We start from the raw sequence: 55,668 nt of genomic DNA on the forward strand, positions 1-55,668 counted from the left end.
CCGGCCCTCTTCGCCCTGCTGGACGACATCGCGGACACGGCCGGTGCGGGGCGGCTGCACGTCGTGCAGGTGAGCCCGGATTTCGCCGTACGGGCCTTCGCCTACGGCATCCGGCGCAGGCGGGGGCTGGAGATCGGCCTGCCCTTCTGGCTCACCCTTGCACCGCAGGAGCGGGTCGCGGCAGTCGCCCACGAAGTGGGGCACTTCGTATCGGGTGACGACCGCCGTGGCTTCGTGGTGAGCAGCGCGCTCGGTGCGTTGTCGGAGAGCACCGAGCGTGAGGCGGGTCGACTCTCCTCGGTGGAGCCGCTGTTCACCGCGAGGTCCCCGCTGTCCCGGCACGCGGACAAGATGGCCGAGGCGGCGCGACGCTACGACGTGGGCAGCCGGGTGGCGGACGGGATGCTGTGGCTGCCCAAGTGGGTGGGGCGGAGTGCGGCGCGTCTGCTGGTGCGGCTCACGCTGCCGGGTGCGCGACGTGCGGAGTTCCGAGCCGACGCCGTGGCGGCCCGGGTGGCTTCCACCGAAGCGGCCGTCTCGGCCCTTCGCCGACGGGAGTTGGCCGGGCCCGTGACTGCCGAGGTGCAGCGGAAGGCGGTCGCCCTGCGTACTTTCCGCGAGCCTGGTGTGGCGGGTCGCGCGGACGAACGGTTCTGGGCCGAAGTAGCCACGGCCGCAGTGGAGTTGCGTGATGGTGCCGCGCAGTGCGATGACCGGCGCGACGGGGCCGGGCAGGAGGGCTCCGGGCTGCCGTCGTCCGATGCGCGCGTCGCGCGGATGACGCTCGGGGCGGCACGGTCGGCCGCGGTCACACTCGACGACGCCAAGGCCGAGGCCATCGAGGCCGAGCTGGGTGAGCCGAAGTCGTCGCTGGCCCGCACGGTCGTACAGGACTGCGTTCACGCCTGAGATATGCCGCCCGGCGGGCCTTGCCGGGACGGAACGGTGACGCGTGCGGTACCGGCTGAGCATTGCCCGGCTCACGCTGCCGTTTCTAGGCTTGCCCCGTGCGTCCGACGACGGGGGGAGCCGGGATGGACGAGGTGCGCGCGGCGGGACGGTCCGGCAGGGGCAAGGGGGCGGTACGGCTCGGTGTGGGAGCGCTGTTGCTGATGGCCGGCGGCGGAGTGATCGCCGTCGGGACCGGAGCGCCGGGCCTGGAGACGCAGACGTTCACCCGGATCAGCTGTCACGAGACGCGCGTGGAGAAGGGCGGCACCGTCTGGCACTGCTTCGGCATGAGCCGCGCACAGATCGAGACGGCCGGGGAGATCCAGCGTCAGGCCCGGCAGGACGCGCTGATCGCCCATCGTCCCGGGGGCCCACCCCGGCGGCCGGAACCGCCCTCGCTGCGTACCCGGCTCACTTTCGTCGACCACGACGGCCGGGAAGACCCTGTCGAGGTGACCGCCACCCGGGTCGGTTCGCGGTGGATCACCCACGCACCGAATGTAATGGGTACGGGCGTGGCGCTGCTGTTGGCCGGTACCGGCGTGACCGTCTCCGGGGCCCTGCGCGTGCGTGCCGCCCGGCGTGCCTCCACGAGAGGAAGGGCGGCCTGACTGCTGCCGCATCAGCGCAAGGTGAATTCCCAGGCGGGTCGCCGGCGGAAGGGAGCGGGGACGAGGTCGGTCAGGCGGGCACCGTTCAGGAGGACTTCGAGGGAGTCGTACGGGCACAGGTCGGAACGCCTCTCGCGCGGGTGCCGAGGCGCGGCGGGCCCGTCGTTCCGGTACGCCGGGGAAGTCCGGTGCACCGGGGGCGGACGGGCCCGCCGCGCCTCGTCGTGATGGCCGTACCGCCGCGCCGGACGTGGGTCGGTGGACGGATCGCGGGTGCGTCCGAACTCGCGCCCCGGCGCGCGCGTCTAGAAGAAGTGCTTGCGGCCGCCGACCGCGCGGCCGGTGGAGCCGAGGATCCACAGGACCGCGCCGACGACGATGAGGACGCCGCCGACCGTCGTCAGAAGGCCGATTCCGGCCAACATGCCGACGAGGAGGAGGATGAGACCGAGAATGATCATGCGCTGTTCCCCTCTTGAGGACCTTTGCGGTGTGCGGCCCCGTGTCTCGTCGACGGGGCCGGTACCGCGTCTCCTGCACGTTCCGCGTGCGGGAGCGGGTGGGAACCACGGGGTTGAGGGCCCCGGGTTCGTGTTGCCTGCCGACCGAGTGCCCCTTCCGGCGCATCGAATGCGTGTGCAGGCGCGTGTTTCTCCGGCGGGCGGTCCAGCCGTGGTGGCAGGCCCTCCGGCTGACGCCGGGTCAGGGAGGGTGCGGGGGAGACCCGAGCCGCTTGCCGGTGGGGCGGGACGGGCTCGCCCCGAGGCGCGGGCGTCAGGAGCCCGGTGCGTCGGGGGCGCGGAGGTGGGCGAGGACGACGGGGTCGATCCTGCCGGGAACGAGGCGGTTCTCGAGGTTCTCGACGCCGGCCCAGGTCTCCAGGGTGGTGTGGCCGCGGATGGCGACGAGGCGGCGGACCTCTTCGGCGAGGTCGCCGGTGAGGTCGAGGAGGGTGTCGGGGTCGGGAGTGCCGAAGAGCAGGGTGTGGATGTCGAGCAGGCGGTGCAGCTCGGCGACGGGGTCCGGGTGGTCGTCGACGCGGAGGTCGCAGGCGGTGTCGTTCATGCCGCCGTAGCCGGCGCCGGGGGCGACGACGTGGAGGGCGGCGCTCTGGCGGCCGCGCCGGTCGCCGCCCGCGGCGTCGCCCGCCGCGAGGGCGGCGAGCAGCCGCCGGTCGAGGTTGGCGTCGGCGGCCTCGAGCCAGGCGGCCTCCATGGCGTCGATCACTTCGGGGCCGGTGAGGATGTTGCCCTGGATCGCGTAGCCGTCGCCGGAGGTGCCGCCGGCCCAGTCGAGGCAACTCTCGCCGGTGTACGTCGCGCCGTCGCCGTGCGGCCCGACGACGCCGAGCTGGCGGTGGGCGTGCTCGCCGTCGGTGGCGACGAGGCCGGCGACGACGTCGGCAGGCCGGACTCCGGTACGCAGCAGGGTGAGCCCCTGCGGGCGGTACCGGAGGTTCGCCGTGGCCTGGGTGGCGAGCGCGCCCGCCCCCGCGTCGGCGGCGGGCACCACCGCGCCGACGGAGAGGAACTTGCTGGCCACCGCTATACCGAAGGCCGCGCCGGACCGCGCCACGATCGAGAACGTCATGCACCAGGACGGTAGGCGGCGGCGCGGCGCGGCACCAGAGGGTGTGCGCGGCCGTCAGAGGCGCTGGACGTACGGGTGGCGCCACTGCGGGGAGGGGTCGGCGCCCGGCTCCGTCCAGTACTCGCGGCCCGCGGTGACGAGGCCGTCCCGAACGGTCCAGAAGGAGGCGGCGCGGAACAGGCCCATCTCCTCGTGCGGGACCTCGACTTCGGAGACGACCTGGTCGCCGTCGGCGACGATGCGCAGGACGCGGATCGACCAGCCCTCCGGGTACTCGGACTGGACGCGGAGGAAGTTGTCCCGGCCGACGATGCGTTCGGCGCTGACGGGCCACTCCACCACGACGTCCTCGGCGAGCAGGGCGCCGGCGCCGGGCCAGTCACGGTCCTGGATACGCTGCCAGAGGGCTTCGACGGTCTTCGCGGGTTCCATGCGCCGAAGCGTCTCAGGCGGCACTGACAACGGCGGTCCCCAGGACGCACTGCGCGGACGGCCAGGGCACGGAGACGTCGGGGAAGGCGAAGCGGTCGACCGTGCCGAGGGAGAAGCCGGCCGCGGTGATCGCGGCCAGGGTGTCGCGGCCGGTGTGGCAGCCGCCGCAGAGCAGCGGCCACACGGTGGCGTCCAGGGCGCGCTGGACGCGCCGCATGCGCGGCGAGTCGGCGCGTACGTGCTCCCAGAAGCGCAGTTCACCGCCCGGACGCAGCACGCGGCGGATCTCGCCGAGGGCACGGCCCTGGTCGGCGACCGAACACAGGGTCAGGCAGGCGACGGCCGCGTCGAAGGAGGCGTCCGGTGCGGGGATCCGTTCGGCGACGCCGTCCACCACCTCCACCGGTACGGGAGCGGTCCGGGCAGCCGCCTCGGCGTCGGCGCGCAGGCGGGGCTCGGGTTCGAGGGCGACGAGGCGGGTGACGCCGGGAGGGTGGTGCGGGAGGTTCAGGCCGTTGCCCGCACCGACCTCCAGGACCTCGCCGTGCAGGCCCGCCAGCAGCCGGCGGCGGTGCCTGTTCCCGCCGGCCCGCTCCATGGCGGGGCCGGACGAGCGGATGTAGAGCCGCGAGAACACGGGCCGGCGCATGTCCTGCGGCATCGGCGGTCGCCACCCTTCGGGGTCGGCCCCGTCCGCGGGCCGGACGGGGGCGGGCTCAGCCGACGGTAGCCGAGGGGGACGAGGGGTGGGGCGGATTCGCGGAGGCGACCGGGGCGGCACCGGGGGCGCGTGAAGCACCGGCGACCGGCGGGGCGTCGCCGGCGGTCTCACGCCGGGCCGCGCCGACGGCGTCGTGCAGGACCGCGACCAGACGCCGTTCGGCGTCCGGGGCCCGCAGGAGTACGCGCAGCGCGTGTTCGAGGTGGTGCCGGCCCGGGCCGCGCCACCAGACGGTGTCACGCGCCGCGGCGGTCCGTCCGCCGGGAGACGCCGACACCCGGCGCGCGCGGGCGCGGCAGCGCGCCTCGCGCGCGGCGAGCCCCCGCGCGGCGGGGACCGCCTCCCGGGCGGCGTGCAGCACGTCGGCGATCAGGCGGGGGGCGAAGCCGCGGTCGGCGGGGCGGGCGTCGGCCAGGTCCGCGGCGAGCGGCCGCAGGGCCCGGCGCGCCCGGTCGCCGACGGAGTCGTTGACGGAGCGGGCGAGGGCGGCCAGGGCGGGGTCGGTGCCGCGAGGGCTGTCGGTGAAGGGCCCGGCGCCCAGCAGGGATGCCGTCTCCATCAGGCAGGCGCCGTCCTCGGGGCCGAGATGCCCGTACGGACGCGGCTCCGGCATGCCGTCCGGGACCGGAGGCGCGGCGGGGGGCCGGGGCGTCCCGGACCGTTCCGGCGGGGGCGCCGCGCCGGGGCTCCCGGAGGGGGCCGTACGGGCGGGGGAGTCGTCGCGGGGCGGCGGGTGGTGCAGGAAGCGCATGGCGCCCTCCGCAGGTCAGATCCCGGTCGCCAGATGCAGGATCCAGAACGATGCAGCGCCGACGAGCGCCGCGCCGGGGAGGGTGAGCACCCAGGCGACCAGGATGGTCCGGGCCATTCCCCAGCGTACGGCGGCGAGGCCGCGTGTGGCGCCCGCGCCCATGATCGCGGAGGTGATCGTCTGCGTGGTGGAGATCGGCGCGTGGAACAGGAACGCCGTGGTGTACAGCACCGACGAGGCGACGGACTCCGCGGCGAAGCCGCGCGGCGGGTCCAGGTGGACGATGCGCCGTCCGAGTGTGGTGATGATGCGGCGCCCGCCGCTGTAGGTGCCGAGCGCCATGGCGAGGGCGACCGCGGCGATCACCCAGAGCGGGACGTCGAAGGACTCCTGCCAGCCGGCGGTGACCAGAGCGAGAACGATCACGCCCATCGTCTTCTGCGCGTCCTGGAGGCCGTGGCCCAGCCCCATGGCGGCGGCGGAGACGGTCTGAGCCATACGGAAGCGGCGGGTCGCCTTCCGCGGGTTGGCGCGGCGGAAGACCCAGAGAAGGCCCGCGTGCAGCAGGTAGGCCAGGGTCATGCCGACCATCGGCGAGAGGATCATCGGCAGCACGACGTCGTCGACCACTCCCATCCAGTGCACGGTGCCCGCGGCGGCCAGCGCGGAGCCGACCAGGCCCCCGATCAGGGCGTGCGAGGAAGACGTGGGCAGGCCGAGCCACCAGGTGAGGATGTTCCAGGCGATGGCGCCGACGAGCGCGCCGAGGACGATCAGCAGGCCGTCCACGCCGGTCGGTGCGCCGATGATTCCGCTTCCCACCGTCTTGGCCACCTCGGTACCCAGGAAGGCGCCGGCGAAGTTGGTCACCGCCGCCAGCGCGAGCGCGATGCGCGGGGTGAGGGCGCGGGTGGAGATCGAGGTGGCGATGGCGTTCGCCGCGTCGTGGAAGCCGTTGGTGAAGTCGAAGGTCAGACCCACCGCGATGATCACCAGGACCAGGGCGAGCTCCATCGCGGTCCTCCCGCTCGGTCGGGGTCGTGCTACGACGAGCCGGCCGGTTCCCGGCTCGTCGTCCGAATGCTCCGGGGCCGCTGACGCCACCGTTCCCGGGCCCGTCCCGCCGTTCCGGTTCGCCAGCAGCCTAGGCGGCCCGGCGGTGAATCGCGGCCCCGACACGGCGTCGGCGTGCCGTCCGGCGGCCCGGTTGGAGACTCCCTGGCAGGTCGGTACGCCGCGCGCGCCGCAGGCCGTGTCGCGCCATCCTGGAGGAGAGGCGGCGACATGCGCCACCGGAGCCTCTGGCCGGAGGAGGTAGACGATGTCCCACACCGTGACGGCGGGACTGGACGGCTCGCGTGAGAGCCGGGCGGCACTCGACTGGGCGGCCGCGGAGGCGGTCCGCCGGAGCGCGACGCTGGAGATCGTGCAGGTCCACGAGACCGGGGTGTACCCGTTCTCGCAGCTCCAGGACGACCAGGTGGAGATCGACCACGCCGAGCGCGTCGTGCAGGAGGCCTCCGCCGCCGTCGGCAGCCGGCATCCGGGGCTGCGGCTCACCTCGCAGGTCGTCGCTGGCCGCCCCGCGAACGTCCTCGACGAGATCGCGTCGCGCTCCGACCTGCTGGTCCTCGGCACCCGCGGCCTGGGCGGACTGCGCGGGTTCTTCGTGGGCTCGGCGGCGCTTCCCGCGGTGGCCCACGCCCGCTGCCCGGTGGTTCTCGTCCGCGCGCCGAAGGGCGAGGACGCGGTGGACCGCAAGGGCGACGTGGTGGTCGGTCTCAAGCCCGACAAGGCGCCGCGGGAGATCCTGGACTTCGCCTTCGACGCGGCCGCACGCCGTTCCGCGCGGCTGCGCGTCCGGTACGGCCTGGAGGCGCCCCCGACCCACCGGTTCCGGCACCGGCGGGAGGCGCCTGCGGCGGACGCCCGCATGATCGAGGAGCAGACCGAACGGCTCCGCTCCCACCTGCGCCCCTGGCAGGAGCGTCACCCGACGGTGGAGGCCGACTGCCGCACGCTCGTCGGACCTCCGGCGGCCGAGCTGGTGGAGGAGGCCGCCGACGCGGCGTTGCTGGTGGTCGGCCGCCGACCGCACACGCACCGGGTCGGCACGTACATCGGTCCGGTCACGCACGCGGTCATGCACCACGCCGTGGTGCCGGTGGCCGTCATCCCGCACGACTGATCCGGTGTGGTGACCACCGGCGCCCGCCCGCGCACGCGCCGGGCACGCCGGCGGGCGGAACCGTGCTCCGAAGCCGCGCGCCCGCGCGCCCGGGAGTTCCGGTCGCCCGCGCCTCGGACGGGGCCGAGGGGCGCGTCAGTGAGGAGTGACACACACCCTCCGACCTCCTTCGGAGCCCCCGGCCGCCCGGTGCTGCGCGGAACCGGGGCCCGGCGCACGTACCCTGCCAGGGGGAGACCGAGGGAGGTGCGATGTCCGAGAAGAGCAGGCGGCTCAATCTGACGCTGCTCGTCGCGACCGACGGGTGCGCGCTGCTGCGCGCGGCCGGGGAACTCGACGTGCACACGGAGCAGCGGTTCCTCGCGGACGCGGGGGAGCTGGTCGACAGCGGGCACCTCTACCTGGTGCTGGACCTGACGGCCCTGACGTTCTGCGACTCGCGCGGTCTCAACTGCCTGCTCGCGCTCGACTGGCTCTGCCGCCGTCTCGACGGCCGGCTCATCCTGGCGTCGGTCGGCAACCGGCTGCTCCAGCTCCTGGACCAGACGAAGGTGCGCGACCGCTTCCTGGTCGTGCCGACGGTGGGTGCCGCTCTCGACAGGGTGCCCGACGAGCACCGCCCGGTGTGGCCGCCGGTCGACGTCGCCCCCGAGTCGGACGGTTCGCCCGGGAAGGGCGTCCGGCCGCCGTCCGCCCGGCGTGGCCCCGACGCCGTCCCGGGCCGCCGCACTCGCTGACCCGTGCACCGGGTCCCGGCGGACCCGCCGCGTACGCGTGCGGCGCGCCGCCGGTGGCCGCACGTGAGCTCGCGGCTACATTCCGTGCATGATCCGCGTGCCGCGTCGCCGTGCCCTGCTCCGTGCGTCCGCCCTCCTCACGTTGCTGCTGCTCCCGACGGTCCTCCCCGCCACGGCGCCGCCCGCCGACGCGACCGACGGGACGGCAGCCGCCGCACCGGCCCGTACACCCGGCCGGCCCGGTCCCGTCTCCCCGTACCTGTCGCTCGGCTGGGGCACCCCGCCCGATCCCGTGGAGGTCATGGAGGCGACCGGGGTGCGGTGGTTCACCCTGGCGTTCGTGCTGAGCAGCGGCACCTGCACGCCCCGCTGGGACGGCGTGCGGCCGCTCACCGGAGGCCGGGACGAACGGGTGATCGAGGCCGTCCGTGCGGCGGGCGGCGACGTCGTCGCCTCCTTCGGCGGCGGGCTGGGCCACAAGCTGGAGCGGTCCTGCCCCTCGGCGCGCGCGCTCGCCGAGGCCTACCAGGAGGTCATCGACGCGTACGGCCTCTCCGCGATCGACGTGGACATCGAGACGGGGGCCTACCGCGATCCGCAGGTCCGCGCCCGCACCGTCGCTGCGCTGCGCCGCGTCGTGGCCGCCAACCCCGGCCTGACGCTCTACGTCACCCTCCCGTCGGGTCCGGAGGGCCCGGACGCGCGGCTGATCGGCCGGGCGGCGGAGGAGGGACTGGAACCGGACGTGTGGACGATCATGCCGTTCGCCTTCGGCGAGGCCGGCTGGGGCCGCGACATGGGCGACCTCACCGTGCGGGCCGCCGAAGGGCTGCGCGCCCGCCTCCAGCGGTCCTACGGGTACGGCCGGGCCGAGGCGTATCGGCACGTGGGCGTGTCGACCATGGCCGGAATCACCGGTCACGGCGAGGTGGTGACGGTCCGGGACTTCCGCAGGCTCGTGGAGTACGCGGAGCGCACCGGGCTGGGACGGCTGTCGTTCTGGTCCGTCAACCGCGACCGCAAGTGCCCGGACGACCGGTACCCCTCCGACGACACCTGCTCGGGCGTCGGCCAGCGCGACTGGGCGTACACCGGCATCCTCGCCGGCTACCGCGGCCCCGCAGCGCCGGGCCGGTGACCGGCCGTCAGCCCCGGCGCGTCGGTGCGGCAGGCCCGGCCGCACCCGTGGGCGCGCCCGCGTGGGTGCGCGCGGGACGGGACTCGACGGCCGCCGGTCCCGCGGGGGCCGGTACGGTCGTGCCGGTCGTGCCGGTCGTCGGGGCGGCGGCCGGCGAACGGCGTATCACGTACGCCGCCAGCGACCCGGCCGCGAAAAGGGCGAGCACCGAGACCGCCGCGCCCATCCAGGTCGCCCCCAGCCACTGGCTGCCGAACCAGCCGAGGCCGACGCTGTACGCCGCCCAGGCCAGCCCCGCCAGGGCCGACCACGGCACGAACTCCTTCGCCCGCCGGTGTGCCGCGCCCGCCGTCAGGCTGACCACGGACCGCCCGGCCGGGGCGAACCGGGCGAGCACCACCAGCGCTCCGCCGCCACGCACGAGCGCCTGACCGAGCCGTTCCTGGGCGACCGTCAGGCGGCGCGACCGCGCCACGGCCCGCTCGAACCACGAGCCGCTGCGCCAGGCAAGGCGGTACACCAGCAGGTCGCCCAGGACGGACGCGGTCGCCGCGCAGAGTACGAGGGCCAGCATCTCCGGGAGGTGCGTCGCCGCCTCCGCGGCGCGTGCGGCTCCGGCCGCTCCCGCGGTGCCGGCGACCTCCGCCGCCTCCGCCGCCGTGGTGCCCGCCACCGCCGTGGCCGCGGCGATGACCAGCACGCCGCTGGGCAGGACGGGGAGCCAGATGTCCAGGAGGACGGACAGCGTGATCAGCGCGTAGACCCACGGCGTACCCAGCAGGGCATCCACGTTCTCCTGCACAGTCCTGCCCCCGTTCGACTGCCGTCGGCTCCCCGATTACCTGGGGGACAGCCTACGCGCGCACGGGGCCGCGGGGACGGGTGGGGCGCACGGGGTGTGCCCGTGTCGGCGCGTCAGCCCTCCCCGGGCGGGGACAGTTCGCGCTCCAGCACCCGGGACAGGAGTGCCCCGGGCTGCGGCCCGGCATCCGGGGCGGGAGCCGTCGAATCCGCGCGGTCCAGGGCCAGGCGGGCCGAGCGGCCGTGCAGCGCGAGCGTCATCAGATGGTTGCCGAACCAGGGGCCCCCGGTACGGTCCCAGCTCAGCGCGGGCTTCGGCAGCCGGGCGTGACGGGCGATCAGCCTGCCCAGCCGGCGGCCCGCGCGGCTCCAGCCGAAGCGGAAGCCCCAGTGCATGTACTTCGGGATGCTGTTGTGCACCGGTGAGCAGGTGAGCTGCACCACGCGGGAGTCCGGCGGCCGGGCGAAACGGGGCTCGGCGAAGTGCGGTTCGGCCAGGTAGGCGTGGTGCACGTCGCCGGACAGCACGCACACGGTCGCCGGGGCGTCGGGGCCCCCGCCCACCTCCGCCACGAGGTCGGCCAGCTGCAGGAACGACTCCGGGAACGCGGCCCAGTGCTCGAGGTCGCCGGCCCGGCGCAGCTTCTCTCCGCGGCGCGCCCACGCCTCGCCGCGCGCCCCGGCGCACAGCGCCGCGTTCCACGCCTCGGTGTCGTGAATGGCGGGCGGCAGCAGCCACGGCAACGACGAACCGATCAGCAGATGATCGCAGCCCGGCTCCAGGGCCTGCGCGCGCAGCCACGCCCACTCGCTCTCGTCGAGCATCGCCCGGTTCTGCTCGTCCAGCACGCGGGCGGCCCGGCTGTCGGCCATCAGCAGCCGTACGCGTCCGAAGTCCCTGCGGTAGCTCCAGCGGAACGACGCCGGGTCCGCGTCGGCCTCGGCCGCGAACTTGCGCAGCACCTCCGCACCGTCCTCCGCCCCGCGGACGGCGGTGAACAACGGGTCCTCGGCCAGCTCGCCCGGGCTGAGGTTGCCCAGATGCTGGTAGACCCAGTACGAGGTGAGGCCGCCGAGGATGCGTTCCCGCCACCAGGGGTGCTCCGCGATGTCGCGCCGCCAGGCGGCGCTGGTGTTCCAGTCGTCGATGACGTCGTGGTCGTCGAAGATCATGCAGGTGGGCACGGTCGACAACAGCCAGCGCACCTCCGGCGTGAGCCACGATTCGTAGTACAGCTCGGTGTACTCCTCGTAGTCCGCAACCTGCCCCCAGGGCGGCTCGTCCAGGTCGCGGCGCTCCGCCAGCCGCGCCCGCATCCCCGCCGACGTCTCGTCGGCGTACACCTGGTCTCCCAGGAGCAGCAGCACGTCCGGCGTCTCGCCGTCCGCGCGTATCTGCCGGGCCAGCGCCTCCAGCGCGTCCGGGCCGACCGAGTGGTGGGAACTGTCCGCGGGGCGCGCCGCCCAGCGGCACGAGCCGAACGCCACCCGCAGCGGATCCGCGCCGTCCGGGGCGCGCGTACGGATGAGGCTGGGCGGCATCGCGGCATCGGGAAGCGGCCAGACCTGTTCGCCGTCCAGCAGCACCTGGTAGGGCGTCCGCGTGCCGGGCTCCAGGCCGACGACGGTCACCAGCGCGTAGTGGTGCCCGGACACCTGCCAGGTGCGGGCGCCGCCGCCCGCGGGGGTGCCCCCGTCCACCGTCCGGCTCCGGCCTCCCGCGGCCTCCGGGCCGGGGACGCAGCGCACCTCCACCTCGCAGGCCCGGTCGGTCTCCACCCACACGGTGGCGGTGTCCTCGTCCACATACCGCAGCAGTGGACCCAGGCGCAGCTCGGGCATCCCGGCCTCCCTTCAGACGCTCGACACCGTACGGAACGACCGGGCCGCCCGGTAGTTCCCCGAGCGCGCGGGCGGCCCCGGCGCCGTAGGCTACGCGCGTGCTCGCCGCCGACGCCCTGCTGCCCGTGAACAGCACGCTCGGCGTCGTCCTGGCGGTCCTGCTGCTCGCCGCGATGGGCGTCGGCGCCGCCGCGCACCTCGTACACGCCGACGGACGCCGCCACGCGCGGGCCGTCGCGCTGGCCGGAGTGCGGGCAACCGTGCAGCTGGGGGCGGTGTCGCTGCTCATCGGGTGGGTGATCGGCGCGGTGCCGACCCTGCTCGCCTTCGTGTTCCTGATGTACGCCGTCGCGGTGCGCACCGCGGGCCGCCGGATCACCGGCAACCGCACCTGGTGGTGGGCGGCGGCGCCGGTCGGTGCGGGTGTCGGGCCGGTGCTGGTCGTCGTACTCCTCACCGGGCTCGTGCCGCTGCGGGGCATCACGCTGGTGCCCGTCGCGGGCATCCTCATCGGCGGGACGATGACCGCCACCGCGCTGGCGGGCCGGCACGCCCTGGACGAGCTGCGGACACGCCGCGGGGAGGTGGAGGCCGCACTGTCCCTGGGCCTGCCGGCCCGTGAGGCACGGCTGGAGATCGCCCGCCCGGCGGCGGTCGGGGCCCTGGTCCCCGGCCTCGACCAGACCCGGACGGTGGGGCTCGTCACACTCCCCGGCGCCTTCGTCGGCATGCTGCTGGGCGGTGCCTCCCCGCTGATGGCGGGGGCGGTGCAGCTCTTCGTCCTCGTCGCGCTGATGCTGGCGCAGACGGTGGCGGTGGCCGCCGTCCTGGAGCTGATCGCGCGCGGGCGGATGTATCGCGTACCCTGGCACGCGATCGAAGGGGAGTAGCTCTTCGCCGGACCGTCGACACACTGGGCGGCTCGCGGACGTGTTCCGCGTCCCACCGCCCCGGCGCCCGGAGCGCGCGCGGCCCGCCGTACCTGCGGGGCCCGTACGCGCCAGCGAGACCTTCGGCCGCAGCGTGAGCCATGTCTGCACGACCGCATGACCGCACGCTGCCGGGCCGAAGTGTGCGCGTCTCGCGGTCACCGACGGCTCCGGCAGCCCGACCGATCGAGGAACCCGCCCCCGTGTTCAGTCCCACCACCGCCGCCGTGACCTTCGGCGTCGTCTTCCTGGCCGAACTGCCCGACAAGACCGCTCTGGCCGGGCTGGTGCTCGGCACCCGCTACCGCGCGTCGTACGTCTTCGCCGGGGTCGCCGCCGCCTTCACGGTGCACGTCGCGCTGGCCCTCGCGGCCGGAAGCGTCCTCACCCTGCTGCCCATCCGCCTGGTGGACGCCTTCGTCGGCCTGCTCTTCCTCGCGGGGGCGGCGTTCCTGCTGCTGAAGAAGGACGAGGGCGGGGACGAGGAACAGGCCAGGAAGCCCGCCGACCAGACCTTCTGGAAGGTGGCCGGCAGCGGCTTCTCGCTGATCCTCGTCGCCGAGTTCGGCGACCTGACGCAGATCATGACGGCCAATCTCGCCGCGCGCTACGACGACTGGCTGTCGGTCGGTGTCGGCGCGTTGCTGGCTCTGTGGACGGTGGCGGCGCTCGGCATCGTCGGCGGCCGCACGCTGATGAAGTACGTGCCGCTGGGGCTGATCACCAAGGTGGCTGCGGTGGTGATGGCCGCCCTCGGCGCGTACAGCCTCTACGAGGCCGTCTCCGCCTGACGGCGCGCCGGTGCGGTGCTCCCCGGCCGGTGGCTCTCCCGGTCCCGTCTTCGTCGGGCGGAGTCTTGCCGGAGACCGGACTGGCGTGACGGGGACGTTGTTTGTATCGTGTAGAAACAAAGTGGTTCCGCCCCGTGTCCCTGACCCGGAGGGGCGGGACCATCTTTTTCGCCGTACGGCGTGTGCGCCCCCGTGCGTACGCCGTACGCGCCGCACCGTTCGCCCACCCGCCGACGGGAGTACCGCCGCATGCCCCTCACCACGCCGACGTTCCGCGCGCTGCTGCTCGACATGGACGGGACACTCGTCGACTCGGACGCCGTCGTGGAGCGCGTCTGGCGCGGCTGGGCCCGCGACCACGGTCTGGACGAGGCGCACGTGCTGTCCGTCGTACACGGCCGTCAGGGCTACACCACCATGGCCGCGCTGTTGCCGGACCGCCCGATGGAGCGCAACCATGCGGAGAACCGCGAGCTGCTCGCCGCCGAGACCGCCGACATGGACGGGGTCGTTCCGGTCGGCGGCGCCGGGGACTTCCTCGCCGCCCTCCGTGCCGCCGCCGTGCCGCACGCGCTGGTCACGTCCGCCGACGCGCCGCTGTCCACCGCCCGGATGCGGACGGCCGCGCTGCCGCTGCCGGAGACCCGCGTCACCGCCGAGTCGGTGAGCGCGAGCAAGCCCGACCCCGAAGGCTTCCTCAAGGGCGCCGCAGAACTCGGTCACGCCCCGGAGGACTGCCTCGCGTTCGAGGACTCCGGCGCCGGGATCGCCGCGGCGAAGGCCGCCGGGATGCGCGTCGTCGGCGTCGGTCCGCGCGCCGCCGAACACGGCCCCGACCTGGTCGTGCCGGACCTCACCGGTCTGCGGGTCGCCGCCACCGGGGACGGCGTCTTCACCCTCCGCCTTCCCGCCTGACCCGCCCGCTGGCGGGCCCGCCTGCCCGCCGCCGGCGTCGCCGCACGGCTCAGGACCGGCCTTCCGGTGTTCGCGGGAATTCCTCGTCCGAACCGCTCAGCTCCTGGCCGAGTTCGCGTACCAGCTCGCTCAGTTCGTGCGGGCGGTCCGCCGTCCACCAGTCGCCGAGCAGCTCGGCGAGCGAGGCCTCGCGCGCGGCGGCGAGCCGTTCGGCCACGTCGTACCCGGCCGCGGTGAGGACCAGCGGGACACCCTCCCGCAGCGCCAGCCCCCGCTCCTCCAGCTCCCGTGCCGCCTCCGCGACCACGGCCCGGGGCAACCCGGCGCGGTGGGCCGGCAGCGCCGGTTCCACCGAGCCGTAGCGCCTGATCCGCAGCGCCATCCAGCACGCGGCGGGGCGCAGTTCCACCCCCGAACGGTCGGCGATCCGCGCGTACAGGTCGCGGCGCCCCTCCCGGGTGCCCAGGACGGACAGCGCGCGGCGCACCTCGTCGGCGGAGGACCGTTCCACCGGGTGGGTGACCAGCGTCTCGCTGGCCTCGGGGGTGCGGACACTGCCGCGCAGCGGGTCCTCCCGCAGCAGCAGCGAGAGCACGAACGCCACCAGGACCACCGGCGCGGCGAAGAGGAAGACGTCGGTGATGGCGGTGGAGTACGCCTCCAGCACCGCGCTCCGGGCCTGCGCGGGCAGTGCGGCGACGCCGCGGGGGTCCTCCTGGAGACCGTCCACGGAGACGCCCGGCGGCAGTGCCCGGCCGCGCAGCGCGGCGGACAGTTCGTCGCCGAGCCGCCCGGCGAAGAGCGTGCCGAACACGGCGACGCCGAACGCCGCGCCCACCGAGCGGAAGAAGCTGGCGCCGGACGTGGCGACGCCCAGGTCCTCGTAGCCGACGGCGTTCTGCACGGCCAGCACCAGCACCTGCATGACCAGGCCGAGGCCGAGGCCGAAGACGGTGAAGTAGACGCTCGCCTCCCAGGTGGAGACGGCCGGATCCAGGCGGTGCAGCAGGAGCAGGCCCACGCCGGTCACCGCCGTGCCGAGCACGGGGAAGACCTTCCACCGGCCGGTGCGGCTGACGAGCTGTCCGGACAGGGTCGAGGAGAGCAGCATCCCCGCGACCATCGGCAGCATGTGCACCCCCGACATCGTGGGGGACACGCCCTGCACGACCTGGAGGAACGTCGGCAGGTAGGTCAGCGCGCCGAACATCGCGAAGCCGACGACGAAGCCGATCGCCGAGCACAGCGTGAACGTCCGCACCCGGAACAGCGTCAGCGGGACGACCGGCTCGACGGCCCGCCGCTCCACGCGGACGAACACCACCAGCAGCAGCGCCGCCGTCACCACCAGCGCGGCGGTCTGCCAGGACAGCCACGGCCAGGTGGTGCCGCCCAGCGAGGCCGTCAGCACCAGGCAGGTGGCGACCGAGGCGACCAGGAGGGTGCCGAGGTAGTCGATGCGGTGCCGGTGCGGGCGGGACGGCAGGTGCAGCGCGGTCGCCGCGACGACCAGCGTCAGCGCGCCGAACGGCAGGTTGATGTAGAAGACCCAGCGCCAGTCCAGGTGCTGGGTGAAGAAGCCGCCCAGCAGTGGCCCCAGCACGCTGGTGGTGCCGAAGACCGCGCCGAACAGGCCCTGGTAGCGGCCGCGTTCGCGAGGCGGGACGAGGTCGCCGACGATCGCCATGGACAGCGTCATCAGGCCGCCGCCGCCGAGCCCCTGGAGGGCGCGGAAGCCGATGAGCTGGCCCATGTCCTGCGCCACCCCGCACAGCGCGGAACCCGCCAGGAAGAGCACGATCGCGGTCTGGAAGAGCTTCTTCCGCCCGTACTGGTCGCCCAGCTTGCCCCAGAGCGGCGTCGCGGCGGTGGCGGCCAGCAGATACGCGGTGACCACCCAGGACAGGTGGTCCAGGCCGCCCAGCTCGCTGACGATCGTCGGCAGTGCCGTCGCGACGATCGTCTGGTCCAGTGCCGCCAGCAGCATGCCGAGCAGCAGCGCCCCCAGGGCCGGCCAGAACGACCGCCCCGGGCGGGAGGCGTCACCGGGCCCGGCGGCTTCGGCGTCAGACGGCCCGGTCGGGGAGGCCATGGCGTCACCTCACTCCCGTCTGCGGCACGCACGGCTTCCCCACATGGTCGCCGCTCCGGGCCGCCCCGTCGCGGGGACGCCGTCCTCCCCGGCCCGGTCCCGGCGCGCTGGAGCCTCAGTCCGTCTTCGGGGCGGCCTGCTGGGCGACCTCGAAGGACCACACCTCGGAGCCGGTGGCGGCCGGGCGCGCCCGCTCACCGCTGCCCCCGCCCTGGTGCGCGGCCTTCATCGGGCCCTCCATCCAGGCCCGGAAGGCGTCCTCGTCCCTCCAACGGGTGTAGACGAGGTACTGGTCGGTCCCCTCCACCGGCCGCAGCAGTTCGAACCACTCGAAGCCGTCCGCGGCCTCCACGAGCCCGGCCCGGGCGCCGAACCGCTGCTCCAGCGCCTCGCGCTGCTCCGCGGGCACCGTCAGGACGTTGATCTTCACGACGCTCATGCCCTCCATCCTGCCGCAGCCGCCGCAGCCGCCGCAGCCGCCGCAGCCGCCGCAGCCGCCGCAGCCGCCGCAGCCGCCGCGGTCGCCCGCGCCCGGCACCCCGGCCACCCCTGCCGACCGGCCACGCCGGGCCGCGCGCGGCCGGGAACAGCCCCGCCGGCCGGGTCGTTCGGGCCACCGTCAGGTGACCGCGGGGTGGCCTGCGTCCTGCCGGAGGGCACAGGATGGGCGACGACATCGGGACGAGGGGAGACGGCGGGGCGTGACGGATACGTCAGGAGAGCGAGCCGGCAGCAGAACGGCGAGTGGATTCCGGCCGGTCACGGCCTTCGGACGGCTCGGCGCACGACGGGGGGCGGCGCTGGTCGCGCTGTGGCTGCTGGCGGCGGCGCTCGCCGTGCGCGAGGTCGCGGGTGCTCTGAGCACGCGATCCGGAACCTGGGAGTCCGGTCTCTTCCCGTGGACGGCTCCGGACGCCGGTCCCGGGGCCGGCGGATCGTCCTACGCCGACGACGCGTTCACCGGCACGCCGTTCGCCGGCCTGGTCCTGACGCCGCTGCGGCGCGCCGCCGACGGAGGCATGGGGGCGGGGTGGACGGCCGTCTCGATGCTGCTGGTCGCCGCCGTGGCCGTGCTGGCCGTGCGGGGGCTGCCGGACCGCTTCGGCCGGCGCACCGAACTGCTCGTGGTGCCCGCGGCGTTGAGCGTGCTCCTGGTCTCCACCCCCGTGCGTTCCACGTTCGGGCTCGGCCAGAGCGGCGCCCTGCCCGTCCTGCTGGTGCTGCTCGGCTGGCTCACCCTGGGCGCGGGGGAGCGCACGGCCGCCGACCGGCGCGCCGCCGGCGTCCTCATCGGCCTGGCCGCCGCACTCCAGCCCGCCGTGCTGCTGTTCGTGCCCCTGCTGTGGATGACCGGCCGGCGCGCCGCGGCCGGGGCGACCGCGGGCACGTTCGCCGCCTGCACGGTGCTTGCCTGGAGCCTGATGCCCGCGGACTCCCGCACCTACTGGCTGCACCACGTCGGCGGGACGGGCCTCGCCGACCCCTCCGACGCGCTCGGCAACCAGTCCCTGCACGGCGCGCTGCTGCGGCTCGGCCTGCACGGGCCGCTGGAGATCGTGCTGTTCGCCGCGCTCGCCGCCGGTGTCGCCTGGCTGGCCGTGCGCCGTGCCGCGCTCTACGTCCGGGACGGTCAGCCGCTGCTCGCCGCCGCGGTCACCGGCTGCGCGACGGTCGCCGTGTCGCCCGCGGCCTGGCAGCACGAGCAGCTCTGGATCCTGCTCGCCGTGGCCGGCCGGATCGGCCGGCGCAGCGGCGACCGGGTGATGTGGCCCGTGTTGGTCGTCGCGGTGATGACACTGGACGGCAGCGCCCTGCTGCCGCACGTCCCGCCGCTGATGGCGGTCGGGGACCACGCGCCGCTGATCGTCGCCCTGCTGACCGCCGGCGCGGTTCCCTTCCTCACCCGTGACTCGCCCTCCTGGAACGACCCGGTGCGCACCGGGCCGTTGAGCCGCCCGAGCCTGCTGCTGGAGCTGCTGCTCATCCGCGTCGGGTACTGGGTCTACTCCGTCATCCGCGGCCACGCCCCCGACACCCGCGGCACGGCCGAGGGCCACGGGCTGGAGATCCTCGACGTCGAAGGAGTGCTCCTCCTCGACTGGGAGCACGCCCTCAACCGCTTCGCCGTCGCCCATCCGTGGCTCGAGACCCTCTGCAACGTCTACTACCAGTCGCTGCACTACGCGGTGCCCGTCACCCTGCTGGTGATCCTCTACCTGCGCCGGCCGGGGGAGTACCGAAGACACCGCACGGCCCTCAGCTTCGCCACGCTCCTCGGCCTGGTCGGCTTCTGGCTCTACCCGCTCGCCCCGCCGCGGCTGATGCCCGGGCTCGGCTACGTGGACACCGCGCACGGCCCGCAGGACCTCTCCGACCCCGACTTCGGCGCGCTCACGGCGCTGTCCAACCAGTACGCGGCCATGCCCTCGCTGCACGTCGGCTGGTCGCTGTGGTGCGGGGTGGTCCTCGTGTCCATGACCCGCAACCGGCTGCTGCGGGCGCTCGGCGTCGCCTACCCGCTGCTCACCACCTACGTGGTGATGGCCACCGCCAACCACTACCTGCTGGACGCCTTCGGCGGAGCGGTCGTCGTCGCCGCCGGATACGGGCTGCAGCGCGTGCTCTTCCGGCTCCGCGGTCTGCCCGCCGGACGCCTTCTCGACGACCCGGACGCCACGCCCCCGACCGCTTCCGCGTCCTCCACCGCTCCGGTCCCCGCACCGGCGCCCGGGGCGGAAGGGCTACGGCTGACCGGTCCCCGTACGGTCGGCGCGGCTCGCGTACCGGTCGGCGGCCCAGGCCAGCGGCACGGTCGCGGCCCAGCTCCACAGGGCGGCGAGGGGCGAGACGACCGCGATGCCCACGGAGACCAGGAACACCACCGCCTGAGCCGGGAGCGGGACGCTGCGCAGGCTCGCGACACCTGTGGAACGGTGGATGTGCGCCTCCATCGCGTACAGCAGCAGCGCCGCGAGCCCGACGACCGTCCCGTACAGGCCGGGCCCGACGGTCCGGTCCGAGTAGTCCTCCAGGACCGAGGTGGGGAAGGGGATCAGCGAGACCAGCACCAGGAACGCGATGTTCAGCCAGAACAGAGCTGAGTCGATCCGTACCGCGCGGCGCATCGAGACGTGGTGCGCCCGCCAGAACACGGCGATCACCACCGCGCTCAGCAGGAACGTCGCGATCTGCGACCACACGTCGTCCAGCGCGGCGTCCAGTTCGCGCCCGCTCAGCCCCTTGGGCACCCGGATGTCGAGGACGAGCAGAGTCAGGGCGATGGCCACCACCCCGTCGGTCAGGGTGATCAGCCGCTCCCGCGGCACCTCCGCCGCAGGATCGGCGCCGCCGGTCCGGCTCCCGGCTCTCCGCGTGCCGTCGTCCATCGGCCCATCCTCACACCGCGCCGGCCGCCCGGCGGCGAGCCCACGCCCCGCCTCCGCCGAACGGGGCGTCCCGGACCGCGTCGGCGGTCACGGGCGGCGGGCGGCGGTCACGGGCGGCGGGCGACGGTGACGATCTCGCGGCTCTCCGCGGTGACCGGGCCGCGGTCCCAGTCGCCGTACACCGCCTCGACGGTGAAGCCCGCCGCGCGCAGAAGGGCGTCGAGCGCGGCCGGTTCGAGGAAGCGCAGCGCGGTGGTCGCGCGGCGCAGCACCCGCCCGCCGGGCGTGGCCGTCGTCTCGGTGAAGGTGACGACTCCGTCGCCGACCGAGAGCGTCTCGTGCCACACCCGCAGCCGGCGGCCGAGGGCGTCCACCACTTCCGTCGCGTGCTCCGGACTCCATCGCTCCCACGCGCGGGCCTGCGGGTGGCGGGTCTCGAAGGCGAAGCGCCCGCCCGGCCGCAGGGCGGTGCGCACCGCCGCGAGCGAGGCGCGCAACTCGTCGTCGGACACCAGGCACTGGAACGCGTGGCCGGTCATGACGGCCAGCGCGAACTCGGCGTCCCACGCGGCCTCGGCGGCGGTGCCGCGCACCCACTCCACGTCCGTGCGGCGCCGGGCCCGCTCGAGTGACGCGCGGTCCGGGTCGAGGCCGGTCAGGCGGCCGGTGTGGTCGTGCCGCCGGGCGGCGTGCAGCATGGCGCCCGTGCCGCAGCCCACGTCCAGGACCGCGTCGGCGGCCAGGACGAGCGGTTCGTAGAAGGCGTCGCCCGGCCACCGCCGGGCGTCCCACGGGCACAGCACGTCGTAGAGAGCGGCGGCGTCGGCGTCGGTGAACCCGGAGGCGGAGCGCGGGTCGTCGGTGGGCATCGCGGCAGTATCCACCCGGGGCGCACGTCCGTGCCTCCGGTTACCGGCCGCGGGGGGTCGCGGGTGCCTCGAACGCGGCCGCGGCGTCGAAGGCGGCGCGGCGGGTGGCGCGGCGCAGCGCCTTGAGCAGCGGCGCGCCCAGCACGAGGGTCAGCACGGCGGACAGCAGCGCGCGGGGCAGGTCCCAGCCGAGCGAGGTGGCCAGCACGAACGCCGTGAAGTGAGCCAGGTTCTCCTGTACCGGCGCCCCCGGCTCGAAGGCCAGGCCGGGGGGCAGGCCGGTGTTGTAGATCGCCCAGCCCTGGAGGTTCATCAGGGTGCCGTAGAGGACGGCGCTGACCGCGCCGTACCCCGCCAGCATCCACAGCTCCCGCCGTCCGCGCAGGGTGTCCGGTCCCGGAAGCAGGCCGGCGCCCATCGCCACCCAGCCCATGCAGAGCATCTGGTACGGCATCCACGGCCCGACGCCGCCGGTCAGCAGCGCGGACGCGAACATCGACACGGCGCCCAGCACGAACCCGAACCCGGGTCCGAGGACCCGGCCGGAGAGCACCATCAGGAAGAACATCGGCTCCAGTCCCGCCGTGCCCGCCCCCAGGGGACGCAGCGCGGCGCCCACGGCCGCCAGGACGCCCAGCATGGCGACGGCCTTCGCGTCGAGCCCGGAGTCGGCGACGGTCGCGACGGCCACGGCGAGCAGCAGCGGCAGCAGCGCGGCGAACAGCCAGGGCGCGTCGGCGGCGGCGCGGACCAGGTCCGACCGCGCGTCGGCGAGCAGCGGCCATCCGATCGCGGCCAGGCCGATCGCGGAGACGAGCACCAGCGCGGCCACCGCACGCGGCCCCAGCCGCACGGGCCGGACCTGTGCGTCCTTCCGCGCCGGTACGTCCTTCCGGGCCCGCCCGCCCTTCCGCGCCGGTACGTCCTGACGTCCCCGTGCACCGGCGCGGGTCATACGGCACCTCCGCCGGACCGGGCGAGCGCGTCACGGACCTGCCGCAGCGTCAGCCACCGCTGCGGCGCCAGCACCTTGGCCAGCTGCGGGGCGAACGCGGGGGAGGCGGTGACCACGTCGGCGGCCGGGCCGTCCGCGACCAGGTCCCCGTCGGCCAGGATCACCACGCGGTGGGCGATCTCGGCGGCCAGTTCGACGTCGTGGGTGGCCAGTACGACGGCGTGGCCCGCGCCGGCCAACTCGCACAGCACCCCCACCAGCCGGGCCTTGGCCGCGTAGTCCAGGCCGCGGGTGGGCTCGTCGAGCAGCACCAGCGGGGGCGCGGCGGTGAGGACCACCGCGAGCGCGAGGGCCAGCCGCTGCCCCTCGGACAGGTCGCGGGGGTGGGTGTCCCCGGGAACGCCGGGCAGCAGCCGTTCGACCAGGTTCCGGCAGGTGCCGTCGGCCGCGCGGGCGTCGTGGTCGGCGGTGGCGCACTCCGCGGCGACGGTGTCCGCGTAGAGCAGGTCACGGGGGTCCTGTGGGACCAGCCCGACGTGGTGCAGCAGTGCCGAGGGGCGCGTGCGGTGCGGGACGGCGCCGCCGACGTGCAGCGCGCCGGCGGCCGGTTCGTGCATGCCGACCAGGGTGCGCAGCAGGGTGGACTTGCCGGCTCCGTTGCGGCCCATCAGCGCCACGGTCTCCCCGGCGCGCACGGTGAGGTCGAGCCGGCGCAGCACTTCGGCCCGCCCGCGTCGCACGGTGATCCCGACGGCCTGGGCGGCCGCTCCGTCTCCGGGGCGTGGGCCTTTGTGAGCCGACGGCGGTCCGGGAAGGGCGCCGCGTCGGCGGCGGAACGACAGGAACCGTGCCGGGCCCCGGGGTGAGACGGCCGCGGGGACCGGCGACTCCGTGCCGCCCGCCCCTGCGGGTGCCGGGCCCTCGCCCGGCTCCCGGGACACGGCCCCGTCCGGCGTGCTGGAGCCCGGCGTGGCGGGTTCGGGCGTGCGGGAGTCCGGCGTGGGGGCGTACGCCGCCAGTCGTTCCCGGAGCGGGGCGGCACGGCGGCGCGCGTCGCGGACGGAGAGGGGAAGCGGGGACCAGCCCGCCAGCCGGCCCAGGTCCACCACGGGAGGGCGCACGGGCGAGTCGGCCATCAGCGCCGCCGGGGTGCCGAGCAGGGGCGTCGCCCCGCGTTCGGGCAGCAGCAGGACCTGGTCGGCGTACTGCACCACCCGCTCCAGGCGGTGTTCGGCCAGCAGCACCGTCGTGCCCAGGTCGTGCACCAGGCGCTGCAGCACGGCCAGCACCTCCTCCGCCGCGCCCGGGTCGAGCGCGGAGGTCGGCTCGTCGAGCACCAGCACCCGGGGGTGCGGGGTGAGGACGGAGCCGATCGCCACCCGCTGCTGCTGGCCCCCGGACAGCGAGGTCAGCGGCCGTTCGCGCAGTGCCGCGATGCCCAGCAGGTCCAGGGTCTCCTCGACGCGCCGCCGCATCACCTCCGGCGCGAGGCCCAGCGACTCCATGCCGTAGGCGAGTTCGTCCTCGACGGTGTCGGTGACGAAGTGGGCCAGGGGGTCCTGGCCCACCGTGCCGACCACGTCGGCCAGTTCACGGGGCTTGTGCGTGCGGGTGTCGCGTCCGTCGACCGTGACCCGGCCGTGCAGCGTGCCGCCGGTGAAGTGCGGGACGAGTCCGGACACGGTGCCCAGCAGAGTCGACTTGCCGACACCCGAAGGGCCGACCAGCAGGCACAGTTCTCCCTCGGGGACGGTGAGGTCCACACCCTGCAGCGCGGGCCGCGACGCGTCCTGGTAGGTGACGCCGACCTGCTCGAAGCGGATCACTGGGAAGGCTCCTCGGGGTACGGGGCCGGCTCGCGGGCCGCGCGTCGCGTCGCGTCCGCGCGGGTGCCGGGGCGTGGGCGTGACGGGCGCAGTCGGCCGGCGGTCTCCGCCGCCCCGGTCTCCGGTGCGGCCTCCTCTCCGGCGCCGCGCGCCCCGGTGCCCGGGCCGTTCCTCCCGGCGGGCAGCGGCGCGACGAACGCCGGGAGCAGGCCGAGCAGGACGGAGGCCGCGGGCCACAGCGGCAGCGGCGGTACGGTCGGCGGCACCACCGGCGGGTGCATCGCCGCGGGCAGTTCGGCGCCCGCCCAGACGGTGAGTGCTGCCACCGCCGCGCCGGAGCCCGCCACCAGCCACGCGCGCAGCCCCCACACGTCGGGCCGGTACCGGCTGCGCAGACTGCGGCGCCCGCCCAGCCGCAAGCCGACGACCGCGATCAGCAGCCCTCCGGCCAGCAGCGGGGTGCCGTACACCGCACCGGTCGCGGACAGCAGCGCGTAGCTGCCCGCGCAGACGCCGAGCAGGCCGCCGAGGGTCAGGGCGGCGGTGAGGCGTCGTACCCCGGGCGGCACCTGCGCCGTGCGGCCGTAACCGCGGGCGTCCATGGTGGCGGCCAGCGCCACCGAGCGCTCCAACGCGCCCTCCAGCACGGGCAGTCCGACCTGGAGCAGTGCCCGCGCGCCCCGGTCGTCCCGGCCGCGCAGCCGTCGCGCGGCGCGCATCCGCAGCACGTCCGCCACCAGGTTCGGCGCGAACGTCATCGCCACGACGACGGCGACGCCCACCTCGTACAGCGCGCCCGGCAGGGACTTCAGCAGTCGCGCCGGGTTCGCCAGCGCGTTGGCCGCACCCAGGCACACCAGCAGGGTGGCCAGCTTGAGGCCCTCGTACAGCGCGAAGAGCATGCCCTCCGCCGTCACCCTCCCGCCGATGCGTACGCCCTGCGCCCAGTCGGGCAGCGGCACCTCGGGCAGGGTGACCAGAACGTGGGTGCCGCCCACGGCCGAACCGAGCACGAACGCGAACAGCAGCCGGATCGTCAGAACCAGGAGCCCCAGCTTGAGGAAGGCGCCGTACGAGCGGGCCCACGGCGAGTCGGTGCGCCGGGCGGCCACGACGTAGCCGGCCACGGCGACCAGCAGCAGCAGGAGCAGCGGGTTCGTCGTCCGCGACGCGGCCACGGCCAGCCCCAGCGCCCACAGCCACCACGCCCCGGCGTGCAGGGCGTTGCTCCGCGACGCCCGCGGCGCGCGCAGCGCCGTGCCCCACGCCGTGCCCCACGCCGCGCCCCACGCCGCGCCGCGACGCGGGGTCGGGCGCGGGCCGGGAGACCGGTCGGCGGGGGAGGGCACGGGAGGCACGTCCTCAGTCGCGGCGGCGTCGGGTCTGCCAGAACGCGCCCGCCGCCAGAGCGACGACCACGCCCACGCCGACACCCACGCCGACGGCCGTCCCGCCGTCGTCGCCGTCCCGCGCGTCGGCGTCCGCCGCGCCGGAGCCCGGCTCCGGCTGCGACTCCGGGGCGCCGTCCGCGGACACCTCCTCGCCGCAGCCGCGCCCGGGGTAGCCGTCGATGGCGCACAGCAGCGCGGACGAGCCGTAGCGCAGCGGCTTCATCGTGGCGGCGAGCGCGTCGGCGGCCGTGGCGTCCTCCGCGACCCGCGCGCAGGCCGTCCGGCTCTCCGGCGGCCGTTCGCCGCTCGGGGCGTCCTCGGCGGTGCCGAAGTCGACGGAGAGGGCGATCCGCTTGGTGCCGTCCTCGGCCGCCGTGCCGCCGCAGATCTCCTGGAAGCCGGCGGGGCCGCGCGGCTTCGCCGCGTCCCCGGAGTTCTCGCTGACGGAGAAGCGGAAGCCGAGCACGTCGCCGTCGGCCGGCCGGAGCGCGGCCGGGCCCTGACGCGCGTACGTCCAGGCGCTGTCCGTGCGTTCCCAGAACGACCAGTACCGGTACCCGGCGGCCTGCGCCGGTACGGCCGCCGACACCAGCATCCCGGCCCCGAGCACCGCCGCGACCAGCGCCCGCAGCGGAGCCCGCCGCCGTGGGCCGCTTCCCCCGCCGGCCCGGCGGGGCAGCAGACCGCTCACTGCTTCCGCTTCCCGCGTCCGCTCAGCAGGATGCCGATGCCGATGCCGGCCACCAGGAACGCGGCCACCGTGGAGACGAGCGTGACGGTGTCGCCGTCGTCCTCCTTCTCCTCCTCGGCCTGGGACTTCGGCTCCTCCACCGCCGCCGGCTCCGGGCCGGTCGCGTTGAGCCGCTTCACCAGGTCGGTGCCGCCGAAGTCGCGCGGGTCGGTGCCGGTGGCGTGCGCGGCGAGGACCAGTTGACCGAGTGCGGCGGGCGACGAGGCGTGCTCGTCCCAGTCGCCGTGGTGCTTCTCCAGCCAGCCGACCGTGGAACGCGCGGCGTCGCCGTGGCCGCCGGCGGCCAGCGCGAGCACCGCGTCGGCCGTGTTGCCGTAGTCCGGCTGGTCCTCCGAGCCGGGGAGGGCCGACATCAGGTGCCAGTCGTTCTTCTTCAGCACGCCCGTGAGGTACGCGGCGCCCGCCTCCGCGGCGTCCTCCGGGTCCTTGCGGTCGCCGCCGCCTCCGCCGCAGGCGAGCGCCTCGACGGCCTCGTTCTCGTCCTGCTCCAGCGGCTCGACGACGAATCCGTCACCCTCGCCGGCCAGTGTGGCGGCCGCCGTCGCGTCGGTGTTGGGCGCGAGTGCGCCCTTCTTGTCGGGCTGGTAGGCGAACGCCCCGCGCTCGCCCGCCTTCGCGTCGCAGCCGAGCCGGAGGCCGAGCAGGGCGTCGTAGGGGGTGGCGTCCTTCTTCCCGGCGGTCGTCCGCTCCGGGTCCTGTCCGGCCTGTTCCAGCGCGCCGATCACCACGGACACCGAGTTGGCGTCGGACGGGGAACCGGGGTTGTAGCCCCAGCCGCCGTCGTCGTTCTGCACCGACTTCAGCCAGTCCACGGCCTTGCCCACGGCGTCGCCGTGACCGCCGAGCACCGACAGCGCCTGCACTGCTGCCGCGGTGGCGTTCGTGTCGGCGACGGTCTTCTTCCCGCACGGCGCGCCGGGGTCGGCCCGGTAGGAGGCGAACGAGCCGTCGTCGCACTGCTGCGCGGCGAGCCAGCCCACGGACTTCTTCGCCGGTGTGACCCCGGCGGTGTCCTGGGCGAGCAGCGCGAGGGACTGCCGCCACACACCGTCGTACGTCGGGTCGGCCTCGCCGTGCAGGCCGGCGTCGCCCTTGCCGGCGGCCGCCGGTGCGCCGCCCGGCGCGGTGACGGGGGACGCGGCCGCCAGGGGGGCTGCGACCGCACAGAGCACGGTGGTGGCGGCGAGGGCCGCTGCGCTGCGGCGCAGGAACATGACGGTGCCTTTCGGTGAGCCTTCACACGGTGGGTGGTCCACGCAGCCGCGCGCCCCGCACCTGTCCGCGCGTCTCGCGACGTGTGACGGCACACCGGGCTCAGCTCCGCATACCTCGACGGTGCCGGGGCCGCCCGCCGCGCCGGGCGCCCTGGGGTGCCGGCGCCGCGCCGTGCGGCTCCGGGAGCCTCGCCTGCGACCGGGCGCTCCGGCTCAGGGGCCCGGCGTCACGTCCTCCGCCCCCACCGGGGACGTACGCACGTGCACACGGGCACCTTCACGGTTGCGGGTCAGCGCCGGAATCGCACCGGCTTCCCCCGATCGAAGGCGTTCACTTCCGCGTCCACTCTAACCGGGCCCCCCGGAGGCGCCCCCGGCGCTGTCGGTGCCGTCCGCGGCGAGCAGCGTGCACACGGTCTCGACGTCCTCCGTGACCTGGGCGATCGAGGCGCGGCCGGAGAGCCAGGAGACCAGCGCCGAGTGCCAGGTGTGACCCACGACGCGGACTGCCGAGAGCCGACGCGGCGACGGCTCGCCGGTCGTACCCATCGCGTCCAGGACGATCGCCGTGGTCAGCTCCGACACGGCGTCGACCTCGCCGCACACCGAGCGGTCGCCGAAGTTCAGGGCGCGCACCATCGCGTCGGCGAGCAGCGGCTCCCGTTGCAGCTGCCGGAAGGCGCGCATCAGGGTCTCCGCGACCCGTGCCGGCGGGTCCTGGGCGGCGGGCGGGTGCCGGTGCAGGGCGGTGTGCAGTTGTTCCAGCTGGGCGTGCATGGTCGCGACGAGCAGGTGGACCTTGGAGGGGAAGTAGCGGTACAGCGTGCCGAGCGCGACCTCCGACAGCTCCGCCACCTCGCGCATCTGCACCGCGTCGAACCCGCCCCGGCGGGCCAGCCGTTCGGTGGCCTCCAGGATGCGCCGCCGCCGCTCCTCCTGCCGCGCGGTGCGCGCCGCCGCGGGCGGCTTCGCCCGTGCCGTCATGCCGTCCCCCTGGTGGCTCTCGTGCTCTCGCGACTCTCGTGACCTCGTGGTGCGTATCACCCGCTGTGGCCGCCCCGGGAAAGTGACCGGCCGGTAGATTCTGGGAACGTGCCCGGCGGCGAGCGCCGCGGGCGGAGGCGGGCGGAACAAACCTGAAACTTGTTCCACCCTAGCGCGAGCGGTTACGCTCCGGCGAGAGCGCAGTGACGAAGGGGGTCGTGAATGACCGCAGAGGCCGTGCACGACACCGCTGTTCGCGCTCACGGACCCACCGGAGGGCCGCTTGCCGAGGACGGCGGACGGCCGCTCAGAATCGCGCTGCTGTCCTACAAGGGGAACCCGTTCTGCGGCGGCCAGGGCGTGTATGTACGCCACCTCTCGCGGGAACTCGTCCGGCTCGGGCACCACGTCGAAGTGATCGGCGCGCAGCCGTATCCGGTACTCGACGAGGGCGTCACGCTCACCGAGCTGCCCAGCTTGGACCTGTACCGGCAGCCCGACCCGTTCCGCACGCCGCGCCGCGAGGAGTTCCGCGACTGGATCGACCTGCTGGAGGTCGCCACCATGTGGACCGGCGGTTTCCCCGAGCCGCTCACCTTCTCCCTCCGCGCCCGCCGCCATCTCGCCGCGCGCCACGGCGCGTTCGACGTTGTGCACGACAACCAGACGCTCGGCTACGGCCTGCTGGGTCTGGAACGGCTCGGCCTGCCCCTGGTCACCACGGTCCACCACCCCATCACCGTCGACCGGCGCCTCGAGCTGGACGCCGCTCCCACGCGGCGCCGCCGGGCGTCCGTACGGCGCTGGTACGGATTCACGCGGATGCAGGGCCGGGTGGCCCGCCGGCTGCCGTCCGTGCTGACCGTCTCCGGCTCCTCGCGCCGCGAGATCACCGACCACCTGGGCGTGCGCGACGACCGCGTCCACGTCGTGCACATCGGCGCCGACACCCGGCTCTTCGCCCCCGACCCCGCGGTGCCCGAAGTGCCCGGCCGCATCGTCACCACCTCCAGTGCCGACGTGCCGCTGAAGGGCCTGGTCCACCTGGTCGAGGCGCTCGCCGAGGTGCGCGCCGGGAATCCGGACGCGCACCTGGTCGTCGTCGGCCGCCGCCCCGAGAAGGGCCCCGTCGCCCGGGCCCTGGCGGAGCACGGGCTCCAGGACGCCGTCCGGTTCGTCAAGGGCATCAGCGACGCCGAGCTCGCCGACCTCGTACGCGGCGCCCAGGTCGCCTGCGTCCCGTCGCTGTACGAGGGCTTCTCGCTGCCCGCCGCCGAGGCCATGGCGACCGGCACGCCGCTCGTCGCCACCACCGGCGGCGCGCTGCCGGAGGTCGCCGGCCCGGACGGCGAGACCTGCCTGGCGGTGGCGCCCGGCGACTCCGGCGCCCTCGCCGCCGCGCTCGGCCGCCTGCTGCGCGATCCCGGGCTCCGCGCCCGGATCGGGGCCGCCGGACGGGCCCGCGTGCTGGAACGCTTCACCTGGGAGCAGGCCGCGCGCGGCACCGTCGCGCACTACCGTGCCGCGCTCGCCCGAGGAGTCCCCGCGCACACGGGCGGGCGGGCCGCGACCGCCGCGCCGGTCGCGCCTGCCGCCGCGCCGGTCGCCGCGAGCGCCGGTGCCGGGTCGCCCGTCACCCGGGACGGGGGCCGCTGACCGAGGCGTCCCGGCCCCTGCAGTCGCGCGCCCCTCCCGACCCTCCCGCCGAACCGTTCCCCCCGCACCGTGCCACTCCACCGCCGTACCGTCCCGCCACCGCCGCGAGGGCGGCGCCCGCACCGCCGAAAGAAGAGGCAGACCACCGTGCTGACCGTCGACTTCTCCCGCTTCCCGCTCGCCCCCGGGGACCGTGTGCTCGACCTCGGATGCGGCGCCGGACGGCACGCCTTCGAGTGCTACCGCCGCGGGGCACGCGTGGTGGCGCTGGACCGGAACGCCGAGGAGATCCGCGAGGTCGCCACGTGGTTCGCCGCCATGGCGGAGGCGGGCGAGGCACCGGCCGGTGCGACCGCGACCGCGATGGAGGGCGACGCCCTCGCCCTGCCGTTCCCCGACGACCGTTTCGACGTCGTGATCATCTCCGAGGTCATGGAGCACATCCACGACGACAAGGGCGTGCTCGCCGAGATGGTGCGGGTGCTGCGCCCCGGCGGACGCATCGCCGTGACCGTGCCCCGCTACGGCCCGGAGAAGGTGTGCTGGGCGCTCAGCGACGCCTACCACGAGGTCGAGGGCGGCCACATCCGCATCTACCGCGCCACCGAACTCCTCGCGCGCATGAGGGAAGCCGGGCTCCGCCCGTACGGCACCCACCACGCGCACGGCCTGCACGCGCCGTACTGGTGGCTCAAGTGCGCGTTCGGAGTGCACCGCGACGGCGACGACGCTCCGCTTCCGGTCCGCGCCTACCACAAGCTGCTGGTCTGGGACATCATGAAGCGCCCGCCGGTCACCCGCCTCGCCGAGCGCGCCCTGGACCCCCTCATCGGCAAGAGCTTCGTCGCCTACGCCACCAAGCCGCACCTGCCGGTCGCCGCCGCCGGTGGCGAGGAGGCGGGCGCGTGACGAGCCCCGGACGCACCGAACGGCTCGTCCTCCCCGGTGTCCTGACCGCCGAGCAGGCCGCCGCGACCGTCCGCGGCATCGCCGCCGTGCAGCGCGAGGACGGCGCCGTTCCCTGGTTCCGCGGGCACCACCTCGACCCCTGGGACCACGTCGAGGCCGCGATGGCGCTCGACGCCGCGGGCGAGCACCTCCGGGCCGAGGCCGCGTACCGCTGGCTCGCCGACCACCAACTCCCCGACGGCTCCTGGTACGCCGCCTACCACGACGGCGACGCCGCCCGCCCCACCGACCGGGCCAGGGAGACCAACTTCTGCGCCTACGTCGCGGTCGGCGTCTGGCACCACTACCTGGCCACCGGTGACGACGCCTTCGCCGACCGCATGTGGCCGGTCGTCGCCCGGGCCGTCGAGTTCGTCCTCGCCCTCCAGCAGCCCGGCGGCCAGATCGGCTGGAAACGCGAGCCCGACGGCACGCCCGTCGCCGACGCGCTGCTCACCGGCTGCTCGTCCGTGCACCACGCGCTGCGCTGCGCGCTCGCGCTGGCCGACCACCGCGAGGAGCCGCAGCCCGACTGGGAACTCGCCGCCGGCTGGCTCGGCCACGCCGTCCGCCACCACCCGGAGCGGTTCCTCGACAAGGACCGCTACTCCATGGACTGGTACTACCCCGTCCTCGGCGGAGCCGTGCGCGGCACGGCCGCGAAGCAGCGCATCGAGGACGGCTGGGACCGCTTCGTCGTCCCCGGCCTGGGTGTGCGCTGCGTGGTCCCCAACCCCTGGGTCACCGGCGGGGAGAGCGCCGAACTGGCCCTCGCCCTGTGGGCCGTCGGCGAGTCCGACCGTGCGCTGGACGTGCTGCGCTGGATGCAGCACCTGCGCGCCGACAACGGCATGTACTGGACGGGCTACGTCTTCGAGGACGACGCGGTCTGGCCCCGGGAGCAGACCGCGTGGACGGCCGGCTCCGTCCTCCTCGCCGTCGCCGCTCTCGGCGGCGACCCCGCCACCACCGCCGTCTTCGGAGCCGACGACCTCCCCACGGGCCTCACCCCGAACTGCTGCTGAACGTGCGCCCCGCAGCACGGCCGCTCCGGCCTCCCCGGGGAGGCCGGAGCGGCCGTGCTGCGGGCGGGGGATTCCGGGCGAACACCTGAGGTCTGCGGGGCACGATGGGACGTCGAGGCGCGGCCCCCGCTTCCGCGCAGATCCGGCGAACGAGGAGTGCCCATGCCGTCGCAGCCGTCGCAGCCGTCCACCGTCCTGCCGCCCGCACACCTGACGATGGTGCTGGCCCACCGCGCGATGGTCCACGACCTGGACCGCCTCGCCACCGTCGCCGACGAGCTGGCGCAGACGCCGGACGCCTCCCGCACCGCCGCGCTGCGGCGTTACGTCGAGCGGGTGTTCCACATCATCGAGCACCACCACGGGGGCGAGGACGCCCACCTGTGGCCGCTGCTGCGCGAGCGGGGCGGCGACCCCGAGGCGCTCGCCCTGCTCGACGCCGAACACGAGGAGCTGGCGAAGGCGCTGCACGTCTGGCACGAGGCCGTCCACCGTCTCGACGCCGACCCGGCGACCGCCGTCGACCTGGCCGCCCGGACCCGTGAGGTGCACGAACGGCTCGCCGCGCACGCCGCCGACGAGGAGCGGGAGCTGACCGGGCGCCTCGCGCCCGTGCTGGACGCCGCCGCGTGGAAGGGCTTCGCGACCCACATGCGCCGCACCGCCCCCGGCTGGACGCTGCGGTTCATGCCCGCGTGGCTGGCCGCCGTCGCCGAGCCGCACGAACGCGCCGGCATCCCGGCCCGGCCCCTGGCACGCCTCTTCGGGCCGTCCCTGGCCCGTGCCCAGCGGACGGTCTTCGCACCGCACGGCTGAACGCCGCGGCGGCGGAAGCGGAATCGGGGGGGGAGAGGCAGCCTCCGTCCACGAGGGCGCGGAGCCCCGACCGGGCGTGCCCCGGCCACCCGGCGGAGGAGACACGAAGGCGACCGCCGGGTCGCGGTGGGGGGTGGGAGGCGCGGCCCGGCGGTCGGTGTGGGGGTGCTGCCCGTGGGGGGGTGGGAGCGAGAGGGCTCAGGCCCGGCGGAGGCGGGAGGCGAGCCCGTGACCGATCAACAGGTAGGCGGCTGCGGCGATGCCGTAGTTGACCAGCACGTTCAGCCAGTCGGTCTCGATCGGGAAGAGGTCGTAGGACCAGCCGGCGAGCCAGCGTGCGGCGTCGTGCAGGCCGTCGACCAGTTCGTTCGACGGGTTGGCCTCGAGCAGGTACAGCGCGATCCAGAGGGCGATGATCCCGGCGAGGATGTCGGCGATGATCTGCAGGGCGACCCCTGCCGTGCTGGCTCCGGAACGTCTCGTCACGGTTGACATAACGAGCGGATAACCGGAATCGGCGCCGCCAAACGCACTGTTGTGCGCATGCCGACGACGACGGCCCCCCACCCGGACGGGTGAGGGGCCGTTTCGGCAGGTCAACGGTGTTGACCGGACCGGGAATCGAGATGCCGGTGCGGCTCCCGGAATCAGCCGCGCTGGATGCCGGAGGTGTCCTGCAGGACCCCGCGGCGGCCGTCCTGCGTCTGCGCGACGAGCGCCTGGCCGCGCTGCTCGACCGCCAGGTACCAGGTGCCCGGCGCCAGTTCGGCGACCGGGTTCGGCGAACCGTCCTCCGGGAACAGCGGCCGGTTCACGGGCACGGCGAACCAGAACGGCTGGAAGTCGGCAGCGGGAGCCGGGCCGGCCGGCTGCGGCTGAGCCGTCTGCTGCGCGGCCTGCGGCTGCGGCTGGCCGCCGAGCGACTGGCCCTGGCCGGGGACCGGCTGGGGCTGGCCGGGCTGACCCGGCTGCGGGACGCCGTGCTGCTGCGGGGCGCCCGGCTGGGGCTGGCCCTGCTGGCCGGGGTAGCCGTAGCCGCCGGGCTGCGGCTGCTGACCGTACGGCGCCTGCTGGCCCGGGTAGCCGTAACCACCCGGCGGCTGCTGGCCGTACGGGCCGGCCGGCTGCGGTCCGGCGGCGGGGATCAGCGACGCCTTGAGCGCGGGAACCTGCTCGGTGAGCACCGCCGCGGCGGCGAGCACCAGCGTGGCGAGCAGACCGAGGATGGCCCCGATGCCCATCGTCACCTGCTCCGGGCCGACGATGAGCGACCACAGCGAGCTCCACAGCGACGCGACCGCGAGGGGAACGCCCCACTGGGAGAGGGTCAGGCCGCCGACCTTGACCTGGGGCACGAACCGGCCCACGACGATCAGGGCCGCTGCCAGGATGCCGACGAGGAACAGCGTCGGCAGGACCAGCCCGAGCCGCTCCGTGTCCCAGGCGCTCGGCATCTCGACGCCGTCACAGAATTTGCCTTCGCAGTCGGCTGCGTAGAAGTCGAGGAAGGAGGCGATGAACAGCAGCAGTGCTGCTCCGATCACCGCGCCGTCGCCTCGGGTGAGCGAGCGGATGTTCAACGTGGGGTCCTTAGTCGGTCTGTGTGGTCTTCGGTGGCATGTGACGCCTGTGCCGGGGGTGAGCCCCCATCGTACGGGCGGCACCGCGATCCGTTGTGCGCGGCCGTCCCCCGGGGTGACGACGCGTCGTCCCACGGGCCCCGGCGTTCCTCACCGGGTCACGGCCGTTCCCCGGTGAGGAACGCCGCGACGCCCTGCGCGACCCCCCGCGCGGCGCGTGCGCGCCAGGCCGGATCGGTCAGCAGCGCCGCGTCCCGCGGGTCGCGCATGTTGCCGCACTCGAGGAAGACCTTCGGCGTCCTGCTGAGGTTGAGCCCGCCGAGGTCGTCGCGCTTCACCAGGCCGTCCCCGCCGCCCGCGTACGTGGACACCCGGGTGCCGGTCGCCTCACCGAAGGCCGCCACCAGTGCGCGTCCGAGGCGTTCGGACGGTTGCGCCACGCCCCTGGTGTCGGCCTTCCCCTCGTGCACCGGCCGCGGGGCGATGACGTGGAAGCCCCGGTCCCCCTCGCCGGCGCCGTCGGCGTGGACGGACACCGCCGCGTCGGCGTGCGCCTCGTTGCCGATCGTGGCGCGTTCGTCGATGCACGGCCCCCACGGGCGGTCGCCGTCCTGCGTCAGCCGCACGGTCGCCCCGAGACGCTCGAGTGCGGTGCGGGCCCGCCGGGACACGTCCAGGGTGAACGCCGCCTCGGCATACCCCTCGTTCGTCGCGGTGCCGGTGGTGTCGCAGTCCTTCTTCCCGGTGCCGATGTCCACCTGCTGGGTCATCTTCTCCGGGTGCCGGTGGTTGGCCGGGTTGTGTCCGGGGTCGATCACGACGGTCCGCCCCGCGAGCGGCTTGCGCGCGGTGGCACCCGGGCTCGGGCTCCGCGCGCCGGGGCCGGGCGAGGCGCCGGTCCGTCCGGGACCGGGCTCCGACGGGTCGCCCGCCCCGTTCCCGGCGTCCCGGGCGAGCCACACCAGCCCGCCCACCAGGCACAACGGCACCAGCAGCGCGAGCACCACGAGCGGCGTACGGCGGCGGGGCGGCGGAGCCGTCACAGGCCCGGGCCCGTCCGGCGCAGGACGCGCAGCGAGCCGGTCGCCGCGACCTCCGCGAACGCACCCGATTCCCGGGCCCGCCGGTAGATCCGGTACGGCGCCTGCCCGCCGTCCGCGGGATCGGGGAACACGTCGTGGATCACCAGCAGTCCGCGCTCGGCCAGGTGCGGGGCCCAGCCCTCGTAGTCGGCGGCGGCGTGCGCGTCGGTGTGACCCCCGTCCACGAAGACCAGGCCCAGGCTGCCGCCCCACACCGCGGCGACCTGCGGCGAACGGCCGACCAGCGCGACGACGTGGTCCTCCAGCCCGGCGGCGTGCAGCGTGCGCCGGAACGTCGGCAGCGTCTCCATCCGCCCCACCTCCGGGTCGACCAGCGACGCGTCGTGGTAATCCCAGCCGGGCTGCTGCTCCTCGCTGCCCCGGTGGTGGTCGACGGTCAGCACGGTGACCCCCGCCGCACGCGCGGCGTCCGCGAGCAGCAGGGTGGACCGCCCGCAGTAGGTGCCCACCTCCAGCAACGGCAGCCCCATCCGTGCCGCTTCGGAGGCGGCGCCGTACAGGGCCAGACCCTCGTCGGCGGGCATGAAGCCCTTGGCCGCTTCGAAGGCGGCCATGACCTCCGGGCCGGGCCGGGGCGCGGGATTCCGCGCGGCTGCGGTGTGCATGGGCCTCATGCTGCCGTACGGAACGCGCGCCCGGCACGCGGGGCGGGTGCGCGGACGCGGTGCGGCCGAAACCCGGTGCGCTCCGGCCGGTGCCCGCGAGACACTGCCCGACGTGACACAGACACCCCCCGCCCCGCTGCCGCCCGCCGTCGACTCCATGACCCTGCTGGTCGGGGCGGTGATCGTGCACGACAGGGCGCGCGACCGGGTGCTCCTGCTCCAGCGCGGTCCGCGGGCCAAGTTCGCGCGCGGCCTGTGGGACCTGCCGGTCGGCAAGGCCGACCCGGGCGAGGCCGTCACCGCCACCGCCGTCCGCGAACTCCGGGAGGAGACCGGTCTCGTCGTCGCGCCGGAGGACCTGCGGGTCGCCCACATCGTGCACGGCAGGAGCGGTGTCGAGTCGCCGAACGGCTTCCTCACCGTCGTCTTCGCCGCCGAACGCTGGACGGGCGCACCGGAGAACCGCGAGCCGCACAAGCACGCCGCGCTGCGCTGGTGGCCGGCCGGCGCGCTGCCGCAGCCGGCGGAGGCCGTCCCCAGCATGCGGACGGCGGTCACCCGTTACCTGACCGGTGGTGTGGAGGTCTCCACGCGCGGCTGGGACTGAGCCTCCCGGCGATCGCCGCGCACGAGCGGACCGGGGCCGAGCGGTCGTTTCTCCGCCTGCGGTCGGGGCAGACGGCGCTCGGGAGGGATGAGATGAACGCATCTTCGACCGCGCGACGCAGCAGACGCTCCGCTCGGCGTTCCGCGCGGCAGGCCAAGAACAGCACCGCGATGAAGGGTGCCGCCCGCTGGGGCTTCGCCGCACGCGGCCTGATCTACCTCCTCGTCGGCGTGCTCGCCCTGCAGATCGCCTTCGGCGACTCCGGGGAGCAGGCCGACCGGGGTGGAGCTCTGCAGGCCATCGCACAGCGGCCGTTCGGCTCCGCGGTGATCTGGGCACTGGGTATCGGGCTGGCCGGCATGGCCCTGTGGCGACTCTCCGAGGCCGTCGTCGGGGCCACCGGCAAGGACGGCATGAAGACGTCCAAGCGACTCCAGTCCGCCGCCCGTTTCCTCCTTTACGCGGCGATATCCACCTCCGTTCTCGCCTACGCGGCGGGGGACCGCAGCGGCAGCCAGTCCAGCGACAAGCAGTCCCAGGACGTCACCGCCCGCGTGATGGAGATGCCCGCCGGCCCCTGGCTCGTGGGCCTCGTCGGCGCGGGGCTGGTCGGCGCCGGACTCTGGATCGGCCTGCGCGCGGTGCAGCGCAAGTACCGCGAGCACCTGAGGGTGTCCGGCATGTCGCGGCGCACCCGCAACGTGGTCGACGTGCTCGGTGTCGTCGGAGGCGTCTGCCGGGGCGCCGTCTTCGCCGTCGCGGGCGGCTTCCTCGTCAAGGCGGCGTTCAGCTTCGACCCGGACGAGGCGAAGGGCGTCGACGACACGCTGCGCACCTTCGCCGAGACCCCGGCCGGTCCGTGGCTGCTCGTCGCGGTCGCCGCCGGCCTGGTGCTCTTCGGCCTCTTCTCCTTCGCGATGGCGCGCTGGCGCAAGGTCTGAACCGGGTCGCCCGCCCGCCCCCGGAGAGGTCCTAGGACCGCGGTCCGGGGGCGGGCGGGCGGATGTCCCGATGCCGGATCCCGGACCGCAGTGCGACGATGGCACGCATGGTCCCGACCCGTTCCACCACCTCCGCCGCTGGCCGGAGCCGCCGCGAGCAGCGTCCACCGCACGTGTGGGCCGTCGTACTCGCGGCGTGTGCAGGCCAGTTCCTGGTGGTGCTGGACGTGTCCGTGGTGAACGTCGCACTGCCGTCGATGCGCAGCGACCTGGGCATGAGCGCGACCGGCCTGCAGTGGGTGCTCAACGCCTACACGCTCACCTTCGCCGGGTTCATGCTCCTCGGCGGCCGGGCCGGCGACCTCTTCGGGCGGAAGAGGATGTTCCTCCTCGGTCTCGGGGTCTTCGTCGCCGCCAGCCTCGCCGGGGGCCTCGCTCAGGACGGCTGGCAGCTCGTCGCCGCCCGCGCGGCCCAGGGCGTCGGCGCGGCCGTGCTCGCCCCGTCGACGCTCACCATCCTCACCACTTCCTTCCCGGAGGGCCCCGCCCGCACCCGGGCGATCGGGACCTGGACGGCCGTCGGCGCGGGCGGCGGCGCGGCGGGCGGCCTGGTGGGCGGGGTGCTCACGGACGCGCTGTCCTGGCGCTGGGTGCTGCTGATCAACGTGCCGGTCGGTGCGCTGGTGCTCGTCGCGGCCGCCCTCTGGGTGACCGAGAGCAGGCTGGGTGGCCGGCGACGCCTCGACCTCCCGGGCGCTCTGCTGGTCACCAGCGGTCTGGGAGCGGTCGCGTACGGCATCGTGCAGACGGAGACGACCGGTTGGTCGTCCGGGCAGGCCCTGGGGCCGCTGTTCGGGGGCGTGGCCGTGCTCGGCGTCTTCGTCGCCGTCGAGGCCCGCACCCGCGCGCCGCTGGTGCCGCTGAAGCTCTTCCGGCTGCGTTCGGTCTCGGCCGCCAACCTGGCGATGTTCGTCAACGGCGCGGCGATGTTCTGCATGTGGTACTTCATGTCGCTGTACATGCAGAACGCGCTCGGGTACACGCCGCTCCAGGCCGGCCTGGGATTCATCCCCCAGTCGCTCAGCATCGTCCTGGGTTCCAAGCTCGCCCCCGTGCTGATGCAGCGGATCGAGGCCCGCACGCTCGCCGTGGCCGGGACGCTCACCGCCGCGTCCGGCTACCTCTGGCAGACCGGGATGCACGCCGGCGGCGACTACCTCACGACCGTGCTCGGCCCCGGGGTGCTCATGGCCCTCGGCGCCGGTCTGTCCGCCACCCCGCTGGCCGCCGTCGCCACGGCGGGGGCCGAGCCGCGCGACGCGGGCCTGGTGTCCGGACTCGTCAACACCTCGCGGACGATGGGCGGCGCGCTGGGCCTGGCGGCGCTGTCCACGGTCGCGGCCACCCGCATCGACGGCTCCGACGCGGAGAGCGAGGCGGCCGGGTACGCGCTCGCGTTCGGCACCGGCGCCTGGATACTGCTGGGAAGCGCGGTGCTGATGATCACCACCCTGCCCCGTGCCGACCGCGGCCCCGCCCCGCCAGCCGCAGCCGCCACCCCCGGTGCACCGGCCGACGCCGTCACCGAAGCCGCGTCCGACGCCGTCACCGAAGCCGCAGCGGACGAAGCCGCCGCGACGGAGACCGGGACCGGCGCCGGCGGCCGTACCGTCCGGAAGTCCTGACGACGTCCCGAAAACCCGAGGAGCCGAACACGTGCCCGTCCCGCCCGAGCCGTTTCCCGCCACCGGCCGGCGCGTGCTGGTCACCGGCGCCGCCCGCGGCCTGGGCCGCGCCCTCGCCCGCACCTTCGCCGAGAACGGCGACCGGATCGCCGTGCACTACGGAACGCGGCGTGCCGACGCCGAGGAGACGTTGCGCGCGCTGCCCGGCGACGGGCACGCGCTGCTCGCCGCCGACCTGTCCGGCCCCGAGGGCGCGCGGCGACTCGTCACCGAGGCCGCCGGTGCGCTGGGCGGCGTGGACGTTCTGGTGAACAACGCGGCGGTCAACACCCCGCACCCGCCCGCCGGGACGCCGTTCGAGGAATGGACGGACGCCTGGCGCCGCCACACCGACGTGAACCTGCTCGGCACCGCTCATGTCTCCCACCAGGCGGCGCAGCACATGATCGCGGCCGGGCGGGGAGGCCGCATCGTCAACATCGGTTCGCGCGGCGCCTTCCGCGGCGAACCCGACCACCCCGCCTACGCGGCCACCAAGGCGGCCGTCCACGCACTCGGCCAGTCGCTGGCCGTCGCGCTCGCTCCGCACGGCATCGCGGTGGCCTCCGTGGCCCCCGGGTTCTTCGCCACCGAACGCGTCGCCCACCGGCTCACCGGCGAGGAGGGCGACGCCATCCGTGCGCAGAGCCCGTACGGCCGGGTGGCCGCGCCGGAGGAGATCGCGGCGGCCGTGCGGTGGCTGGCCTCCCCGGAGGCCGCATGGAGTTCCGGTACCGTCCTCGACCTCAACGGCGCCTCCTACCTGCGCACCTGACCGCCCGCCCCCGGGGCCTTCGGTTCCCGGCCCCGCCCGCCCCGTCGCCGAAGGAGCCGCCGGACATGCCGATCGACGTCCCCCGCGCCCTGTCCGCAGGGCCCCGCAGCACCCGGCTGACCTGGGACCACCGGGACGTGCGGCTCTACCACCTTGGGGTCGGCGCCGGGATCCCCGCCACCGACCCCGCCGAACTCCGCTACACCCTGGAGAGCCGGCTGCACGTGCTGCCCGGCTTCGCCACCGTGGCGGGCGGCGCCATGGACTGGGCGGACGCCGTCTCCGCGCCCGGTGTGGACGTCGATCTGGCCGCCGTGCTGCACGGCGGCCAGGACCTCACGCTCCACCGCCCCCTGCCGGTGAGCGGCGACGTCGTCCGGACGTCCACGCTGACCGCCGTGCACGACAAGGGCGGCGCCGCGGTCCTCGTGGTCCGGGCCGAAGCGGCGGACGCGGAGGGCCCGTTGTGGACCAGCGAGGCGCAGGTCTTCGTCCGCGGTGAGGGAGGCTTCGGCGGTGCCCGGGGCCCGTCCGGCCGCCCGCCCGCGCCCGAAGGAGACCCGGACCGGGTGGTGGAACGCCCGCTCCGCGAGGACCAGGCACTCCTCTACCGCCTGAGCGGCGACGGCAACCCGCTGCACGCCGATCCCGACTTCGCCCGCCGCGCCGGCTTCGCGCGCCCGGTCCTGCACGGCCTGTGCAGCTACGGCGTCGTCCTGAAGGCCGCCGTCGACACCGAGTGCGCGGGTGACGTGACTCGCGTGCGGCGTTGCACCGCCCGCTTCACCGGTGTCGCCTACCCGGGCGAGACCCTGCGGGTCGCCTTCCGTCGCCCGGCGCCGGGCGTACTCCGCGCGGAGGTCACCGCCGCCGAGCGCGACGACGCCCCGGTGCTGGGCGCGCTCATCGAACTCCTCGGCCCGGGTGCCCGGAGCGGAGCAGGGGCGCACGGGGTGCCCGGGGCCTGAGAAGTCCAGTGCCCCGGAGGGCGGTGCCCGGGCGGACGGGACCCGGGAAGCGTCAGCCTTCGCCCGGTGTGCGGCGGTGGCGGCCCGGACCGGGTGCCGTGGGCTGAGGTTCCTCCGCCTCGGCGGCCGGCCCCCGGTGTCTGCCGTGTCCCGAGGAGGTGGAGTCGGCGGCCGGTTCGGCGTGTGCGGGCTTCTCCCGTGCGACGTCGGACATGAGGATGGCGCTCCGTGCTCTGGTGTTCGCTGTCTGGGCTCGCGCCCGGTCAGCCCCGCTACCCGGTCCGCCCGTCGGTATGCGCCTCGCCGGTCGTGGCGTGCCCCGTGGTTGCGCGATCGTCACCTGCCGTCCCCCGGGCCGGGGGCGACGACCCGCCCCGCACGTCCCGGGCCCCCTCCCGGGTCATCCCCGCGCCATCGGCGCCTGCTGGAGCGGCACGGGCCGGGGCGCCGCCGGGGGAGCGGGCGGGGCGGGGGAGTGCCGGTCCGCCGCAGGGGCCCGCACCGGGACCGGCCCGGCCGCGACGGTCGCGACCCCGCACGCCGTGCCGGGGGTCGAGAAGGGCAGGCGCAGCTCGCCGTCCGCCGTCCACACCCCGCTCCCGGCGAGCCAGCCGTGCGGCGCGGCCACGTGCCGCAACGTCCGCTGCGCGGGCCGCCACACCGCCGCCCACGTGCCGTTCGGCCCGTCCACCCGCAGTGCCACCGCGCAGCTCTCCGGCAGCAGCACCTGACCCGGCTGCACGGCGAAGGGGGTGAGCCGCACGCCTTCGGGGCGCAGCGCCTCGGGGAACCGCACCGGCAGGCTGCTGCCCAGCACGCCCCAGCCGAGGCGCTCCTCGCCGGGAGCGTCGGACCGCAGCAGGAGCAGGCCGCTGTCCGGGTCGGCCAGCAGCAGCCGGTCGTCGCTCTCCTCGGTGATCTGGAGGAGCGGCGACACCGCGCCGGAACACCCCAGGTCGACGACGACCGTCTTGGTGCGGGCGCCGCCGGGCTCGGTGCGGTCCAGGGCGAGCAGCCGCGCCTCGCGGTCCAGCCACACCCCGCCGGAGCACCGCCCGTCCACCTCGGCGACCTGCCGGGGCCCGTCCGCGCCGCCCCCCGCGACCAGCCAGACCTGCGTCCGGTCCGGTCCGGCCACCAGCCCGTACGCGAGGTGTCCGGCCGGCGTGGGCGGGAGCAGCGTGAGCCACTCGGAGTCGACGGTGCCCAGGGCGAGTTCGCCGGTGGCGGGCCCGCTGGGGTAGAGCAGGGCGAGCCGGTGCGCGCCGGTCTCGCGGCGGGCGACCAGCACCCGCCCGTCGGCGAGCGGCAGCAGCTGGGTGCCGGGCTCCTCCGGCCCCGTGCCGGGCAGGGCCACGGCGTACGGTTCCGGACCGTCCAGCGTCCAGCGCTCCGGGTACCAGCCGCCCTCCCCGCCGGCCCGCCGGGTGAGCCGCGCACCGTAGCCACCGTCGGCCGCGATCACGAAGCCGGTGTGCCCGGTCGTACCGCCGTCTCCCGCGGTCGCCTCCACGGCACAAGCAGTCATGGTTCGGTCACCTCCTGCGACGAAGTTATGCCTCGCACTTCCGGCCGAACAACGCGAGTTGAGCGCCTTCACGCATAAGGGTGGAGGTGAACCGATTCTGCTGAAACGGGGCGCCCGGTGTGCAAGCACCCGCCCCCGCAGCCCGTCCACCCGCCCCGGAGCCCGTCCACGCGCCCACGGGCGCCGCCGCGCACGCCCCCACTCACGCCCCCGCGCACGGCCTCCGGTACGCGGCCGGGCGAAGGCCCGGAGGTGGAAGGTAGCCTTTCACCCGTGCCCGTACTTTCCGACGTCATCGCCGCGCTCGACGGACTGTGGCCCCGTGAGCGCGCCGAGCAGTGGGACGCCGTCGGCCCGGTCTGCGGCGACCCGGACACCGAGGTGACCCGGGTCCTCTTCGCCGTCGACCCGGTGCAGGAGATCGCCGACGAGGCCGTCGCGCTCGGCGCCGAGTTGCTCGTCACCCACCACCCCCTGTACCTGCGCGGCACCACCACCGTCGCCGCCGACACCTTCAAGGGCCGCGTCGTCCACACCCTGATCCGGAACGGCGTCGCGCTCCACGTCGCGCACACCAACGCCGACCGCGCCGACCCCGGCGTCTCCGACGCCCTCGCGGGCGCTCTCGGCCTCCGCGTACTGCGCCCCCTGGTGCCTGACCCCGAGGACCCCGCCGGACGGCGCGGCCTCGGCCGCATCTGCGAACTCGAGACGCCGCTGCCGCTGCGCGAGTTCGCCGCGCTGGCCGCGGCCCGGCTGCCCGCCACCGCCCAGGGCGTACGTGCCGCAGGCGCCCGCGACCGCCCCGTGCGCACCGTCGCGGTGTGCGGCGGCTCCGGCGACAGCCTCTTCGACCAGGTGCGCGCCGCCGGTGTGGACGCCTACCTCACCGCCGACCTGCGCCACCACCCCGCGTCCGAGGCCCGTGAGCACTCGCCGCTCGCCCTCGTCGACGCCGCCCACTTCGCCACCGAGTGGCCCTGGTGCGAGCAGGCCGCCGCCGAGCTCGACGCCGTCTCCGACCGCAACCGCTGGGGCCTGCGCACGCACGTCTCCCGCACGGTCACCGACCCCTGGACCGCCCACGCGGCGTCCTCCGCAACCGCCGCGACGGCCCCCCAGGCGGGGTTCGCCGTCGCACCGACGAACACTGGAGCCCCCAACTGAACGCCGCGCCCGCCGACCAGATCCGACTCCTCGACGTCCAGGACCTCGACACGCGCCTCGCGCAGCTCGCACACCGGCGCCGTGCACTGCCCGAGCACGAGGAGATCCAGACCCTGGAGGCCGACCTCACCCAGCTCCGCGACCTCCTCGTCGCCGCCCGCACCGAGGAGAGCGACACCGCCCGCGAGCAGACGAAGGCGGAGCAGGACGTCGACCAGGTGCGCCGGCGCGCCGCACGCGACCAGCAGCGCCTCGACTCCGGCATGGTCACCAACCCGAAGGACCTGGAGAGCCTGCAGAGCGAGATCGCCTCACTCGCCAAGCGTCAGGGCGACCTCGAGGACGTCGTCCTGGAGGTCATGGAGCGCCGCGAGTCCGCGCAGGAGCGCGCCACCGAACTCGCCGACCGCGTCGCCGCCGTCGAGGCCAAGGCGGGCGACGCCACCTCCCGCCGCGACGCCGCCGTCCGGGACCTCGACGCCGACGCCGGTTCCGTGCGTAAGGAGCGCGAGGTCGTCGCCGGGTCCGTGCCCGCCGACCTGATGAAGCTGTACGAGAAGATCCGCGAGCAGCAGGGCGGCGTCGGCGCCGCCAAGCTCTACCAGCGGCGCTGCGAGGGATGCCGCCTGGAGCTCAACATCACCGAACTCAACGAGGTGCGGGATGCCGCCGAGGACGCCGTCGTGCGGTGCGAGAACTGCCGCCGCATCCTCGTCCGCACGCCCGAGTCCGGTCTCTGATGGCCCCCGCCCACAGCGGCCGCACGTTCGTCGTCGAGGCGGACGGCGGCTCGCGCGGCAACCCCGGCCCGGCCGGGTACGGCGCCGTGGTCCGTGACGCCGCCACCGGCGAAACGCTGCGTGAGGCCGCCGAGTTCATCGGCCGCGCCACCAACAACGTCGCCGAGTACCGCGGCCTGGTGGCCGGGCTGCGCGCGGCCCGCGAACTGGACCCGTCGGCGGCGGTGCGCGTGCGGATGGACTCCAAGCTGGTCGTGGAGCAGATGTCCGGCCGCTGGAAGATCAAGCACGCGGACATGCGCGCCCTGGCGGGCGAGGCGCGCGACGTCTACCCGCCCGGTGCCGTCTCCTACGAGTGGATCCCGCGCGCCGAGAACAAGCACGCCGACCGGCTCGCCAACGAGGCGATGGACGCCGGCAAGCGCGGGCAGCAGTGGTCGCCCTCCGGTTCGACCGCCGACCTCGACACCCGCGCCGACCGCGCCGCCCCCCGTGCCGCAGCGGCGACCGCCCCCGCCACGGCAGCGGACACCGCCCCCGCCACGGCAGCGGACACCGCCCCCGCCACGGCCGCGGACACCGCCCCCGCCACGGCCGCGGAGGCCGAAGCCGTCCCGGAGACCCGCCCGTCCGCGCCCGCCGCCCCACCCCCCGGCTGGGGCCCGGACCTCGGCCCGCCCACCACCTTCGTGCTCCTCCGGCACGGCGAGACCGAACTGACCCCGCAGAAGCGCTTCTCGGGCTCCGGCGGCAGCGACCCCGGCCTCTCCGGCACCGGCCGACGGCAGGCCGAGGCGGCCGCCACCGCGCTGGCCGCCCGCGGCACCGTGCAGGCCGTCGTCACCTCGCCGCTGCGCCGCTGCCGCGAAACCGCCGACGTCGTCGCCGCCCGCCTCGGACGCGACGTCCGCGTCGAAGACGGCCTCCGCGAGGCGGACTTCGGCGACTGGGAGGGCCTGACCTTCTCCGAGGTGCGCACCCGCCACCCGCACGACCTGGAGAAGTGGCTCGCCTCCCCGGACGCCGAACCCACCGGCGGCGGCGAGAGCTTCGCCACCGTCGCCCGGCGCGTCGCCGTGGCCCGCGACAAGCTCCTCGCCCGCTACCCGGGGAAGACGGTCCTCCTCGTCACCCACGTCACCCCGGTCAAGACCCTGGCCCGTCTGGCGCTGGGCGCACCCCCGGAGTCGCTGTTCCGCATGGAACTCGCCGCGGCCTCCCTCACCGCCGTCGCCTACTACGCCGACGGCAACGCCTCCCTCCGCCTCCTCAACGACACCTCCCACCTCCGCTGACTTCCGGCCCCGCCGCTTCGCATCGTGCGGCGGGGGTCCGGGTATGCCGTACGGAGCGCACCACGCCCCGTCCGTCCTCCCCGTCTCACGAGGTCCCCGCCGATGTCCGACACCTTCGTCCACCGCCTGCCGACGCCCGAGGAGACGCTGCCCGGGCGGGCCGAGCGCGCCTTCCCGCTGCCGGAGAAGCACGCCGAGCTCGGCACCCCGCTGCTCGGCCCGTACCCGGAGGGCAGCGAGATCGCGGACTTCGCCCTCGGCTGCTTCTGGGGCGCCGAGCGCCGGTTCTGGCGTACGCCCGGGGTGTGGACGACCCTCGTCGGCTTCCAGGGCGGCCGCACCCCGCACCCCGTCTCCGACGAGGTCGCCTCCGGGCGCACCGGCCACGCGGAGACGGTCCGTGTCGTCTTCGACCCCCGACGGGTGACGTACGCGCAGCTGCTCCGGGTCTTCTGGGAGGGCCACGATCCGACCCAGGGCATGCGGCAGGGCAACGACATCGGCACGCACTGCCGTTCGGCGCTCTTCGTGCACGCGCCGCAGCAGGAGGAGGCGGCGGAGGCGAGCCGGGAGGCCTACCAGCGGGCTCTGTCCGACGCCGGTCACGGCGGCATCACCACGGAGATCCTGTCCGCCGAAACCTTCCCCTTCTACCCGGGGGAGACCCGCCACCAGCAGTACCTCCACCACACCCCCCTCGGCTACTGCGGCTTCGGCGGAACCGGCGTCGCCTGCCCGACGGGGACGTCCTGAACGACGCGCTTCAGCCCGGGATGCGGAGCGTGACCGCCTCACGGGCGAGCCGGGTGACGCGGGACCAGTCGCGGGCGGCGAGGGCGTCGTCGGGAAGCATCCAGGAGCCGCCGACGCAGGCGACGTTGGGCAGTGCCAGGTAGTCCGCCGCGGTGGACGCGGAGATGCCGCCCGTGGGGCAGAAGCGGGCGCGGGGAAGAGGCGAGGAGAGCGCCCGCAGGTACGCCGCGCCGCCCGCCGCCTCGGCGGGGAAGAACTTCATGTCGGTGACGCCCTGTTCGAGCAGCGCGAGCACCTCGGACGCCGTGGACGCCCCCGGCAGGAACGGCAGCGCGGACTCGCGCAGCGAGCGCAGCAGCAGGTCCGTGCAGCCGGGGCTGACCAGGAAGCGCGCCCCGGCGTCGACGGCGGCGCGGACGTGATCGGGGGCCAGCACGGTGCCCGCGCCCACCACCGCCTCCGGTACCTCCGCCGCGATGCGGGCGATCACCTCGGGCGCGGCCCGCGTGCGGAGGGTGACCTCGATCGCGGGCAGGCCGCCCTCGACCAGCGCCCGGGCCAGCGGCACCGCGTCGACGGCGTCATCGAGGACGACGACCGGCACGACGGGAGCGAGGTCCAGCACGGGCGACGGCGCTGCGGGCGGTGTGGCGGTCATGCCGGCCATGGTCGCAGACCTGCCCCGGTGGCCTCGTCCCCACCGCTGCGTCAACGCGGGGGCAGCACGGCGAGGGCCTGCACGCGCGACGCGGCGAAGCCGCTGCCGCACCGCGGGCAGCCGCCGACCAGCCGGTGCGCGGCGAGATGGGGACCGAACAGCGGCAGCCCCGCCTCGGGATACAGCGCCGCCACGCGCGCGGAGCAGACCCGGCACGACAGCGTGCGTGCCTGGCCGAGCGCGACGCCCCGCAGATCGTCCGGCTGCGGGACGTCCTGCGGAGGGCCCGGCCGGTCCGGCGGCCAGACCGCGACGTAGGCGCCCTCGCCGCCGCGGGCGAAGCGGAGCAGCGCCGGGCGGAAGCGGTCCTCGAGCCGTGCGGCGAGATCGGCGGCGGGACGCAGTACGGGCGGCACGGAGTCCCGGGCGAAGACGTCCAGTTCCGCCCAGGGCAGGGTGAAGCGCCACGCCGGAGGGTGTGCGTCCCCGGGCACGTCTCAGATCTCGGTGACGATCACGTCGAGCTGCCAGGACCGGCCCGGCCCGGCCGGTGCGTCGGCCTCCACCGTGTGGCCCAGTTCCCTTAGCGTGGCCGCCAGTTCGGCAGGTGTGCGCGGCGCCGCGCCGGACTCCAGCAGGGCGCGCACGATGCGGCCCTTCGTCGCCTTGTTGAAGTGCGACACGACGGTCCGCTTCTCCCGGCCGTCCACGAGGGTGGAGTGCAGCACGCGGACGGTCGCCGTGCGCTCCGCGAGAGCCCCCTTCGGCTTCCACATCGCGGCGTAGGCGGAGGATCGCAGGTCCAGCACCAGCCCGTCCCCGGCCGCCTCCGGCAGCGCCTCGGCGAGCGGGCCGCGCCAGTGCGCGGCGAGCGGGCCCAGGCCGGGGAGCTTCACGCCGCCCGAGCAGCGGTATGCCGGAATGCGGTCCTTGACCCCGACCGCACCCCACAGGGCGGAGAAGACCAGCAGCGAACGGGAGGCGCGCCGTTTGGCCGCTGGGCTCAGGGACGCCAGGCCGAGGGCGTCGTACAGCACGCCGGTGTAGATCTCCCCGGCCGGGCGTGTGGGCGCGGTGCGCAGACCCGCGTTCTTCGCGACCTCGCCGCGCAGCCCTTCGCTGAGGCCCAGTACCTCGCGCGCCTTCTCCTCATCGCCGGAGCAGAGCTCGACCAGTTCGTCGAGCACCGCCTCCCGCGCGGCCGTCAGGCCCGGCAGCGACAGCCCGCCCGGAGCGAGGGCGGCCCCCCGGCTCACGGTGGCCTTCCCCTCCGACGGCGGCAGCAGCACCAGCACGTGTCGTTCCTCCCGGCTTCCTCGCCCGACGTCGCGTCCCGCCCGCAGCCTACGCGGCGCGTACGTACGCCCTCCGTGTGGGAGAGGCGCAGGTGTGCCACGATCGAGTGAGCAAGGTCGATTTCCTGAGCGTCGTTCCCCTCGGCGCCTCGATCATGGTCGCGACCAAGGAAAGGGTGTGACATGGCCGTCATGACACACGAGCCGCTTTCGCAAGAAGAGATCTTGCAGGAAGGCTTCCTCGCCCTGGGCGTTCCCGACGGCTTCCGGGCCGAACTGATCGAGGGGGAGATCGTCGTGACGCCGCCGCCGAACGGCCACCACGAGAGTTGCATCAACCGGATCGTGAAGCAGACCCTGCGGCTGGCGGCCGCCGACCTGGACTTCTCCGGACACCGGGGCATCGAGATCGTTCCGCCCACCGGGCCGGTGCACAAATTGATCCCTGACGGCACATGGGCGCTGAGCGAGGACGACGTCTTTCCCAGCGACGAGCCCTGGATGCCGGTGCACCTCCTCGTCATGGTGGCGGAGGTCACGTCGAAGCGTGCTGACCGTGACAGAGCTGCCAAACGTCGTTGCTACGCCCAAGGCGCCATCCCGCTCTCCCTGTTGGTCGATCGGGAGCGGAGCCAGGTCACTCTGCATGCCGAGCCGAAGGGAGGGGACTATCGCGAAGCTCTGACGTATCCCTTCGGCAAGCCCGTCCCTCTACCCGCACCCCTTTCTTTCGACCTGGACACGTCCGGACTGACCTGATCACACGGGTACCATGGCCGTACGGCAGACGAGTCGTGCGGGCGGTCGCGTCGGGGCCTTCGGGCTCCGCCGAGGAACGTCCGGGCTCCACAGGGCAGGGTGGTAGGTAACGCCTACCTGGGGCGACCCACGGGACAGTGCCACAGAAAACAGACCGCCGGGGCCGCGAGGCACCCGGTAAGGGTGAAACGGTGGTGTAAGAGACCACCAGCGGCCGGGGTGACCCGGCCGGCTCGGTAAACCCCACCCGGAGCAAGGTCAAGAGGCGCCGCCTCCCACGTGGAAACGTGGACGCGGCGCTGCGCGGATGTTCGAGGGCGGCCCGCCCGAGTCCGCGGGTAGACCGCTGGAGGTCGTCGGTGACGGCGACCCTAGATGGATGACCGCCTCCGGGCGGACCGCGAGGTCCGCCCGAGACAGGACCCGGCGTACAGCACGGCTCGTCTGCCGCCTCATCGCGAAAGCCGGCGCTCGCTCCCGGGACGACATGAGCCGTGACCGGCTGGGTTCCCTGGATGCGCAGGTGTGCCTCTATGACCTGGGCCCGTCTGCTCCCGAATGACGCCCAATCAGGCGGTCGGGTCATAGACTTCGGCTGTGCACGCCGACGCCGCCTGACCGTCGCGTGCTTCGTGGGGGGGAGATCGCATGCAGGATTCTTCGGACTCGACGAAGATCGCCGAGCCTGAGGAGAACGGCGAGAGCCATCCCGCCGACTCCCATGTCATCGACGATCAGACACCCCACCCTGAGACCGACTCGACGACGGCGTCGACGGTCCTCGTGGAGGTGCTCCCCGGGGTCGCTCTCGTCACAGGTGAGATCCCGCCGGAGCTGAAGCCTGATCTGATCGACTTCGGGATCGTGCCGGCTGCCGACCGCAAGCAGATCTCAGCGATCCTCGCCTCGATCGGGAACGCGGCGACCGTGGCGGGCAACTTGGGAAACGCCTTCGCCGGCGTGCAAGGGCTCTACAGGCTCGGCGACACGGCACAGGCCCTGCTGAGGAGCGGCGCGACGCTCGCCGCCAAGGACGGCGGGAACCTCGGAGCAGTGATGGTTCGGGGCCGCATCGTGCATCAGGCCCGTATCCACCCCGTGCAGGCGGTGAGCAAGGCGCAGACCGCGGCCTCGATCGGGCCGGCGCTGGCGATGGTCGCCCTTCAGATGATGCTGAGTGAGGTCTCGGGCCTCGTCAGGACCAACCTCGCGGTGACGAGTCAGGTTCTCACCGCCATCCGCAAGGATCAGTGGGCCGAACTGACGGGGCTCGTCGCCACCATCGATCGCGCGGTCGACCAGGCTCGAGAGATCGAAGCGGTCCCGATGTCCTTGTGGGAGGACGTCGCGGGCAATGGAGCGCTGCTGCAGAAGCAACTCGAGCTCTACCAGGGAAACGTCCGCGAGCATGTCCGTCAGATCGGTCGGACCGGCGCAGGCAACCACCGTGAGTATCTGCAGACGACTGCCGAGGCGATCGCCTTCGACGCACATGCACTCCTGTCCTCTCTCAAGGCATGGACCGGGTATCACGCGCTCCGCGCCGCCAGGGCGAGAGCTGCTGGACGCGAAGACGCCGCCGAGGCGCAGTACGCCGAGGTCATCGCGCGCGACACCCGCGTGGAGTTCGACTCCACTCTCGTCGAGGCGACGACCCTCGTCGACGCGTTGACGAGGGAACTGCGGATCATCGCCGCGCTCCCCGGGCGCGACACGCTGTCACTGCCGGGGAAGCGAAAGGAGTCGAAGGCGGCCCGCCACACCTCGGCTCGCCTTCTGGACGCGATCGAGCCTCTTGCCGATGCCCTCCATCCGCCGGCTCCACCGCTCGCAGCTCCGGATGTCCGCTGCGCACCCGAATCGCTGGACCTCGAGCCGTACCTCCGCATTCTGCGATGGTTTCTCGAGGACGGCGAGGAACTACGTGTCCTCGGCTTCCCCGACCAGCTCGACGCCGTCGGTCCGCTCTCTGCGCTCCTCAGCGGAGCGAAGGAGATGTTTGTGGCAGCGCGGGACAAGACTGCGGCAACGTCGATGGTCGCCGTCACGGATCGCCGTGTCATCACGGCCAAGACGTATGCCTTTCTCGAACGAGGCGAGATCCGGCAGGACATCCCGATCGACCACGTGCGGTACGTCCGAGCAGCGACCGCGGAGGACAGCAGCACGCGTCCGGCCATCGACCTCATCACGCGCGACGAAAGCATCCGGTGGCTCTTCCGCGCCGACATCGACCACACTCATGTGGACGGGCTGGCAGCCGTGCTTGCCGAGTCGATGACCATCCCGGACTCGGAACGACAGGCGCTTCAGCAGCGCCGCCACGCTTCCATCGAGGCGGGCACGAAGAGTGAGAGCACGGGCACGAGGTCTCCGGCACCGAGTGGGTCCGAGGCTACGACCGGCGATGCGCACTGACACCTACTCTCTGCCGCCGTCCGAGCGATGCGTGTCCGCTCTGTCGGTCGGTTGCCCTGGCGCGTAGCCGCCGCGGAGGGAGGAGAGGACGAGCCGGCCGTAGCGGGTGGTGAGGACGGCGGCTGCGAGGGCGAAGGACATGACGAGGGCGATCAGTAGATGGCTCAGGGACTTGTCGTCGAGGACCTGGAGAATGCCGATCGCCGTGCCCAGAGGCAGACCCAGGATGGTGAGCACGCCCAGCGCCCCGCTGATCTGCTGGCTCTCCTGCGTCTGGACGAGTCGGCTGTAGTCGGCCGCCTCGGCGAGGATCTCGTCGAAGCGGGTCGACAGGCGGTGTTGGTTCTGAAAGGCGCGGAGAAGGTCGTTCGCCGCTCCGTGCGCGGTGAGGTGTTGCCGCCAGTAGGTGCTGCGGAAGACCGCGATGTTTCGCTCGAGCCCGGCGACCCTGGCGGCGAGGCGTGGTCCGTTGAAGACCTCGGACAGTGCGTTGGTCAGTTCGTCGATGTGATCGCGTTGCAGCGATCCGAGTAGCAGAGCGTCGAGATAGATGGTGCGGGCGTGCAGGGCCCCGAAGTCGTAGAAGTCGCCCTCACCCGTGTCGGGGCGATGCCCGAGGAAGGCTGCGCCGTGCCGAAGCACGAGCGCACTCCAGTCGGCGGAGATGCGGACCGCTTGGTTGAGCTGCTCGTCGGCGGTCTCGGGTGCGAGGGGGAAGTCCGCCGGTGTCGAACGGGAAGCGAGCTGCCACAGCCAACGGTCCGCCTCGTCATGGAGTACGTTGCTCATCCCGCTGCGCAGAGCGCGGTCGTGCGGAGGCTCCGGCGTCAGGAAGGCGATCGTGTAAGGGCGTTCGATCGCGAAGGTGCCTTCGCTGTCGCGCACTTCGGCCACTTCGCGAAGCAGGGCGCTCGGTGCGAGTGGGCCGGTCAGCGGGTCGGGGTCCGCCGTCCTTCGGTGACCGACGGCCCGCAGTACCGGAAGGAGCGGAGTGTTGACGGTGCAGTGCAGGACTGCCAGTGCGTGGTCGGGGCCGCGCGCGGTCGCCGTCCGCAGCAGCTCCATCGCACGTACACGGATGCCCTCATGCTCGATGGACACGGTCCGGTGCCAGCGGCACGGGCGCCCAGGGGTGCCGTAGAGCGCTCTTGCGGAGGCCGGAGCGAAGTAGGTCGACCGGGTGGCCGTGTCCGTTCTGCGGGTGCCCAGTTCGAACGGGTACGGGCCTTCGTCCCACGCGGGGGTGCTGAGAAGCCTGACGGGGAGGACGACGGTGAGTTCCTGGCGCGCGCCGGTGACGCTTTCGAGGTCGTCGGTCACCGGTAGAACTCCGCAGGGTCGGGCTGGTCGAGACGGATGACGAACTCCGCGCGGCCGGGGTTGTCTGCGGAGGCGTGGAAGCGCACGTGCTCACCGGTGCGGATCGTGCGGAAGCCTTCCGTCACGATGTCGGTGTAGTCGAAGCTGTAGTGGTGCCCGTTCGCTTCGTCGCGAACGATGTACGCGCCGACCGATCCGGTGAGGCCGCCTCCGCTGGGCCGGCGGTCGACGATGACGCCCTCGTGTGCTGGGCTCATGTGCCGACCGCCTCCGTTGCGGACTCGTCGTGGGAGAGGTCTTCGACGCAGCGGAAGCCGACGGCGTTGCTGCCGCCGCGCTTGCGGTAGATGCCCTTGCTGCTCGCCTGCACGGCGCGGAGCGGATTGTCGTAGCTGCCACCACAGATGACGGCTTCACCGGCGTCGTCGAGGCTGGTCGCCGTCCACTCCCAGACATTGCCGGACATGCCGACGACGCCGAACGGCGACTGGTTCGCGGGGTGCGCGTCCACTGGCGTGACCCAGGCTCGGCGAACGGCGTCCTGGGCGAACTCCTGCCGCCAGGCCTGGAAGGTCACCACCGGGTGACCGACCCACGCGTCCGCACAGTTGATCGGAGCCTCCCCCGAGTCGTCGCCCCAGGGGAAGAGGCGCCCGTCGGTTCCCCGCGCCGCGGCTTCCCACTCCAGGGCGGTGGGCAGCCGCTTTCCCTCGAACGCAGCGAAGGCGTATGCGCTCCACCAGTTCACGCACGTCGCCGGGTACGCGTCGTACGCGGGGTCGGAGTAGTAATCGGCGACGCGGAGTCTGTCGGTCCACGGCAGGTGCGTGACGTGGGACGGCTGGTCGGGGTGGTCCCACGGGGACGTGCCGTCGGGGCGGAGCGTTTCGAGAAAGCGGCGATAGCGCCGGACGGTGACCGGGTGACGGTCGAAGCGGACCGACCGCCTCACGCTGCGCAGGAGGAGACGTTCGGCCGGGCCGACGAGGTAGAGACCTGGGGGCAGCACACAGTCCTCCGTCGCGGAGGTGGGCTGCGGTATGCGTGCAAGGAACGCCCGCGTCTGCTCGGTGAGGAACGCCTCGCCTGGCAGCTCGGCCGCCGCCTCCAGGCCGGGTGAGGTGGCGAGGAAGCGCGAGGCGAGCAGTTCCTGGTAGGCGCTGTGGACGAACGCCACACTGTCCTGTCCTGCCGGTCGGAGTACCGGCGAGAGGACGCAGGCGGTGAAATCGATCTGCCCGCCGGTGAACGCCTCCGGCCCCAGCTCGCGGTGCAGGTCGAGGAGCGAGAACGTGGTCCGGTCCGCAAGGAACGCCGCACCGAAGACGGCTGGGAGTCGTTCTTCCAGCTCCCGGCACCCGGCGTCGTCCAGCACCTGGCTCAGGTGGGCGGCAAGTAGCGCGTCGAACGCCTGCGGCCCGGTGCGGCCGAGTGTGCTCGCAAGTCGCCTTTCCAGCGGTGTCGTCTCCGGCTCGGTAAGGCGCACGACGTGGAAGTGCGGTACGCGGGCCGGGTCGACGCCGTTGGCGTACATCTGCTCGACGAGCTGCTCGGAGCGTGCTGCTCCGCTGTCGAGCAATTGTCGTACCTGCGGGGAGTCGGCGAGGAAAGAGACGCGGGAGCTCATCACGACCGCCGACTCGGCTGACAGCACCGGGGCGAGGTCCGCGAATAGGTCCAGGAATCCTGCTGGGCTGGCCTCGCGGACTCCCTCGTCGACGGCGTCCAGCAGGCAGAGCGCGGAGCCGGACCGGATGAGGTAGAGGAACAGCTCGTAGGCGCGCGAACGGTCGGCTCGCATGCAGGGAGCCAGGAGGCGGGCCGCGTACTCGGCGAACGGCTCGCCCTTCGGTTTGAGTCCGAGGTCGAAGTAGAAGCGGAACTTCCGTGTCGTGTCGTTCGCGGCCAGCGAGCGGAGCAGCGTGCTCTTCCCGCAGCCGGGCCGGCCGACCAGCAGGACGTTCGCGCGCACCTCTGTCAGTTGCGCGAGCAGAGCGGCGGCGTCCTGGGAGTCCTGGAGGCGGTGCTCGCCGGTGCGAGGGTCGGTGGACAGGGCCGCCGCCCGTACCGGGAGATGCGGCGACGCTCGGCTTGTGTCGACTTCAGCGGCCGCGAGGTGTGAGTCGAGGTCCACGAGGGTGCCGACGAACGTGTCGAAGCCGATGATGCGGTAGTCCCGTCCGAGGACGTCCGCGAGCCGGTCGCCTCCGTCGCCTTCCTGGTCGAGGACGACGAAGCGGGTGAGTTTCGGCAGCCGGGTCTGCAGCAACTCGCCTCCTTTGGAGGTGAGCACGGCCCGTAGGTCGCCGGCGTCCTGGGAGAGCATGAGTTCCACGTACTCCAGGCGCATGCCGGACTCGCGACAGAACAGCTGGTAGACAGTGTCGGGGGTGAGCACGAAGCGCTTCGCCTGGCGATAGCCCAGCGTCACGTACAGTCCGGCGAGGAACTCGCAGCGACGGGCCACCTCGGGAGCCGTGCGCGGCTCACCGCCGAGCAGAGCGGGGCTGCCGGTGTGGGTGAACCATACGAGCACGTCCACGAGCCGCCGCACGGCCAGGAGGCCGTCTTCCTCGGAGATGTCGTATCCGTCATGTGTCGAGCGGTTGCGGAGCCGTCGAATGTCTTCGAGCGCGTCCAGCACGGTGCTGCTGCGGATGTGCGGCTTGCACCGCTTGACCAGGTCGTTCAGCGCTCGGCTGGACGGGTCGCCCTCGATGCCGTGGTGGCGCCACAGCTCCTTGAGTAGCTTCTCGGCCAGCTTGCCGATCAGCGCGACGGCGTTCTCGGGGTAGCCGTCGTCGAGGCTCCGTAACGGTCGCTCGAGGTCCAGCCCGAGATGGTCGGCGATGCGTGAGTGGTCGTCCAGCTCGGTGCGCAACCTCTCCAGGCGGTCGTCCACCCTGCTGCTCACTGCCGGCCCTCTGCCTTCACACCCAGCACGAACGCGAACCGGTCCGGGAAGACGAGCACCGGCTTCGGATGCGCGGCACGCATCTCCTCGATGCCCGCTTCGATCTCGCTGTCACTGAAGGTCGAGAGCAGCGACATGTACCTCGCCCGCACCATGTCGATGTACTTCTCGCGGTCGAGCCGCAGCTCGTGCTCGACGTGGAACAACC

At 74.3% G+C, this 55,668-nt stretch carries 54 protein-coding genes, 1 other RNA gene and 1 pseudogene (2 of these 56 cut by a window edge); 25 read left to right on the forward strand and 31 right to left on the reverse strand.

Features of this window, described 5'->3' with window-relative positions:
- Positions 1 to 909, forward strand: the 3' portion of a protein-coding gene (locus K304_RS0105345; protein ID WP_027762907.1) for a M48 family metallopeptidase. 270 nt of this gene lie to the left of the window's left edge; the window shows 909 of its 1,179 coding nt (coding positions 271-1,179); its start codon lies beyond the left edge, outside the window; it ends in the stop codon at positions 907 to 909.
- 98 nt (positions 910 to 1,007) lie between these two features.
- Positions 1,008 to 1,562, forward strand: coding sequence for a hypothetical protein (locus K304_RS27405; protein ID WP_027762908.1), 555 nt, complete (start codon positions 1,008 to 1,010; stop codon positions 1,560 to 1,562).
- Positions 1,563 to 1,867: 305 nt separating this feature from the next.
- Here K304_RS27405 and K304_RS32725 read toward each other — a convergent pair whose 3' ends face one another.
- From K304_RS32725 to K304_RS0105380, 6 genes are all read right to left on the reverse strand, one after another.
- Positions 1,868 to 2,023, reverse strand: a complete 156-nt coding sequence (locus K304_RS32725) for a hypothetical protein (protein WP_106965524.1) — start codon at positions 2,021 to 2,023, stop codon at positions 1,868 to 1,870.
- Positions 2,024 to 2,336: 313 nt separating this feature from the next.
- Positions 2,337 to 3,152 (reverse strand): DUF1028 domain-containing protein, encoded by an 816-nt coding sequence (locus K304_RS0105360; RefSeq protein ID WP_027762909.1) that lies wholly within the window; start codon positions 3,150 to 3,152, stop codon positions 2,337 to 2,339.
- A 54-nt stretch (positions 3,153 to 3,206) separates the two neighbouring features.
- Positions 3,207 to 3,584: a nuclear transport factor 2 family protein gene (locus K304_RS0105365; protein ID WP_027762910.1), complete on the reverse strand. Its 378-nt coding sequence runs from the start codon at positions 3,582 to 3,584 to the stop codon at positions 3,207 to 3,209.
- A 13-nt stretch (positions 3,585 to 3,597) separates the two neighbouring features.
- On the reverse strand, positions 3,598 to 4,245 hold the full coding sequence (locus K304_RS0105370) for a class I SAM-dependent methyltransferase (RefSeq protein ID WP_027762911.1): 648 nt from the start codon (positions 4,243 to 4,245) through the stop codon (positions 3,598 to 3,600).
- 55 nt (positions 4,246 to 4,300) lie between these two features.
- Positions 4,301 to 5,056 carry a hypothetical protein gene (locus tag K304_RS27410; protein WP_199779561.1) on the reverse strand — a complete coding sequence of 252 codons (756 nt, stop codon included), beginning with the start codon at positions 5,054 to 5,056 and terminating at the stop codon, positions 4,301 to 4,303.
- A gap of 15 nt (positions 5,057 to 5,071) precedes the next feature.
- Complete coding sequence (locus tag K304_RS0105380; protein WP_027762912.1) at positions 5,072 to 6,070, reverse strand: inorganic phosphate transporter; 999 nt, start codon at positions 6,068 to 6,070, stop codon at positions 5,072 to 5,074.
- A 307-nt stretch (positions 6,071 to 6,377) separates the two neighbouring features.
- Between K304_RS0105380 and K304_RS0105385 the strand changes: the two genes are divergently transcribed.
- From K304_RS0105385 to K304_RS27420, 3 genes are all read left to right on the forward strand, one after another.
- Positions 6,378 to 7,244 carry a universal stress protein gene (locus tag K304_RS0105385; protein WP_027762913.1) on the forward strand — a complete coding sequence of 289 codons (867 nt, stop codon included), beginning with the start codon at positions 6,378 to 6,380 and terminating at the stop codon, positions 7,242 to 7,244.
- 251 nt (positions 7,245 to 7,495) lie between these two features.
- Positions 7,496 to 7,981, forward strand: a complete 486-nt coding sequence (locus tag K304_RS27415) for an STAS domain-containing protein (protein ID WP_078528591.1) — start codon at positions 7,496 to 7,498, stop codon at positions 7,979 to 7,981.
- A gap of 88 nt (positions 7,982 to 8,069) precedes the next feature.
- On the forward strand, positions 8,070 to 9,119 hold the full coding sequence (locus tag K304_RS27420) for a chitinase (protein ID WP_051307915.1): 1,050 nt from the start codon (positions 8,070 to 8,072) through the stop codon (positions 9,117 to 9,119).
- Positions 9,120 to 9,126: 7 nt separating this feature from the next.
- Here K304_RS27420 and K304_RS27425 read toward each other — a convergent pair whose 3' ends face one another.
- Positions 9,127 to 9,909 (reverse strand): DedA family protein, encoded by a 783-nt coding sequence (locus K304_RS27425; protein ID WP_486591577.1) that lies wholly within the window; start codon positions 9,907 to 9,909, stop codon positions 9,127 to 9,129.
- A 125-nt stretch (positions 9,910 to 10,034) separates the two neighbouring features.
- Entirely contained in the window at positions 10,035 to 11,762 is a 1,728-nt protein-coding gene (locus K304_RS0105405) for an alkaline phosphatase D family protein (RefSeq protein WP_027762914.1), read from the reverse strand.
- A 98-nt stretch (positions 11,763 to 11,860) separates the two neighbouring features.
- Between K304_RS0105405 and K304_RS0105410 the strand changes: the two genes are divergently transcribed.
- From K304_RS0105410 to K304_RS0105420, 3 genes are all read left to right on the forward strand, one after another.
- Positions 11,861 to 12,652, forward strand: coding sequence for an ABC transporter permease (locus tag K304_RS0105410; RefSeq protein WP_027762915.1), 792 nt, complete (start codon positions 11,861 to 11,863; stop codon positions 12,650 to 12,652).
- A gap of 242 nt (positions 12,653 to 12,894) precedes the next feature.
- The gene (locus K304_RS0105415; protein WP_027762916.1) at positions 12,895 to 13,482 is read left to right on the forward strand and encodes a TMEM165/GDT1 family protein; all 588 of its coding nucleotides are present in this window, start codon (positions 12,895 to 12,897) and stop codon (positions 13,480 to 13,482) included.
- Between the two features lie 249 nt (positions 13,483 to 13,731).
- The gene (locus tag K304_RS0105420; protein WP_027762917.1) at positions 13,732 to 14,397 is read left to right on the forward strand and encodes an HAD-IA family hydrolase; all 666 of its coding nucleotides are present in this window, start codon (positions 13,732 to 13,734) and stop codon (positions 14,395 to 14,397) included.
- A gap of 49 nt (positions 14,398 to 14,446) precedes the next feature.
- Here K304_RS0105420 and K304_RS0105425 read toward each other — a convergent pair whose 3' ends face one another.
- Both K304_RS0105425 and K304_RS0105430 read right to left on the reverse strand, forming a co-directional pair.
- Positions 14,447 to 16,489: an MDR family MFS transporter gene (locus K304_RS0105425; RefSeq protein ID WP_037789316.1), complete on the reverse strand. Its 2,043-nt coding sequence runs from the start codon at positions 16,487 to 16,489 to the stop codon at positions 14,447 to 14,449.
- Positions 16,490 to 16,604: 115 nt separating this feature from the next.
- Positions 16,605 to 16,928 carry an antibiotic biosynthesis monooxygenase family protein gene (locus K304_RS0105430; protein WP_027762919.1) on the reverse strand — a complete coding sequence of 108 codons (324 nt, stop codon included), beginning with the start codon at positions 16,926 to 16,928 and terminating at the stop codon, positions 16,605 to 16,607.
- A 262-nt stretch (positions 16,929 to 17,190) separates the two neighbouring features.
- Between K304_RS0105430 and K304_RS27430 the strand changes: the two genes are divergently transcribed.
- Complete coding sequence (locus K304_RS27430) at positions 17,191 to 19,590, forward strand: bifunctional glycosyltransferase 87/phosphatase PAP2 family protein (RefSeq protein ID WP_486591578.1); 2,400 nt, start codon at positions 17,191 to 17,193, stop codon at positions 19,588 to 19,590.
- Positions 19,591 to 19,596: 6 nt separating this feature from the next.
- Here the strand turns inward: K304_RS27430 and K304_RS33880 are convergent.
- The 8 genes and pseudogenes from K304_RS33880 to K304_RS0105475 all read right to left on the reverse strand — a co-directional run.
- A pseudogene (locus K304_RS33880) lies at positions 19,597 to 19,875 on the reverse strand (TMEM175 family protein); the annotation flags it as partial.
- Between the two features lie 107 nt (positions 19,876 to 19,982).
- Complete coding sequence (locus tag K304_RS0105445; protein WP_027762921.1) at positions 19,983 to 20,744, reverse strand: class I SAM-dependent methyltransferase; 762 nt, start codon at positions 20,742 to 20,744, stop codon at positions 19,983 to 19,985.
- Positions 20,745 to 20,784: 40 nt separating this feature from the next.
- A complete protein-coding gene (locus K304_RS27435) occupies positions 20,785 to 21,699 on the reverse strand; it encodes an ECF transporter S component (protein WP_037789318.1) in 915 nt (304 codons plus the stop codon).
- Positions 21,696 to 23,525 carry an ABC transporter ATP-binding protein gene (locus K304_RS0105455; protein ID WP_027762922.1) on the reverse strand — a complete coding sequence of 610 codons (1,830 nt, stop codon included), beginning with the start codon at positions 23,523 to 23,525 and terminating at the stop codon, positions 21,696 to 21,698. The genes K304_RS27435 and K304_RS0105455 overlap by 4 nt, the downstream gene beginning before the upstream one ends.
- Positions 23,522 to 24,778: a CbiQ family ECF transporter T component gene (locus tag K304_RS0105460; RefSeq protein WP_027762923.1), complete on the reverse strand. Its 1,257-nt coding sequence runs from the start codon at positions 24,776 to 24,778 to the stop codon at positions 23,522 to 23,524. The genes K304_RS0105455 and K304_RS0105460 overlap by 4 nt, the downstream gene beginning before the upstream one ends.
- A gap of 109 nt (positions 24,779 to 24,887) precedes the next feature.
- Positions 24,888 to 25,511 (reverse strand): SCO2322 family protein, encoded by a 624-nt coding sequence (locus K304_RS0105465; RefSeq protein WP_106965531.1) that lies wholly within the window; start codon positions 25,509 to 25,511, stop codon positions 24,888 to 24,890.
- 92 nt (positions 25,512 to 25,603) lie between these two features.
- Positions 25,604 to 26,881 (reverse strand): SCO2321 family membrane protein, encoded by a 1,278-nt coding sequence (locus tag K304_RS0105470; protein ID WP_027762925.1) that lies wholly within the window; start codon positions 26,879 to 26,881, stop codon positions 25,604 to 25,606.
- Between the two features lie 348 nt (positions 26,882 to 27,229).
- Positions 27,230 to 27,865 carry a TetR family transcriptional regulator gene (locus tag K304_RS0105475; RefSeq protein WP_027762926.1) on the reverse strand — a complete coding sequence of 212 codons (636 nt, stop codon included), beginning with the start codon at positions 27,863 to 27,865 and terminating at the stop codon, positions 27,230 to 27,232.
- A 222-nt stretch (positions 27,866 to 28,087) separates the two neighbouring features.
- Between K304_RS0105475 and K304_RS27440 the strand changes: the two genes are divergently transcribed.
- The 4 genes from K304_RS27440 to K304_RS0105495 all read left to right on the forward strand — a co-directional run bounded on the left by K304_RS27440 (position 28,088) and on the right by K304_RS0105495 (position 32,310).
- The gene (locus tag K304_RS27440) at positions 28,088 to 29,521 is read left to right on the forward strand and encodes a glycosyltransferase family 4 protein (RefSeq protein ID WP_051307919.1); all 1,434 of its coding nucleotides are present in this window, start codon (positions 28,088 to 28,090) and stop codon (positions 29,519 to 29,521) included.
- 147 nt (positions 29,522 to 29,668) lie between these two features.
- Positions 29,669 to 30,430: a class I SAM-dependent methyltransferase gene (locus K304_RS0105485; RefSeq protein ID WP_027762927.1), complete on the forward strand. Its 762-nt coding sequence runs from the start codon at positions 29,669 to 29,671 to the stop codon at positions 30,428 to 30,430.
- Positions 30,427 to 31,494: a prenyltransferase gene (locus K304_RS0105490; protein WP_027762928.1), complete on the forward strand. Its 1,068-nt coding sequence runs from the start codon at positions 30,427 to 30,429 to the stop codon at positions 31,492 to 31,494. The genes K304_RS0105485 and K304_RS0105490 overlap by 4 nt, the downstream gene beginning before the upstream one ends.
- 162 nt (positions 31,495 to 31,656) lie before the next feature.
- Complete coding sequence (locus tag K304_RS0105495) at positions 31,657 to 32,310, forward strand: hemerythrin domain-containing protein (RefSeq protein WP_051307921.1); 654 nt, start codon at positions 31,657 to 31,659, stop codon at positions 32,308 to 32,310.
- Positions 32,311 to 32,508: 198 nt separating this feature from the next.
- Here the strand turns inward: K304_RS0105495 and K304_RS0105500 are convergent, their stop codons facing one another.
- The 4 genes from K304_RS0105500 to K304_RS0105515 form a co-directional block, all read right to left on the reverse strand.
- A complete protein-coding gene (locus tag K304_RS0105500; protein WP_027762930.1) occupies positions 32,509 to 32,805 on the reverse strand; it encodes a hypothetical protein in 297 nt (98 codons plus the stop codon).
- A gap of 152 nt (positions 32,806 to 32,957) precedes the next feature.
- Positions 32,958 to 33,890 carry a DUF5336 domain-containing protein gene (locus K304_RS0105505; RefSeq protein ID WP_027762931.1) on the reverse strand — a complete coding sequence of 311 codons (933 nt, stop codon included), beginning with the start codon at positions 33,888 to 33,890 and terminating at the stop codon, positions 32,958 to 32,960.
- A gap of 158 nt (positions 33,891 to 34,048) precedes the next feature.
- Positions 34,049 to 34,933, reverse strand: coding sequence for an N-acetylmuramoyl-L-alanine amidase (locus tag K304_RS27445; protein ID WP_037789320.1), 885 nt, complete (start codon positions 34,931 to 34,933; stop codon positions 34,049 to 34,051).
- Positions 34,930 to 35,598, reverse strand: coding sequence for a class I SAM-dependent methyltransferase (locus K304_RS0105515; protein WP_051307923.1), 669 nt, complete (start codon positions 35,596 to 35,598; stop codon positions 34,930 to 34,932). The genes K304_RS27445 and K304_RS0105515 overlap by 4 nt, the downstream gene beginning before the upstream one ends.
- 157 nt (positions 35,599 to 35,755) lie before the next feature.
- Between K304_RS0105515 and K304_RS0105520 the strand changes: the two genes are divergently transcribed.
- The 5 genes from K304_RS0105520 to K304_RS27455 all read left to right on the forward strand — a co-directional run bounded on the left by K304_RS0105520 (position 35,756) and on the right by K304_RS27455 (position 40,613).
- A complete protein-coding gene (locus tag K304_RS0105520; protein ID WP_051307979.1) occupies positions 35,756 to 36,205 on the forward strand; it encodes an NUDIX domain-containing protein in 450 nt (149 codons plus the stop codon).
- A gap of 92 nt (positions 36,206 to 36,297) precedes the next feature.
- A complete protein-coding gene (locus tag K304_RS0105525; protein ID WP_027762934.1) occupies positions 36,298 to 37,146 on the forward strand; it encodes a DUF1206 domain-containing protein in 849 nt (282 codons plus the stop codon).
- A 98-nt stretch (positions 37,147 to 37,244) separates the two neighbouring features.
- Entirely contained in the window at positions 37,245 to 38,831 is a 1,587-nt protein-coding gene (locus tag K304_RS27450) for an MFS transporter (protein WP_078528600.1), read from the forward strand.
- A 31-nt stretch (positions 38,832 to 38,862) separates the two neighbouring features.
- Complete coding sequence (locus K304_RS0105535) at positions 38,863 to 39,645, forward strand: SDR family oxidoreductase (RefSeq protein ID WP_027762935.1); 783 nt, start codon at positions 38,863 to 38,865, stop codon at positions 39,643 to 39,645.
- A 65-nt stretch (positions 39,646 to 39,710) separates the two neighbouring features.
- Positions 39,711 to 40,613, forward strand: coding sequence for a MaoC/PaaZ C-terminal domain-containing protein (locus K304_RS27455; RefSeq protein WP_051307925.1), 903 nt, complete (start codon positions 39,711 to 39,713; stop codon positions 40,611 to 40,613).
- 52 nt (positions 40,614 to 40,665) lie between these two features.
- Here the strand turns inward: K304_RS27455 and K304_RS33235 are convergent, their stop codons facing one another.
- Positions 40,666 to 40,827, reverse strand: a complete 162-nt coding sequence (locus K304_RS33235) for a hypothetical protein (RefSeq protein WP_158687299.1) — start codon at positions 40,825 to 40,827, stop codon at positions 40,666 to 40,668.
- 186 nt (positions 40,828 to 41,013) lie between these two features.
- Complete coding sequence (locus K304_RS0105550) at positions 41,014 to 42,141, reverse strand: hypothetical protein (RefSeq protein WP_027762936.1); 1,128 nt, start codon at positions 42,139 to 42,141, stop codon at positions 41,014 to 41,016.
- A 273-nt stretch (positions 42,142 to 42,414) separates the two neighbouring features.
- On the opposite strand from K304_RS0105550, the gene K304_RS27460 reads away from it, so the two are divergent.
- From K304_RS27460 to msrA, 4 genes are all read left to right on the forward strand, one after another.
- Positions 42,415 to 43,308, forward strand: coding sequence for a Nif3-like dinuclear metal center hexameric protein (locus tag K304_RS27460; protein ID WP_051307926.1), 894 nt, complete (start codon positions 42,415 to 42,417; stop codon positions 43,306 to 43,308).
- Positions 43,305 to 44,048, forward strand: a complete 744-nt coding sequence (locus K304_RS33240; protein WP_027762937.1) for a CT398-like coiled coil hairpin domain-containing protein — start codon at positions 43,305 to 43,307, stop codon at positions 44,046 to 44,048. The genes K304_RS27460 and K304_RS33240 overlap by 4 nt, the downstream gene beginning before the upstream one ends.
- A complete protein-coding gene (locus tag K304_RS0105565; protein ID WP_027762938.1) occupies positions 44,048 to 45,343 on the forward strand; it encodes a bifunctional RNase H/acid phosphatase in 1,296 nt (431 codons plus the stop codon). The genes K304_RS33240 and K304_RS0105565 overlap by 1 nt, the downstream gene beginning before the upstream one ends.
- Positions 45,344 to 45,445: 102 nt before the next feature.
- Positions 45,446 to 46,096 carry a peptide-methionine (S)-S-oxide reductase MsrA gene (gene msrA, locus K304_RS0105570; protein WP_027762939.1) on the forward strand — a complete coding sequence of 217 codons (651 nt, stop codon included), beginning with the start codon at positions 45,446 to 45,448 and terminating at the stop codon, positions 46,094 to 46,096.
- Between the two features lie 10 nt (positions 46,097 to 46,106).
- Here the strand turns inward: msrA and eda are convergent, their stop codons facing one another.
- From eda to yaaA, 3 genes are read right to left on the reverse strand one after another with little or no spacing between them, the layout of a single operon-like run.
- Entirely contained in the window at positions 46,107 to 46,754 is a 648-nt protein-coding gene (gene eda, locus K304_RS0105575; RefSeq protein ID WP_027762940.1) for a bifunctional 4-hydroxy-2-oxoglutarate aldolase/2-dehydro-3-deoxy-phosphogluconate aldolase, read from the reverse strand.
- Between the two features lie 50 nt (positions 46,755 to 46,804).
- Positions 46,805 to 47,248: a hypothetical protein gene (locus K304_RS0105580; protein WP_027762941.1), complete on the reverse strand. Its 444-nt coding sequence runs from the start codon at positions 47,246 to 47,248 to the stop codon at positions 46,805 to 46,807.
- 3 nt (positions 47,249 to 47,251) lie between these two features.
- The gene (yaaA, locus tag K304_RS0105585) at positions 47,252 to 48,049 is read right to left on the reverse strand and encodes a peroxide stress protein YaaA (RefSeq protein WP_027762942.1); all 798 of its coding nucleotides are present in this window, start codon (positions 48,047 to 48,049) and stop codon (positions 47,252 to 47,254) included.
- Positions 48,050 to 48,241: 192 nt separating this feature from the next.
- Here yaaA and K304_RS0105590 point away from each other — a divergent pair, with 192 nt between their 5' ends.
- The 3 genes from K304_RS0105590 to K304_RS0105595 all read left to right on the forward strand — a co-directional run bounded on the left by K304_RS0105590 (position 48,242) and on the right by K304_RS0105595 (position 51,226).
- Positions 48,242 to 48,808, forward strand: a complete 567-nt coding sequence (locus tag K304_RS0105590) for a Uma2 family endonuclease (protein ID WP_027762943.1) — start codon at positions 48,242 to 48,244, stop codon at positions 48,806 to 48,808.
- Between the two features lie 29 nt (positions 48,809 to 48,837).
- An RNA gene (gene rnpB / locus K304_RS31615) (RNase P RNA component class A) lies at positions 48,838 to 49,255 on the forward strand.
- Positions 49,256 to 49,456: 201 nt separating this feature from the next.
- Positions 49,457 to 51,226: a hypothetical protein gene (locus tag K304_RS0105595; protein WP_027762944.1), complete on the forward strand. Its 1,770-nt coding sequence runs from the start codon at positions 49,457 to 49,459 to the stop codon at positions 51,224 to 51,226.
- Positions 51,227 to 51,229: 3 nt separating this feature from the next.
- Here K304_RS0105595 and K304_RS0105600 read toward each other — a convergent pair whose 3' ends face one another.
- The 4 genes in view from K304_RS0105600 to K304_RS0105615 are tightly spaced (each overlapping or abutting the next) and all read right to left on the reverse strand, a layout consistent with a single transcriptional unit that may run on beyond the window.
- Positions 51,230 to 52,546: a hypothetical protein gene (locus K304_RS0105600; RefSeq protein ID WP_027762945.1), complete on the reverse strand. Its 1,317-nt coding sequence runs from the start codon at positions 52,544 to 52,546 to the stop codon at positions 51,230 to 51,232.
- On the reverse strand, positions 52,543 to 52,803 hold the full coding sequence (locus tag K304_RS0105605) for a hypothetical protein (RefSeq protein ID WP_027762946.1): 261 nt from the start codon (positions 52,801 to 52,803) through the stop codon (positions 52,543 to 52,545). Before K304_RS0105605 ends, K304_RS0105600 begins: the two co-directional genes overlap by 4 nt.
- Positions 52,800 to 55,460: an SUMF1/EgtB/PvdO family nonheme iron enzyme gene (locus K304_RS0105610; RefSeq protein ID WP_027762947.1), complete on the reverse strand. Its 2,661-nt coding sequence runs from the start codon at positions 55,458 to 55,460 to the stop codon at positions 52,800 to 52,802. The genes K304_RS0105605 and K304_RS0105610 overlap by 4 nt, the downstream gene beginning before the upstream one ends.
- Positions 55,457 to 55,668, reverse strand: the end of a protein-coding gene (locus K304_RS0105615) for a methyltransferase (protein WP_027762948.1). Its footprint extends 565 nt past the window's final position; 212 of the gene's 777 nt are visible here — the last part of the coding sequence; its start codon lies off the right edge, out of view — the gene reads right to left on this strand; the stop codon is at positions 55,457 to 55,459. Before K304_RS0105615 ends, K304_RS0105610 begins: the two co-directional genes overlap by 4 nt.

This window comes from Streptomyces sp. CNS606, assembly GCF_000426325.1.

Bases quoted from the DNA above. Each gene is read 5' to 3' on its own strand.
- K304_RS32725 (WP_106965524.1), bottom strand. From the start codon at position 2,023: ATGATCATTCTCGGTCTCATCCTCCTCCTCGTCGGCATGTTGGCCGGA.
- K304_RS0105360 (WP_027762909.1), bottom strand. From the start codon at position 3,152: ATGACGTTCTCGATCGTGGCGCGGTCCGGCGCGGCCTTCGGTATAGCG.
- K304_RS0105365 (WP_027762910.1), bottom strand. From the start codon at position 3,584: ATGGAACCCGCGAAGACCGTCGAAGCCCTCTGGCAGCGTATCCAGGAC.
- K304_RS0105370 (WP_027762911.1), bottom strand. From the start codon at position 4,245: ATGCCGCAGGACATGCGCCGGCCCGTGTTCTCGCGGCTCTACATCCGC.
- K304_RS27410 (WP_199779561.1), bottom strand. From the start codon at position 5,056: ATGCGCTTCCTGCACCACCCGCCGCCCCGCGACGACTCCCCCGCCCGT.
- K304_RS0105380 (WP_027762912.1), bottom strand. From the start codon at position 6,070: ATGGAGCTCGCCCTGGTCCTGGTGATCATCGCGGTGGGTCTGACCTTC.
- K304_RS0105385 (WP_027762913.1), top strand. From the start codon at position 6,378: ATGTCCCACACCGTGACGGCGGGACTGGACGGCTCGCGTGAGAGCCGG.
- K304_RS27415 (WP_078528591.1), top strand. From the start codon at position 7,496: ATGTCCGAGAAGAGCAGGCGGCTCAATCTGACGCTGCTCGTCGCGACC.
- K304_RS27420 (WP_051307915.1), top strand. From the start codon at position 8,070: ATGATCCGCGTGCCGCGTCGCCGTGCCCTGCTCCGTGCGTCCGCCCTC.
- K304_RS0105405 (WP_027762914.1), bottom strand. From the start codon at position 11,762: ATGCCCGAGCTGCGCCTGGGTCCACTGCTGCGGTATGTGGACGAGGAC.
- K304_RS0105420 (WP_027762917.1), top strand. From the start codon at position 13,732: ATGCCCCTCACCACGCCGACGTTCCGCGCGCTGCTGCTCGACATGGAC.
- K304_RS0105425 (WP_037789316.1), bottom strand. From the start codon at position 16,489: ATGGCCTCCCCGACCGGGCCGTCTGACGCCGAAGCCGCCGGGCCCGGT.
- K304_RS0105430 (WP_027762919.1), bottom strand. From the start codon at position 16,928: ATGAGCGTCGTGAAGATCAACGTCCTGACGGTGCCCGCGGAGCAGCGC.
- K304_RS0105445 (WP_027762921.1), bottom strand. From the start codon at position 20,744: ATGCCCACCGACGACCCGCGCTCCGCCTCCGGGTTCACCGACGCCGAC.
- K304_RS27435 (WP_037789318.1), bottom strand. From the start codon at position 21,699: ATGACCCGCGCCGGTGCACGGGGACGTCAGGACGTACCGGCGCGGAAG.
- K304_RS0105465 (WP_106965531.1), bottom strand. From the start codon at position 25,511: ATGCTGGTGTCGGCGGCCGTACCGGCGCAGGCCGCCGGGTACCGGTAC.
- K304_RS0105470 (WP_027762925.1), bottom strand. From the start codon at position 26,881: ATGTTCCTGCGCCGCAGCGCAGCGGCCCTCGCCGCCACCACCGTGCTC.
- K304_RS0105475 (WP_027762926.1), bottom strand. From the start codon at position 27,865: ATGACGGCACGGGCGAAGCCGCCCGCGGCGGCGCGCACCGCGCGGCAG.
- K304_RS27440 (WP_051307919.1), top strand. From the start codon at position 28,088: ATGACCGCAGAGGCCGTGCACGACACCGCTGTTCGCGCTCACGGACCC.
- K304_RS0105495 (WP_051307921.1), top strand. From the start codon at position 31,657: ATGCCGTCGCAGCCGTCGCAGCCGTCCACCGTCCTGCCGCCCGCACAC.
- K304_RS0105500 (WP_027762930.1), bottom strand. From the start codon at position 32,805: ATGTCAACCGTGACGAGACGTTCCGGAGCCAGCACGGCAGGGGTCGCC.
- K304_RS0105515 (WP_051307923.1), bottom strand. From the start codon at position 35,598: ATGCACACCGCAGCCGCGCGGAATCCCGCGCCCCGGCCCGGCCCGGAG.
- K304_RS0105520 (WP_051307979.1), top strand. From the start codon at position 35,756: ATGACCCTGCTGGTCGGGGCGGTGATCGTGCACGACAGGGCGCGCGAC.
- K304_RS0105525 (WP_027762934.1), top strand. From the start codon at position 36,298: ATGAACGCATCTTCGACCGCGCGACGCAGCAGACGCTCCGCTCGGCGT.
- K304_RS27450 (WP_078528600.1), top strand. From the start codon at position 37,245: ATGGCACGCATGGTCCCGACCCGTTCCACCACCTCCGCCGCTGGCCGG.
- K304_RS27455 (WP_051307925.1), top strand. From the start codon at position 39,711: ATGCCGATCGACGTCCCCCGCGCCCTGTCCGCAGGGCCCCGCAGCACC.
- K304_RS33235 (WP_158687299.1), bottom strand. From the start codon at position 40,827: ATGTCCGACGTCGCACGGGAGAAGCCCGCACACGCCGAACCGGCCGCC.
- K304_RS0105550 (WP_027762936.1), bottom strand. From the start codon at position 42,141: ATGACTGCTTGTGCCGTGGAGGCGACCGCGGGAGACGGCGGTACGACC.
- K304_RS0105565 (WP_027762938.1), top strand. From the start codon at position 44,048: ATGGCCCCCGCCCACAGCGGCCGCACGTTCGTCGTCGAGGCGGACGGC.
- msrA (WP_027762939.1), top strand. From the start codon at position 45,446: ATGTCCGACACCTTCGTCCACCGCCTGCCGACGCCCGAGGAGACGCTG.
- eda (WP_027762940.1), bottom strand. From the start codon at position 46,754: ATGACCGCCACACCGCCCGCAGCGCCGTCGCCCGTGCTGGACCTCGCT.
- K304_RS0105590 (WP_027762943.1), top strand. From the start codon at position 48,242: ATGACACACGAGCCGCTTTCGCAAGAAGAGATCTTGCAGGAAGGCTTC.
- K304_RS0105595 (WP_027762944.1), top strand. From the start codon at position 49,457: ATGCAGGATTCTTCGGACTCGACGAAGATCGCCGAGCCTGAGGAGAAC.
- K304_RS0105605 (WP_027762946.1), bottom strand. From the start codon at position 52,803: ATGAGCCCAGCACACGAGGGCGTCATCGTCGACCGCCGGCCCAGCGGA.